The sequence below is a fragment of the Micromonospora sp. NPDC048935 genome (assembly GCF_043197875.1).
GTDB lineage: Bacteria > Actinomycetota > Actinomycetes > Mycobacteriales > Micromonosporaceae > Micromonospora.
Map to the genome: position 1 here is coordinate 18,785 of NZ_JBICTZ010000008.1, position 57,671 is coordinate 76,455.

The window sequence follows — 57,671 nt, forward strand, 5'->3', positions numbered from 1 at the left end:
CGGTCTGGTTCGGTGCCGTTGTCGGGTGAGTCGGTCGTGCGGTCTGGTTCGGTGCCGTTGTCGGGTGAGTCGGTCGTGCGGTCTGGTTCGGTGCCGTTGTCGGGTGAGTCGGTCGTGCGGTCTGGTTCGGTGCCGCTGCCCGGTGAGTCCGCGTCGGTGCCGCTGTCCAGTGAGGCGAGCGCCAGCGGCGGTGCCCGGGCCGGTGCCGGTCGGCCTGCTGCCCGCGGCACGGGCGGGGTGCCGCCGTGGCCCGGACGACTCCCGGCGCCGGCGCCGGCGGTGGTGCTGCCCAGCCCACTCGCCGCGACCGTGCACGACGCCGCCGGCGAGCCGGTGGTGATCAGTGCGCGGCTGGCGGTGAGCGCTGCACCGGCCCGGCTGGTGGTCGGCACCGGCCGACCAGCGGAGATCGTCGGCTGGGTCGGCCCGTGGCCGGTGGACGAGCGGTGGTGGGCCCCGGCCGAGGCCCGCCGTCGGGCGCGGTTCCAGGTCGGCCTCGCCGACGGCACCGCTCTGCTGCTCGCCGTCGAGGCCGGGCAGTGGCTGGTGGAGGCGATCTATGACTGAGCACACGTCCCCTGGCCGTGATCGACTCGACATCCTGAAAACCGCGGTGTCCCGCCTGTGCGGACCGCCCGATTTTCAGGAGGCCGAGTCGATCACGCTCTGGCCGGGCGAGGTGGCGGCCAGGTGAGCTTCCACAACCCCAAGATGCCCTGGTCGGAGCTGGAGCGGGTGCTCTCCGGCCGGGCCGGCGGCGGCTCCGGGCAGGCCGGCGGCGGCTCCGGCGGCGGGCGGTCGCGCGAGGAGCGGCACCTGCACGTGGTGGACCCGCTCGCCGTGGACGCCGACGGGGGAGACTCCCCGGCCTGGAGCCGCCACCGCGAGCGGTACGAGCCACCGGAGCTGACCCGCCCCGACGGTGTGGTGCCCTACGCGGAGCTGCACGCGCACACCAACTTCAGTTTCCTCGACGGCGCCAGCCACCCGGAGGAGCTGGCCGAGGAGGCGGCCCGGCTGGGGCTCACCGCACTCGCCGTCACCGACCACGACGGTTTCTACGGGGTGGTCCGGTTCGCCGAGGCGGCCCGCACGCTGGGCCTGCCGACCATCTTCGGCGCGGAGCTGTCCCTCGGGCTGCCCGGCCCGCAGAACGGCGAACCCGACCCGCACGGCGCGCACCTGCTGGTGCTCGCGCACGGCCACGAGGGGTACGCCCGGCTGGCCACCACCATCGCCCGTGCCCAACTGCGCGGCGGGGAGAAGGGCCGCCCGGTCTACGGGGACCTGGAGGAGGTCGCCGCCGAGCTGCGTGACCATGTGCTGGTGCTGACCGGCTGCCGCAAGGGGCACGTGCCGGGGGCGCTACTCACCGAGGGGGTGGACGCGGCGGCCCGCGAGTTGGACCGACTGACCGCGCTCTTCGGTGCCGAGACGGTCGCGGTGGAGCTGACCGACCACGGCCATCCGATCGACGCCGACCGTAACGACGCGCTCGCCGAGCTGGCCGCCACGGCCGGGTTGCCGACGGTGGCCAGCAACAACGTGCACTACGCCAGCCCGGGCCGGCGTCGGCTGGCCACCACCGTCGCCGCCGTCCGGGCCCGCCGCAGCCTGGACGAGATCGACGGTTGGCTGCCCGCGGCGGCCACCGCCCACCTGCGCAGCGGCGCGGAGATGGCGGCCCGGTTCGCCGCGTACCCGGGTGCGGTGGCGCGGGCCGCCGAGTTCGGTGCCGAGTTGGCCTTCGACCTGCAACTCGTCGCGCCGCAACTGCCGGCGTACCCGGTGCCGCCGGGGCACACCGAGATGAGCTGGCTACGCAAGCTGACCGCCGACGGGGCGCACGAGCGCTACGGGCCGCCGCAGGCGCACCCGGCGGCGTACGCGCAGCTCGACCACGAGCTGAACATGATCGAGGAGTTGGGCTTCCCCGGCTACTTCCTGGTGGTCTACGACATCGTCGCGTTCTGTCGCGAGCAGGACATCTACTGCCAGGGTCGGGGCTCGGCGGCCAACTCGGCGGTCTGCTACGCGTTGCGGATCACCAATGTGGACGCCGTCCGGCACCGGCTGCTCTTCGAGCGTTTCCTCGCCCCGGAACGGGACGGCCCACCGGACATCGACGTGGACATCGAGTCCGACCGCCGGGAGGAGGTGATCCAGCACGTCTACACCCGCTACGGCCGGGAACACGCCGCCCAGGTCGCCAACGTCATCTCCTACCGACCCCGGTCGGCCGTGCGGGACGTGGCCAAGGCGTTCGGCTTCTCACCCGGGCAGCAGGACGCCTGGAGCAAACAGATCGACAGGTGGGGCTCGGTCGCCACGGTCGACGTCGAGAACATCCCCGAGCAGGTGGTGGAGTACGCCAACGAGTTGCAGACGTTCCCCCGGCACCTGGGCATCCACTCCGGCGGCATGGTGATCTGCGACCGGCCGGTGATCGAGGTCTGCCCGGTGGAGTGGGGGCGGATGCCCGGGCGCAGCGTGCTCCAGTGGGACAAGGACGACTGCGCCGCGGTCGGCCTGGTCAAGTTCGACCTGCTCGGGCTGGGCATGCTCTCCGCCCTGCACTACGGCTACGACATGATCGGTGAGAGCCTCGACCTGGGTGACATGACGCTTGACGACCCGGAGGTCTACGACATGCTCTGCCGGGCCGACTCGGTGGGGGTGTTCCAGGTGGAGAGCCGCGCCCAGATGGCCACCCTGCCCCGGCTCAAGCCCCGCGAGTTCTACGACCTGGTGGTGGAGGTGGCGCTGATCCGCCCCGGCCCGATCCAGGGCGGTTCGGTGCACCCGTTCATCAGGCGCAAGAACGGCCAGGAGCCGGTGACGTTCGCGCACCCGCTGATGCGCAACGCCCTGGAGAAGACGCTGGGGGTGCCGCTGTTCCAGGAGCAGTTGATGCAGCTCGCCATCGACCTGGCCGGCTTCGACGCGGCCGAGGCCGACCAACTGCGCCGGGCGATGGGCGCCAAACGGTCGGTCGAGCGGATGACCCGCATCGCCGACCGGCTCTACGCCGGGATGGCCGAGCGGGGCATCACCGGCGAGTTGGCCGACGACGTCTACCGCAAGCTCACCGCGTTCGCCAGCTACGGCTTCCCGGAGAGCCACGCGATGAGCTTCGCCTACCTGGTGTACGCCAGTTCCTGGCTCAAGCGCTACCACCCGGCACCGTTTCTCGCGGCGCTGCTCAACGCCCAGCCGATGGGCTTCTACTCCCCGCAGACCCTGGTCGACGACGCGCGCCGGCACGGGGTGGAGGTCCGCCGCCCGGACATCAACGCCAGCGGGGCCCTTGCGGTGTTGGAGTCCACCCCGGACACCCGGTGGGGCAGTGGGCCGGGGGAGCCGCCGCACGCCTGGGGGCTGGGCGGCCCGGCCGTCCGGCTGGGGCTGTCCGGTGTGCGTACCCTCGGCGCCGACGTGGCCGAGCGGATCGCGGCCGAGCGGGCGGCCGGCGGGGCGTACCGCGACATGTCCGATCTGGCCCGGCGGGTCGGTCTCACCGCGCCGCAGTTGGAGGCGCTGGCCACCGCGGACGCCTTCGCCTGTTTCGGGCTGACCCGGCGGGAGGCGCTGTGGGCCGCCGGCGCGGCGGCCCAGGACCGGCCGGGCCGGCTGCCCGGCACGGTGACCGGCGCGGCGGCGCCCACGCTGCCCGGCATGGAGGCGGTGGACCGGCTGGTCGCCGACGTGTGGGCCACCGGGTTGTCCCCGGAGAGCCATCCGGCCCGGTTCATCCGGGGTCAGCTCGACGTGCTCGGGGCGGTGCCGATCGCCCGGCTCGGTCGGGTGGAGCCCGGCCAACGGATCCGCGTCGGCGGCATCGTCACCCACCGGCAGCGCCCGGCGACGGCGGGCGGGGTCACCTTCCTCAACCTGGAGGACGAGACGGGGATGCTCAACGTCACCTGTTCGCCGGGGCTGTGGCAGCGCTATCGGCGGGTGGCCCGCACCAGCGCCGCGCTTGTGGTCCGGGGGCGGTTGCAGCGGCACGAGGGAGTGACCAACCTGGTCGCCGACCGGCTGGACGCCATCGAACCGCCGGTCAGCCCCGCCTCCCGCGACTTCCGTTAAGAGAGTGATCCACATTACGGTTTCTCGCGCCGTCGAGCGGGAGACTCGTCCTGAGCGGGCAGAGCGGCCCGTGAGCCATGAGGGGGAACGACAGTGACGGGAAATCACGCGTACACCGGTGGAATCGCCAACGCCCGGCGGACCAGGCTGGGCACCGGCTGGGTGCCGGCGCACCTCGCCGACCCTCGCGAGTACGAGGTGACAAACGGGCCGGTGGCCAACGAACGCCGGTCCCGGGCCGAGGACGAGGCCGAGGGCACCGACTCCTGACCCACTAGGCTCGACCGGGTGGAGCAGACCCGAGGCCGGTTCGCCGAGCCGCCGCTGACACCCCGTACCGCCGTGATCTGGTCGGTGCTCCGCGCCGAGCTGGACCGGCGCGGCGACGCCGAGCTGACCGTGCTCGACGTGGGCGGCGGCACCGGCGGTTTCGCCGTCCCGCTGGCCCGCGCCGGGCACCGCGTCACGGTTGTCGACGCCAGCCCCGACGCCCTCGCGGCGCTCACCCGCCGGGCCGCCGAGGCCGGGGTGGCCGACCGGATCGCCGCGGTGCAGGGCGACGGTGACGCCCTCGCCGGGCTGGTCGAGCCGGCCGGCGTCGACCTGGTGCTCTGCCACGCCGTGCTGGAGGTGGTCGACGACCCGACGCCGGTGGTGGCCGCGCTGGCCACCGCGTTGCGTCCGGGCGGGGCGGTCAGCGTCCTCGTGGCCGGCCGGGCCGCCGCCGTGCTCGGCCGGGCCATCAACGGGCACCTGGACGTCGCGACCGCCCTGGCCGCCGATCCGGCAGGCACCGCCGGGCCGCGCGACACACTGCGCCGGCGCTACGACGCCCCGGGCGCCGCCGCGCTGCTCGGCGCCGCCGGGCTGGTGGTCGAGGAGATCCACGGGGTACGCGTGCTGGCCGACCTGCTGCCGGCCGCGGTCGCCGACGGGCAGCAGGCCGCGGTGGTGGAGTTGGAACGCGTCCTGGCCGCCCAGGCGCCCTACCGGGACCTGGCCGCCCAGCTGCACCTGTTCGCCCGCCGGCCGGCATGAGCGGCTCGCCGACCCCGGCGCCGCTGGCGATCCTCGGGCCGGAGCACGGCGGCGGCCGTCTCGCCGAGGTGCTGCCCAGCGCGCTCGCCGTGCTGGGCGTGCCCGACTCGGCCGACCCGCTCGGGCTGGCGCCCACGCTGGCCGGGGTACGCCGGATCGCCGTGCTGCTTGTCGACGGGCTCGGCTGGTATCAGCTACCCACCGCCGCCCCGTACGCGCCGACGCTCGCCGGGCTCGCCGCGACCGTGGGCCGTCCGCTCATCGCCGGTTTCCCGTCCACCACCCCGACCAGTCTGGTGTCGTTGGGCACCGGCGTGCCGCCCGGCGCGCACGGGGTGCTCGGCTTCACCGTGCGAGTGCCCGGCACGGACCGGGTGTTGACCCACACCGACTGGGCCGGGGACCCGTCGCCGCTGAGCTGGCAGCCGGTGACCACCCAATTCGAGCGCGCCCGCGCCGCCGGGGTGACGACGACAGTGGTGAGTCGGCCGGAGTTCGGCGGCAGCGGGTTGACCCTGGCCGCCAACCGGGGCGGCGACTTCCGGGGCGCCGCCGGTGGGGAAGCGGTGGCCGCCGCCATGCTGGCCGCGCTGGCCGCGCTGGCCGCCGGCTCCGGGCCGACCCTGGTCTCCGGCTACCACGCCGACCTGGACCGGCACGGCCACGTCAGCGGCGTCGACTCCGTGCCCTGGCGGGACGCCGCCACCGAGGTGGACGCACTTGTCGCCCGACTGGTCGACGGGCTGCCGCCGGACGCGGCCCTGCTGGTGACCGCCGACCACGGCCAGCTCGACATTCCCGCCACGCACCGCTTCGACCTGGACACCGATCCCCGACTGCGCGACGGGATCCGGGTGGTCGCCGGCGAGGCCCGGGTGCGCTACCTGCACGTCGCGCCGGGCGCACTCGACGACGTGGTGGCCGCCTGGTCGACGGTGCTCGGTGACGCCGCGCGGGTACGCACCCGCGACGAGGTGGTGGCCACCGGCTGGTTCGGGCCGGTGCCCGAGGAACACCTCGCCCGGATCGGCGACGTGGTGGTGACCTGCAACGACACCTACGCGATCATGGCCAGCCGCACCGAGCGGCCGATGGCGTCGAAGCTGGTGGCCTACCACGGCTCGGACACCGCCGCCGAGCTGACCGTGCCGCTGCTGGTCGTACGCGGCTGACCGCTGGCCGCCGGCTCTGCCCCGCGGCGCGGTGGCGACCGGCTCTGTCCCGCGGCCCGGTGGCGGCCGGGGCCCGGTGGCGGCCGCGGCGCGGTGACTGCCGGGGCCCGGTGGCTGCCGCGGCCCGGTGGGTCGCCGGCCGTTGCGGAGGTCCTCCGGCTCGCTGGCCGCCGAGGATGTCGTACCTCCGGGTTAACCTGCCGGGATGGGCCGCAGTCAGTCGTTGCCCCGAGGCGGCGATCCGCGCTTCGGGCCGGATGCCGACGACGCCGGCAGCCCGATCCTGCACGTCGACATGGACGCCTTCTTCGCCGCCGTCGAGGTGCGCCGCCGGCCCGAGTTACGCGGCCGGCCGGTCATCGTCGGCGGTGTGGGGCCGCGCGGGGTGGTCAGCTCGGCCAGCTACGAGGCCCGCCGTTACGGCGTACGCAGCGCGATGCCGACCAGCCAGGCCCGAGCCCGCTGCCCCCACGCGGTCTACCTGCCACCGGAGTTCAGCGCCTACACGGCCGCCTCGCGGGCGGTGATGCAGATCTTCCGGGACGTCACCCCGCTGGTCGAGCCGCTCTCCCTCGACGAGGCGTTCCTCGACGTGAGCGGCGCCCGCCGACTCTTCGGTTCCCCGGCCACCATCGCCCGGCTGATCCGCCGACGGGTCGCCGACGAGCAGGCGCTGACCTGCTCGGTCGGGGTGGCGCCGAGCAAGTTCGTGGCCAAGCTCGGTTCCACCCGAGCCAAACCCGACGGTCTGTTGGTGGTGCCCTCGGGGCAGGTGCTCGACTTCCTGCACCCGCTGCCGGTGGACGCACTCTGGGGCGTGGGTGAGCGCGCCGCCGAGGCGCTGCGCAGGCTCGGCCTGGCCACCGTGGGCGACCTCGCCGAAGCCCCGCTGGGCATGCTCCGCAAGGCGGTCGGCGCGGCGTCGGCGGCCCACCTGCACGAACTGGCGTGGGGCCGGGACCCGCGCCGGGTCAGCCCGGAGCACGTCGACAAGTCGATAGGCGCCGAGGTGACGTTCGACGCCGACGTGGCCGACCCGTTGGAGATCCGCCGCGCGTTGCTCGCGCTCAGCGCGAAGGTCGGCGTCCGGTTGCGGGGCTCCGGGCAGGTCGGGCGCACCGTCGCCCTCAAGGTGCGGCTGGCCGACTTCCGGACCGTCAGCCGGTCCCGCACCCTCGACGTGCCCACGGACACCGCCCGCGAGATGTTCGACACGGTCTGGGCGCTCTACACCGCACTGGACCCGGGCGAGCGGATCCGGCTCGTCGGTGTCCGGGTGGAGGGGCTCAGCACGGCGCTGGGCGCGCCCCGGCAGCTCACCCTCGGCGCGCCCGAGCGTGGTTGGCGGGAGGCGGAAGCTGCCGCCGACGCCGCCGCTGCCCGATTCGGGCGGTCCGTCATAGGTCCGGCCAGTCTGATGGGCGACCGTGACGCCCAACGAAAGGAAAATCCACCCCACCCGTAGGTCGTCCCGCTTTCCGACGCGCGACCCCCCTCGTAGACTTGCGGGTAAGCAGCCGGATGGCTGCCACGGTCTGTCGGCCCGAGTGGGCCCGACCAACGTGACCGGGGAGGAGTGCCGTGCCGCTCTCGGAGCACGAGCAGCGGCTGTTCGAGCAGATCGAGCGGTCGCTTGCCGAGGACCCCAAATTCGCCTCGGCCGTGCGCGCCAGCGATCCGCGCTTTCACGCGCGGCGTCGCCTGCTCGTCGCCGCCGGCGTCGTCATCGCTGGCTTGGCTCTACTGGTCTATGGCGCGGTGATCAAGACTCCACCGCTGGCGGTGGCGGGCTTTGTCGTCATGCTGGCGTCGGCCGCGTACGCGGTGCAGTCGCACCGGCGGGCGCAGTCACCCGACCTGCACGTGGTGGGCGGCACGACGAGTCGTCGCCGTCCGCGTGGTGGCCGATCCGGTCGCCGGTCGTCGATCCTGGACCGCATGGAGGACAGGTGGCGGCAGCGCCCGGAGGGGCACCGCTGAGCCAGTCCCGCCGCTGAGGCGGGCCGTACGCCGCGACGAGCGGGTCGCCGGGCACAGCGCCGGCGACCTCCGTGGTACCCGCGCGCCCTTTCTCCGCTGAGCAACCTTCCACCGCTGCCCGCAGCGTCCGGCTCACGCGTCCAACCCGCATGGCCGTGATCGAACCCGCGTGGCCCTACTCCTGCGCCGAACCCGCATGGAGTCGGCGGTGATCCGCGGGCGGCGGCCGCGCTGCCGCCGCGGTAGGTGGGGCGGGAGCGCCGGGCTGCCGGGCCGGGCTGCCGGCGGGCGGGGCTGCTGGCGGGCGGCGGGCTGCTGGCGGGCGGGGCTGTCGGGCGCGGCGGGCTGCCGGCGGGCGGGACTGTCGGGCGCGGCGGGCTGGCCGGGCTGCCGGCTGGGGGCGCGGCGGGGCGGCCTGTCGGGTGGGAGCGCTGTCGGGTGGGGTGTTCGGGTGGGGTGGCGGTCCGGTGGACCGCCACCCCCGCCGTCAACGGGCGGTGGTCAGCCGAACAGGTCAGCGGGCCGCACGGTCGGCCAACAGCCGTCGCGGGTTCCAGCGCAGCAACCGGTACCGGGCTCGCCCGGTCAGGGCCGCCACTCGGCCGGACGTGTCCGCCAGGGTGGTACGCCAGCGCAGCAGCACCGACGGTGGCAGTACGGCGGCGACCAGACGGGTGCGTCGGTCCGCCTGCGCGGCGAGCGCCCCACGAACCGCGCGGAGCGCCGGCAACAGCCGCTCACCGGTCAGCGGGTCCCGTGCGTAGCGGGCCCGCTCCTCCGCCTGGCCGAGCAGCCGCGCCGACCCGGTCGCGGCGCTGTCGTCGCCGAGGGTGTCTCGGACCAGCCGGTCGGCGGTCGCCCTGGGCGTCTCGGTCAGGTCGACCGGAACCCGGAAGTCCACCATCGTGTCGAGCAACTCGGCCCAGGCGGCGTGTGCGTCCGCGCGGGCCCGGTCGGCGTCCACGCCGACGATCACCACCCGCGTCCCCGGCTCGACGCCGTCGTCGACGGCCGCTGGGGAGGCCACCGCGGCGCTCGCCGGCTGGCCACCCCGCCTGCGGCGCAGCGCCAGCCGGCGCAGCGCGGGGATGGCGAGCAGTGCCAGCAGGGCCAGCAGACCCGCCGCCCACCAGGGCCAGACCGGCGGCTGCTCGGCCGGCGTGGTGCCGCCCAGGGACAGCCCGTCGTCGACGTCCCGGTCGGCGTTGTCGGGCCCGGCCGGACCGGCCGACGCCTCGGGGCCCGCCGGGGTGTCCGTGACCCCGGTGCCCGGGGTGGTTGGTTCCGGCGCGTCAGTGTCCGGTGCCCAGGCCGAGCGGGTGGACCCGGGCACCCCGTACGTCGGGGTGGCGTCGAACGGCACCCAGCCGACCCCGTCGAAGAAGACCTCGGTCCAGGCGTGCAGGTTGAGGTTGGTCAGCGTGTAGGTGTCACCGGTGCGCTTGCTGCCGTTGGTGAACCCGAACGCCACCCGGGCCGGAATGCCCGCCGAGCGGACCAGCCACGCCATCGCGGCCGCGTACTGCTGGCAGTAGCCGACCTTGTTGGTCAGGAAGTTGACGATGTCCTGCCCGCTGCTGCCGCTCTCGGTGCTGAGCCGGTAGCTGAACCCGTTGTCGGCCGAGAAGTGCTGGTAGATCGCCAACACCCGGTCGTAGTCGGTGCGCTTGCCCTGCGTCAGTCCCTTGACCAGCTCCTCCACCTCGGGCACCGGCCCGGGGGTGGCGGTCATCTGCCGGTTCAGGGGGTGGTCGGCCGGCAGCGGTGGGGTGGCCCGCAGCGTCGCCGGCGTGTACGTCGAGCGGACGTAGTCGAAGGAGTACTTCCGGCCCCGGGAGTTTTCCCGGTTGGAGAAGACGACCTGCTGGTTGGGGTCGTAGAGCCAGTTGCCGCTGAGGTCGTCGGTGCGTACCGGCTCCGCGTACACCGGCATCAGCGACATGCTCAGGCTCTTGGTGACCTCGACGGTCGCCCGGTAGGTGGTCTGCTGCACGCCGGGGCGAGCCCGCTCGGCCGGGTCGGGCAGGTCCCGGTTGACCGCCCGGCCGGTCGGGTTGCGTGCCTGGAAACCGGTCTGGCGCAGCTCGTCGGCGACCGCGTAGCGCAGGTAGAACGGGTTGGGCTCGGACGTGGTGACCTTGACCAGGTCGGCCACCTGGGACTGGTTGAGCTGACCGGCGAGCGACGCGAACAGGTCGATCCGACCCGACGTGCCGCCCGAGCCGGACCCGTTGCCGGTGCCGTTGCCCGGACCCCGGCTGAGGGAGTCGAGGAGCCCGCCGCTCATGCCGGGCACCGCCAACGGCAGCGCCACCGCCACCGCCACCCCGAGCACCGCGAGCCGACGGCCGGCCGACGCCAACGGTGAGGCCTCCCACACGTCGACGTCGCGGCCGTCGCCGGTGAACCGGCGCCCGAACCTGCGGACCCGGTCGACGTTGTCGGTGACCAGCAACCAGAGGTAACCGGCGGCGCCCACCACGAACGGCGTCGCGGGGACGCTGTCCACGTAGACGGCGACCGGCACCGAGTAGATGGCGAGCATCGGCAACCCCGCCAGCGCGGGCCGGCGCAGCCCCACCGCCAGGACATCCACGAGTACGGCGACCGCGCCCACGCCGAGCACGGCGATGAACAGCAGCGGGTCGGTGTCCGGGACCTCGACCCCGTACGAGCGCATGTCCTGCATGGAGCCGGTGAGCAGGTCGGCGAAGTGCGCGAACGTGCTCGGCGTGGGCAGGATGGCGAGCAGTTCCTGGTTGCTGGGGAACAACCAGGTCAGGGCGAGCAGCAGGCCGGCCAGCATGCCCAGCACCTGGCCCCACAGCGGAGCCCGGACGAGCCTGGTCAGCGCGGCGGCCCCGGCCACCACGGCGACCGCGATGACGGACTCGACGAGCCACGTCCAGCTCTGGAAGATGGCCGACAGCGGTGCGGCGGCCAGCAGTGTGGCCGTGGCCGCCACGAGGCCGATGTTCCGACTGGCGATCATGAGGGGAACTCTCCGTTCATCGCACGCCGCCGGCGACCGTCTCGGCCAGCGCGGCGCGCAGGGCGAAGCCCTGGGAGCCCCGGCCAGCCTGCGGCCACAGGACCGGCAGCCGGGCACCGTGGTCGACACCGACGACGCGCCAGCCGCTCTGCACCATGGCGAGGACTGCCGCACCGTGCGCGTGCTCCGCCTCGGCGCGGGCCTTCTCCGGCAGGCTGAGCCAGGTGGAGCTGTTGAGCAGGAACCCGATGCAGGTGGCGCCGTTGCCCCGCAGCCCGGCCAACAGCTCGGCCTCGGCCGCGCTCACCGTGCCGAACAGCCCGATGATCAGCCCGCCGTCGGCGCGCTGGCGGACCCGCTGCACCAGACCTGTCACCTCGGCGCGCTGATCCAGGCGCACCTCGGCGAGGTGGTCGAGCAGTGCCCCGTCACCGCCGGCCTCCGACGCGTCCACGTCGACACCCGAGCCGGTGACCAGGCGCAACTTGTAGCCGGCCTGTCGAAGGTGGACGGCGACGCTCGCGGCGGCGGAGACGGCCCACTCGAAACTGGCCGTCGGCCCCTCGCCGCGGTGGCCGTACGCCCGGGTGTCCAGAACGACGGTGGCGCGGCTCTCCCACGGCTGCTCCTCGCGGCGCACCATCAGCTCGCCGGTGCGGGCGGTGGACTTCCAGTGCACCCGGCGCAGGTCGTCGCCGCGCCGGTACTCCCGGGTCGCCGCGTCGTCCTCGCCGTGCACCGCCACGGACCGGGCCCGGCTGTCGCCACTGCCCGCGTACTCCCCGGGGAGCCGGACCGATGGCAGCGGGGTGACCTGCGGGATGACCGTCAGGTGGTCGGTGCTGGGAAAGGAGCGGGTGAGTTCGCAGAGGCCGAACGGGTCGGTTATCCGGACCACCAGCGGGCCCACGTCGTAACGGCCCCGCACGTCGGCGCGCACGGTGTACGCCACGGAGCTGGCCTGGTGCGCGCCGAGCCGCTCCAACACCACCCGGGGCCGGCTGCCCAGCGCGTAGGGCAGCCGGTCCTCCAGGAGCAGGGTGCCGGTCGGCAGCCGGGAGAGGTTCTGGAGGCGCAGCACCACCCGGGAGTTGGCACCGACCGGAACCCGGTGCGGGTCGAGTGACCTGTTGCAGGCCAGCTTGTAGCGGCTGCGCCCGACGTAGGCGGCGGCCAGCAACGGCAGGACGGCCAGCAGCACCGCCACCCGGAGCAGGTCCTTCTCGCCGAGGATGCCGGACGAGATCGCCGCCGCGACCGCGGCGGCGAGGAAGGAACGCCCGCGGGTGGTCAGCCCGCGCAGCCCGGCACGCACGTCATGGCCTCCGCGGCTCGTAGGGCGCGCGGCCGTTGCCGGAAGCGGGCCGGGTGTCGTACGGGTTGCGCTGCCGGTCGTGCGGCAGCGGCAGGCGGTGCACCAGCTCGGAGACGATCGCGTCGGTGGTGCGCCGGGCCAACTGCGCGTCGGCGGTGGGGATGATCCGGTGCGCGAGCACCGGCACCGCCAGGGCCTGCAGGTCGTCGGGGAGCACGTAGTCACGACCCTCCAGGGCGGCGACCGCCCGGGCGGTGCGCAGCAGTTGCAGGGTGGCGCGGGGGGAGGCGCCGAGTCGCAGGTCGGGTGCCTCGCGGGTGGCGGTGACCAGGTCGATCGCGTACTGCTTGACCGCGTCCGCGACGTGCACCTGCCGGACGGTGGCGATGAGCTGTCGGACGATGGCCGCGTCGGAGACCGCGCGCAGCTCGTTCAGCGGGTCGGTGGCGCCGTGCCCGTCGAGCATGGCCAGCTCGGCGTGCGAGTCCGGGTAACCCATCGCGATGCGGGCGGTGAACCTGTCGCGCTGCGCCTCGGGCAGCGGGTAGGTCCCCTCCATCTCGATCGGGTTCTGGGTGGCGATCACCATGAACGGGGTCTGCAACTGGTAGGTCACGCCGTCGACGGTGACCTGCCGCTCCTCCATGCACTCCAGCAGCGCCGACTGGGTCTTCGGCGAGGCCCGGTTGATCTCGTCGCCGACCACCAGGTTGGCGAAGACGGCACCCGGGCGGAACTCGAAGTCGTGCGTCTCCTGGTTGTAGACGCTGACACCGGTGACGTCGCTGGGCAGCAGGTCGGGGGTGAACTGGATCCGTCGTACCGTGCAGTCGATGGACCGCGCGAGGGCCTTGGCCAGCTTGGTCTTGCCGACACCCGGGACGTCTTCGATCAGGAGGTGACCCTCGGCGAGCAACACGGCCAGGGCGAGTCGCACGGTGGCGGTCTTACCCTCGATGACCTGCTCGATGTTGGCCACGATGGCCTCGCTGGCGGCGCGGAACTCGTCGTGCGGCAGTAGGCCGCCCACCTCGTCCCAGGTCTGTTGTGTCACGGGCCTCCTCCTCGTCGCCGTCACGGCAGCTCTGTAGAGAGCACCTGGACCCGCCGTTGGGTTCGCGACGTCGAGCCTCGTTTGCCGCAGAATTCTCACTAGCCTCTCAGGCTAACCATGTTTGTCGTTATCGCCGACCCCCGCAGGCGGTCCGTCGGTTACGCCCCGATATTCGCCACGTCGGGGGACGCGGCCCGGCCCACCCCGGGGGCCGGCGGGCCGGACCGTCGGCGGGGTACACTGCCGGACATGGCCGGAGTCTTCCTGCTTCTTACCGGGCCGTGCTGATGCGCTGATTCCCAGCGACAGCACGGCGGCCCCTCCTGCGCGAGGGGCATTTTTGTGCCCGCCGCCGGCCCGGCCCGGTGGTGCCGAGACGAAGCGAAGCGAAGCGAGGAGAGACGATGAGTGAGGCAGCCGCACCGGCGGGCGACATTCCCCCGTTCCGGTACACCGCGGCCCTGGCCGACGAGATCGAGATCCGTTGGCAGGACACCTGGGCGCGCGAGGGCACCTTCCACGCACCGAACCCGACCGGCCCGCTGGCCGACCCGACCCACCCCCGCGCCGGTGCGGACAAGCTGTACGTGCTGGACATGTTCCCGTACCCGTCCGGAGCCGGCCTGCACGTCGGCCACCCGCTGGGCTACATCGGCACCGACTGCTACGCCCGCTACCAGCGGATGGCCGGTCGCAACGTGCTGCACGCGATGGGCTTCGACGCGTTCGGCCTGCCCGCCGAGCAGTACGCGGTGCAGACCGGCACCCACCCCCGCACCACCACCGTGGCGAACATCGAGCGGTACAAGGCGCAGCTGCGCCGGCTGGGGCTGGCGCACGACGAGCGCCGCTCGGTGGCGACCATCGACACCGACTTCTACCGCTGGACGCAGTGGATCTTCCTGCAGATCTTCAACTCCTGGTACGACCGCGACGCCGGCAGGGCCCGCCCGATCGCCGAGCTGATCGCCGAGTTCGAGGGCGGTAACCGGCAGACCCCGGACGGCCGCGCCTGGGCCGAGCTGAGCGTCGCCGAACGCCGCCAGGTCGTCGACGACCACCGCCTGGCGTACGTCTCGCAGGCCCCGGTCAACTGGTGCCCGGGGCTGGGCACCGTGTTGGCCAACGAGGAGGTCACCGCCGACGGCCGCTCCGACCGGGGCAACTTCCCGGTCTTCAAGCGCAACCTGAAGCAGTGGATGATGCGGATCACCGCGTACGGTGACCGGCTGCTGGACGACCTGGACAGCCTGGACTGGCCCGAGCCGATCAAGCTGATGCAGCGCAACTGGATCGGCCGCTCCACCGGCGCGCACATCGACTTTCCCACCGCGCAGGCGCCGGTGCGGGTGTTCACGACCCGACCGGACACCGTCTTCGGTGCCACCTACATGGTGCTGGCACCCGAGCACGAGCTGGTCGACGCGCTGACTCCGGACGCGTGGCCGGACGACGCGCGGGACGCCTGGACCGGCGGGCACGCCAACCCCCGGGCGGCCGTCGAGGCGTACCGCAAGGCGGCAGCCGCCAAGACCGACGTCGAGCGGCAGTCCGACACCAAGGAGAAGACCGGCGTCTTCATCGGCGCGTACGCCACCAACCCGGTCACCGGCGGGCAGATCCCGATCTTCATCGCCGACTACGTGCTGGCCGGCTACGGCACCGGCGCGATCATGGCGGTGCCCGCGCAGGACGAGCGGGACTGGGCGTTCGCCGAGGTCTTCGAGCTGCCCATCGTGCGTACCGTGCAGCCGGCGGAGGGCTTCGACGGCAAGGCGTACACCGGGGACGGCCCGGCCATCAACAGCGCCGCGCCCGAGCGCGGCCTGGACCTGAACGGCCTGGGGGTCGCCGACGCCAAGGCGGCGATCATCTCGTGGCTGGAGGCGAACGGGCACGGCACCGGCGCGGTGACCTACCGGCTGCGCGACTGGCTGTTCTCCCGCCAGCGTTACTGGGGTGAGCCGTTCCCGATCGTCTACGACGAGTCCGGCGCGGCCATCGCCCTGCCGGAGGAGATGCTGCCGGTCGAGCTGCCGGAGGTGGACGACTTCTCCCCGAAGACGTTCGACCCCGACGACGCCGACAGCAACCCGGAGACCCCGCTGTCGCGGCGGCGCGACTGGGTCGAGGTCGAACTGGACCTGGGCGACGGGCCGCAGCGCTACACCCGAGAGACCAACGTGATGCCGCAGTGGGCCGGCTCCTGCTGGTACGAGCTGCGCTACCTGGACCCGACCAACAGCGGGCGGTTCGTCGACGCGGAGAACGAGCGGTACTGGATGGGTCCGCGCGGCGAGGGCGACTGCGGGGGCACCGACCTGTACGTCGGTGGCGCCGAGCACGCCGTGCTGCACCTGCTGTACGCGCGGTTCTGGCACAAGGTGCTGTTCGACCTGGGGCACGTGTCGTCGTTCGAGCCGTTCCGCAAGCTGTTCAACCAGGGCATGATCCAGGCGTACGCGTACACCGACTCGCGCGGCAGCTACGTGCAGGCCGAGGAGGTCTTCGAGCGCGACGGCGCCTACTACCTGGGCGACCTGGCGGTCAACCGCGAGTACGGCAAGATGGGCAAGTCGCTGAAGAACGTGGTGACCCCCGACGACATGTGCGCCGCCTACGGTGCGGACACCTTCCGGGTGTACGAGATGTCGATGGGCCCGCTGGAGGTGTCCCGCCCCTGGGAGACCCGGGCGGTGGTCGGGTCGTACCGGTTCCTGCAACGGGTGTGGCGGGCCGTCGTCGACGAGCAGACCGGCGCGCTGCGGATCACCGAGGACCCGGCCGACGAGACGACCCGCCGGCTGCTGCACACGGTGATCGACGGGGTCCGTGGCGACATGGACGGCATCCGGTTCAACACGGCGATCGCCAAGCTGATCCAGCTGACCAACGGGCTGACCGGGCTGTCGGCGACGCCCCGCGAGGTGGCCGAGCCGCTGGTGCTGATGGTGGCGCCGTTCGCCCCGCACCTGGCGGAGGAGCTGTGGCGCAAGCTGGGCCACGACACCTCGCTGACGTACGCGGACTTCCCGACCGCCGACGCGGCGCTGCTGGTGGCCGACACGGTGACCTATCCGGTGCAGGTCAACGGCAAGGTCCGTGGCCGCGTCGAGGTCCCCGCCGACGCCGCCGAGGAGACCGTCCGCGCGGCGGCCCTGGAGGCGGTGGCCGCCAGCCTGGCCGGCAAGGAGCCCCGCAAGGTCATCGTGGTCAAGGGTCGAATGGTCTCGGTGGTGGTGTAACTCCGCGCCCGGTCCCGCCCGCGTCGATCATGGAGTTGTGGTGGTCGGTTCATCCCCTGCCCAGGGGTTGTCCACCGTCACGACTCCATGATCGACCTCTGGACGACGGCGCGGTGCGCCCGTAGCCAGTCGTGCCACTGAGCTATCAGCGCGCCTACTCCCGCCTTGCGGAGTCGGCGCATGGCTGGGTGGGTGCTGGTGTCGATGGTGTGCCAGGTGCCCTCGACCTGGCGGAGCATCAGGTCTGTCAGCTCCCCTCGGGGCAGCAGCCCGGGGCCGGCCGCGTCGTAGGTGTCACAGAGGACGCGACACCGCCGACCCAGCTCGACGGGATCGGCACCGTCACCCAGTGTGGTCCAGTGCCAGCCGGCGAACGCCACGTCCTCGATCCGCCGGCCCGGTGCGGCCAGGTCCCAGTCGATGAAGACCACCGGGAGCGGCCCGCCCGGGAAGTCCCGGTACACCGTGTTCTTCGGCGACAGATCGCGGTGACACACGGTCTCGGCGTCGCCGGCCAGGTCGGTGCCCGCGCACGCGTCGTGCAGACGCCGGATCAGCTTGGCCAGCCGGACCAGCGCCGGATCGGCGAAGAACGCGGGATCCTCGGAGTCCCGCCACGGCACCCGCCCCGGAACGTAGCTGAGCACCTGCCGGCCGCGCTCGTCGACGCCCAGGTGATGGGGCGCGAGGTCCGCGCCCACCCGGGCCAGGTGACGCAGCAGCGCGCCGACGAAGTCCGGGTTGGCCGGCGGGGTACGTCGTACCGTGTCGCCGATCCGGACCACCTCGGCGACGAAGCCGCCGGTGAGCGGCTCCTCGACGTCGTGGGTCGGCTCGGGCACGGTCACACCGGCATCCGGCGGCGTTGTCGTTCGGCGCGCCACCACATGTGGACCAGCACCAGGCTGGCGATCAGGCCCAGGCTGGCCGGGGCGGCGGCGTACCAGTTGATGTGCCCGGGTGAGCTGACCGACGCGCCGATCGCCGCGTAGCCGAAGGCGGTCGGCGCGGAGGCGATCACGCTGCCGGCCAGGAACGGCAGCATCCGGGCACCGGTCGTGCCGTAGCCGTAGCTGACCAGCCCGAAGCCGGCGATCGGCAGCAGCCGGACGGTGACCACGCCGACCACGCTCTGCCGGGCGAACCAGCCGTCGAGGCGGGCCAGGCGGCCACGGACCCGTTCAGCGACGAACTCCCGGCCGAGCAGCCGGCCGACCGTGAACCCGACCGCCGCGGCCACCAGTGCGGCACCCAGGGCGTACGCCGCGCCCTCCAGGGGGCCGAAGATCGCGCCCGCGGCGAGCGTGACGAACGTCCGGGGGACCAGGGCGACAAGCAGCAGCGCGCCGCCGAGGATCGCCGCCACCGGGGCGAGGTCGCCCAGCCGGTCGGCCAACAGCGGCAGGTGCTCCGGATCCGGTCGGGGTGCCAGGAGCAGCAGCAGCCCGCAGCCGGCGATCAGCAGCACGAGCAGGGCGAACCGGGCGGCCGACGGCTGCCGCAGCAGCCGACGGACGGCACGGATCATGCCCGGGCGGCGGCCACCGCAGAGCGGCGCTCGTTGCGCAGCCGGTCGGGCCAGGTGTCGTCCAACGGCGGAAGCTGGTGTGCCCCGGTGGCCCAGCGCAGCAGCAGGTCGGCCAGGGCCGGGTTGCGGGCCAGCGCCGGACCGTGCGAATAGGTGCCGAGCAGCTTGCCGCGCCACGCGCCCTCGGTGGCGCCGTCGTTGCCCACCCCGGCGGTGACCCGGGCCAGCGGGGAGACCTCGGGGCCCAGGTGGGTGCGACCGCCGTGGTTCTCGAAGCCGGTGAGCGGGGGCAGGCCCAGCCGGGGGTCGATCTCACCGGACAGCTCGCCCACGGCCCGGCTCGCGCCCCGGTCGGACTGCAGGTCGAGAAGCTCCAGGCCACGGCACTGCACGCCCTTGGCGAAGAACGAGGTGCCGAGCAGTTGGTAGCCGGCGCAGACGCCGAACACCACCGAACCCTGTGCGACCGCCCGGTGCAGACCGCCGTCGGCGATCAGGCGCTGCGCGCCCAGCGACTGTGGGCCGTCCTCACCGCCGCCGACCAGGTAGATGTCGGCGGTCGCGGGCAGTCGCTGGTCGGAGCGGACCTCCAGCACCTCGACGGGCATCCCGCGCTGGCGGGCCCGGCGGGCGAGGATCAGGGCGTTGCCCCGGTCGCCGTAGGTGGACAGCAGGTCGGGGTAGATCCAGACGATGCGCAGGCTCTCAGATGACACGGTCCAACTCCGCTCGGATGTCCTGGAACGCGGTGTAGTTCGCGATGACCTCCAGTCGCCCGGGCGGGACCGACCGGAGTGCGTCGTCGAACGTGCGGACGTGCTGGAACGGCACGTCGTTGACGTCCAGGCGGACCGCCAGGTCGTATGCCCGGTCACCGGTGATCAACACCTGCCGGCCACGCAGCGGGGCGAAGTCGACGTCGTAGAGCCAGGAGGTGTCCAGGCCGTCGGGGTCGCGCGCGTTGATGGAGAGCAGGGTCGGGGCGTTGTCGGCCATGTCGAACGCCTCCAGCCAACTGGCCGGGTTCTTCGCCAGCAACAGCCGGATGTTGCGCCCGTCCTTGTCGACCTGCGCGTAGCGGCCGGCCACCGAGGTGACGATGCCGAGGCGGGACACCGCGTCGACCGGGCGGACGCCGAACTCGGCGGCCACCGCCAGCGCGGTCGCCGCGTTGCCGAGGTTGACCCGGCCGGGCAGTTGCAGGGAGACCTTGTGCCAGGCGCCGGTGGGGTCGAGCACCCCCTCGTCCTCGACGACCCAGTGCGGCTCCGGTCGGCGCAGCGGGCAGCCGGTGCACCACCACTGCTCGCCGGAGCGCGCGATGGTGGAGCCGCACTCCGGGCAGACCCAGGAGTCGTCGTGCCAGCGCTGGCCGGCACTGAACCAGGTCACGTGCGGCGGGTTGATGCCCCGGGCGGGGTCACCCGGCGGGGTGGCCGCCCAGACCACCAGCGGGTCGTCGGCGTTGGCCACCACCCGGACGTTCGTGTGCCGGACCAGCGCCGCGCGCCAGAGCTGCGCCATCATGGCGACCTCCTTGGCGCGGTCGAGCTGGTCGCGGGAGAGGTTGAGCAGCGCGACCACGTGCGGCTCGGTCGCCTCCAGCACCTGGGCGAGGTAGTGCTCGTCGACCTCGAGCACCGCGTACGGGGTGCTGCCGGCCTTGGCCAGCGCCGAGGTGTGCCCACTGGGCATGTTGGCGCCGAACGAGTTGGTGGCGACCCGGCCGAGCACGCCGACCGCGGCGGAGGTCAACCGGGTGGTGGTGGTCTTGCCGTTGGTGCCGGAGACGAGCGCGATCGCACGCCCGGCCGACAGGTGGGCCAGCAGGTCCGGGTCGATCTTCAGGCCGATCCACCCGCCGATCACCGAACCGTCGCCACGGCCGGCCGCCCGGGAGAGCGCCGCGGCGGTCCGTGACACGGAGCTGGCCACCTTGGCCCGTAGGGGCATTTTCGCGTCCGTCACGCGAGCGAGGTTACCGGACCGCCCGCCCCACCAGATCGCCGCCGACGGTGAACCGTTCGGCCGTGGTGGCTGCGCGGGCGGCCGGGAGGCAGTCCACCGGACGGAGTCGATCTATGTCGGAAAGCGGACCACGCCGGTGGGCGGTCGGGGCCCTCCACTCCGCTCCACCCCTCTTGACGTGCTGTTTTGCCCTCGGGTTGGACACGCCGCGCGGGCGAATCTGGTTGCAGGTGGAGGGAAGTGGAGTAGAGTGGGGACCAATGGTGAGGCCGGGAGGGCTCACCGGCCCGGGGGGTCAGCGGCGCCGCGAACGCCGCTCAGGGGCGAGGGGGTAGGGCCGGTGTTTCTCGGCACCCACACTCCACGCCTGGACGAAAAGGGCCGGTTGATCCTTCCGGCCAAGTTTCGGGATGAGCTGGCGGGGGGTGTCGTGGTCACCAAAGGGCAGGAGCGCTGCCTCTACGTCTTCCCGACCCCTGAGTTCCAGCGGATCGCCGACCAGTTGCGCGCGCAGCCGATGACACACAAGGCGGCCCGGGCCTACAGCCGGGTCTTCTTCGCCAGCGCGCACGACGAGGTTCCGGACAAGCAGGGGCGGGTGACCATTCCGGCCCACCTGCGGGCGTACGCCGCGCTGGAACGCGAGTTGGTGGTGATCGGCGCGAGCACCCGGGTGGAGATCTGGGACCGGGCCGCCTGGGAGACCTACCTCGCCGAGAGTGAAGACGACTTCGCCGACATCTCGGAGGGGGTGCTGCCCGGCGGTCTGTAGGGCGGAACGGCGCCCGACGTACTGCGAGATCTCCAGCCGCTTTCGAGTTCCTGGCACCCCTTCCCCGGTGCCAGGCGCACGATCCAGTCATCGGGCGACGGTCCGGTGTCCGGCGGGAGCGGATGGGGATCTGGCGGTACGACGGCAGCGCCGTCCGACGACAGGCGCACGAGGAGAACGGACGTTTCAACCAGTGGGGGTCATCATGGGGGAGTTGCGCGGCACGCACGTGCCGGTGCTGCTCGAGCGGTGTCTTGAGCTGCTGGCCCCCGCGCTGGGTCGAGGCGGCCGGACTGTTCACGTCGACGCGACGCTCGGCCTGGCCGGGCACGCGGAGGCGGTGCTGGAGGCGCACCCGGAGACGGTCCTGATCGGGCTCGACCGGGACACCGAGGCCCTCGCTCACGCGCGGGTCCGGCTGGCCCGGTTCGCCGATCGGGTGCATCTGGAGCACGCCGTCTACGACGAGTTGCCCGACGTGTTGGACCGGCTGGGCTATCCGGGCATCGACGGCATCCTGTTCGACCTGGGTGTCTCGTCGCTGCAGTTGGACGCGCCCGACCGCGGGTTCGCGTACGCCCAGGACGCGCCACTGGACATGCGGATGGACCAGACCCGGGGGGTGACCGCCGAAGAGGTGGTCAACACCTACGCGCATCCGGACCTGGCCCGGGTGCTGCGGGTCTACGGCGAGGAGAAGTTCGCCGGCCGGATCGCCTCGGCGATCCTGCGGGAGCGGGAACGCGGCCGGATCACGTCGTCCGCGCGGTTGGCGGAGCTGGTCCGGGAGTCCATTCCGGCCCCAGCTCGACGAACAGGCGGACACCCGGCAAAGAGAACGTTTCAGGCTTTACGGATCGAGGTAAACAGAGAACTGGCGGCGCTGGAGTCAGCGTTGCCATCCGCACTCGACGCACTGACCGTGGGCGGTCGCATGGTGGTCCTGTCCTACCACTCGTTGGAGGACAGGCTCACCAAGGTGGCGCTCGCGGACCGGGTCCGCAGTAAGGGCCCGGTCGACCTCCCGGTCGAGCTTCCCGGGTCCGGTCCGACGTTCCGGCTACTCAGCCGGGGCGCCGAGCTGCCCACGGAGGCGGAGGTCGCCGCGAACCCGCGGGCCGCCTCGGTGCGGCTGCGGGCAGCGGAACGACTCGACCCGAACGCGACAGAGCAGGGGCGGACCGACCGCGAACGGTCTCGCCGACGGGTGAAGGGAATGCACCAACCGGGCACGGGGTCCGCCTGATCCGTGGGGGGTCAGGGGCACCGGGACGGCAGAGGGACGGACGTTGAGGGGGAGGGACATGAGCATTGACAAGCGCGACCGCCGGGACGTCACCGGCGGCGGGCAGCGCGCACCGCGGTCGGGGGGCCGGACCGCGGCGGAGCGGGCTCCGCGCCTCGGAAACGGTACGCCACGCATCGATCGAGTGAACCGGCAGGGGGAGACTCGCGCCCGGGGGGCGCGCGAGTTCCCCACCCAGGGCACCGCCGCGCTGCGGCCGGTCGAGAAGGCCGGCAGCGCCACAGGCGCCCGTCCGCCTCGGCTGCGGGTGGCACCGCCGCCGCCGATCTCGGTGCCGCGTGCGCCGTTCGCGGCGCTGATCGTGGTGCTGGTGGTCGGCGGGGTGCTGGGCATCCTGGCGGTCAACACCAAGATCAATGAGAACGCGTTCCGGTTGGAGCGGTTGCAGCAGCAGCAGGCTCGACTGGACCTGGAGAAGCAGCAGTTGGACAAGCAGATCGCCGAGTCCGAGGCGCCGGGCAACCTGATCGCCGAGGCGCGGCGGCTGGGCCTGGTGGACGCCGGCGAGCCGGGCTACATCCGGCTGCCGGACGGCAAGACCATCGGCGTGCCGCAGCCGGCGAGCGGTAAGCCGTCGGTGACCAGCCAGGGTGCGGGAGGCTGACCCGTGCCACGACGGTCGGACGAGCCGCGCCGGGACCCCACGGGGTCCCGGCGCGGTTCTTCGCGTGACGCCACCCCCACCGACTCCGAGTCGCGCACCGGTGAGCCGGGCATCGGGGGCATCTCCGGGGCCCGCGCGTACACGCCACGGGGCCGCACCGTCCGCGACGAGCGAGGTACGCCACCGCGCGGTGTGGGCGCCGAGCAACGGCGTACCCCGCGCAGCACCCGCTCCGGCGACCCGTTCCGGCCGGCGTTGCAGGTGCTCGACGGTGGCCGGGCCGCCGCCCGGGCCGGCCGGCGCGACGCCCCGGCCGCCGGACGCGGCGGGGTGGTACGCACCGTCGCGCCGCGTACCCCGCGTGGTCCGGGTGTCGACGAACCGCCGCCGCGCCGACGGACCACGCCGCGTGCGCCACGCCGCGCCGACCGCCCGGCGGCCCGGCGGCCGTCGCGCAAGCCACCACGCCCGCCGAAGCTGGCCGACTCGCGGCTGCGGCTGCGGCTGGGCACCGCGCTGGCCCTGACGTTGTTCGTGACCATCGGGATCCGGCTGATCTTCCTCCAGGCGGTCGACGCCCCGGCGTACGCCGGCGGCGGTGTCGCGGACCGCACCATCAAGGTCGAACTGCCGGCGCCGCGGGGGGCGATCTACGACACCACCGGCGCCCCGCTGGCCCGCAGCGTCGAGGCGCGGTACGTGTTCGCCGACCCGACCGAGGTGCAGGACCCGGCGGCCACCGCGAAGGCGCTCTCCCCGCTGCTCAGCATCCCGGCGTCGAAGCTCGTCGAGCTGATGAAGCCGCGCAAGCTGGAGAACGGCAACCTCTCCCAATTCACCTACCTGGCCCGGGGGGTGGAGATCGCGACCGCCAAGCGGGTGCAGGCTCTGGAACTACGCGGCATCGGGGTGCACCGCGACGAGCGCCGTGAGGTCCCCAGTGGTGACCTGGCAGCCAACCTGATCGGCTTCACCAGCCAGGACATGGTCGGGCTGGAAGGACTGGAGGCCCGCTACGACGACGTGCTCGCCGGGCAGGACGGCCAGCGGCGGTACGAGGCCGGCCTCGGTGACCTCGGCGCGCCGATCCCGGGTGGCTACAGCCAGACCACTCCCGCCAAGCCGGGCAGCTCGCTGGGCCTCACCATCGACGGCGACCTACAGTTCCGGACGCAGCAGATCCTCAGCGCGGGCATGGCCAAGCAGCGCGGTGGCACCGGCGCGGCCGTGATCATGGAAATCCCCTCCGGGGCGGTGCTGGCCCAGGCCAGCGATCCCACCTACAGCGCGGCGAAGCCGGCGGACAGCGACCCGGTCGACCGGGAGGACGCGGCGACCAGCTTCATCGTCGATCCCGGCTCGATCCACAAGGCGATCACCTACGGCGCGGCCCTCCAGGAGGGGGTGATCACGCCGGACACCACGCTGCCCATCGCCAACAGCATCAAGATGGGCGACACCTGGTTCTCCGACACGCACCCCGCCAACGGCAAGCGGATGAGCATCCCGGGGATGCTCGCCTACTCCTCGAACGTCGGTGCCATCACCGTCGCCGACAAACTCGGCCGGGACCGCCTGATCGACTACCAGAAGCGGTTCGGGCTGGGTCGGCCCACCGGTGAGGGAATGCCGGGGGAGGCGACCGGGCGGCTGCTGCCGGCCGAGGAGTGGAGCGGGTCGTCGTACGGGTCGGTGCCGATCGGGCACAGCGTCGACGCCACCCCGCTCCAGATGGCGGCCGCGTACGCCGCCATCGCCAACAACGGCACCTACGTGCAGCCGCACCTGGTCAAGGAGGTGATCGGCCCGGACGGCAAGCGCACCCCCGCGCCGGCGCCGGTGACCCGGTCGGTGCTCAGCCCGCAGAACGCGGCAGCCCTGCGCACCATGCTGGAGGCGGTCACCACGGTCGAGGACGCCACCGGGGTCACCGCCGCGGTGCCCGGTTACCGGGTGGCCGGCAAGACCGGCACCGGCTGGCGGTTGGTGGACGGCAAGAAACAGCGCGGCGAGGTGTCCTCCTTCATCGGCATGGCTCCCGCCGAGAACCCCCGGTACGTGATCGCGGTCTTCGTCTACGCGCCCGACGGTGGGGGCGCGGCGATCGCCAATCCGGCGTTTCGCGACATGATGCAGTTCACCCTGCGTCACTACCGGGTGCCGCCGTCCACCGGTGGTTCGGCACCCAAGTTCGTGGTCTATCCGCGCTGAGCAGCGGCGGCGGGACATCATCGGTGGGTGCCGACGAACCACCGGGGCGGCTGTACGGCCGGAACCGGACGACCGGGTAGGGTCTGACGCCGTGCCCGGCAATCCACGTCCACGTACCGTGACCGGAGTCCGGCTCGGTGATCTCGCCGTCCGGCTCGCCGTCGACCTCCCGGCGGACGCCGCCGCGGTGACCGTCACCGGGGCCACCCACGCCAGCCAGGAGGTCCGCCCCGGCGACCTGTACGCGGCGCTGCCCGGTGCGCGCCGGCACGGCGCGGAGTTCGCCGCCGGCGCCGCCGAGGCCGGCGCGGTGGCCCTGTTGACCGACCCGGCCGGCGCCGAGTTGGCGGCGGCGAGCGGTCTGCCCGCCCTGGTGGTGCCCGATCCCCGCGCGGTGCTCGGCGAGCTGGCCTCGGCGGTCTACGGCGACCCGACCGCCGCGCTCACCGTGATCGGCGTGACCGGCACCGCCGGAAAGACCTCCACCGCGTACCTGGTCGAGGCGGGGTTGCGGGCCGCCGGGCACACCACCGGGCTGATCGGCACCGTGGAGACCCGGCTCGGTGACCTGGTGATCGACAGCGTGCGCACCACCCCCGAGGCGACCGACCTGCACGCCATGCTGGCCACCGCCCGCGAGCGGGGGGTCACCGCAGTGGTCATGGAGGTCTCCAGCCACGCGCTGGCCATGGGTCGGGTGGGCGGTGTCCGGTTCGCCGTCGGGGGCTACACCAACTTCGGCTCCGACCACCTGGACTTCCACGCCGACCGCGACGACTACTTCGCCGCGAAGGCCCAGCTCTTCGACGGGCGCTGCGCGGTCGAGGTGCTCAACCACGACGACCCGGCGTTGCTGCCGCTGCGCAAGCCGGCCACGGTCACCTACTCGGCGGCCGGTGACCAGGGCGCGACCTGGTGGGCCGACGGGGTGGGCGGCGAGGGGTACGCCCAGCGGTTCACCGCGCACGGCCCGGACGGGGTGGTCCTGTCCGCCGGGGTGGCGCTGCCCGGCGGGCACAACGTGGCCAACGCGCTGCTGGCCATCGCCGCCCTGGTAGGCGCCGGGGTGGACCCGGCGACCGCGGCGACCGGTGTGGCCGCCTGCGGTGGCGTGCCCGGCCGGTTGGAGCTGGTCGACAGCGTCGGGCCGGTGCGGGGGGTGGTCGACTACGCGCACAAGTCGGATGCGATCGTGGCCGCGCTGGCCGCGCTGCGTGAGCTGAGCGTCGGCCGGTTGATCTGTGTGATCGGCGCCGGCGGCGACCGGGACCGGGGCAAGCGGCCGGTGATGGGTGCCGCCGCCGCGGAGGGAGCCGACGTGGTGCTGGTGACCGACGACAACCCCCGTACCGAGGACCCGGCGGAGATCCGCGCCGAGGTGCTCGCCGGGGCGTACCGGGCCGGCACGGCCGCCCGGATCATCGAGGTGTCCGGCCGGCGCGCCGCGATCGACGAGGCGGTTCGGTTGGCCGAGCCGGGCGACGTGATCGCGCTGCTCGGCAAGGGGCACGAGCGGGGCCAGGAGGTGGCGGGCGAGGTGCTTCCGTTCGACGACAACACGGAGCTGGCCGACGCGCTGCGGGCTCGCTTCGGGAACCTGGCGGGTCAGCGGTGATCGCGCTGAGCCTGGCCGAGGTGGCCGCTGCCGTCGACGGGCGGCTGGTGGGCGCCGACCCGACCGCCACCGTCACCGGTTCGGTGGAGTTCGACTCGCGCAAGGTGGGGTCCGGTTCGCTCTTCGTGGCCTTCCCGGGGGAGAAGGTCGACGGGCACGACTACGCGGCCACGGCGGTCCAGGCCGGGGCGGTGGCGGTGCTCGGCAGCCGCGAGGTGCCCGGGGTGCCGATGGTGCTCGTCGACGACGCCCTGACCGCGATGGGTCGGCTGGCGCGCGCGGCGGTGGACCGGCTGCCCGGGTTGACCGTGATCGGCGTGACCGGCTCGTCGGGCAAGACCACCACGAAGGACCTGATCGGTCAGCTCACCGCCCGGCTCGGGGCCACGGTGGCGCCGCCCGGTTCGTTCAACAACGAGCTGGGGCACCCGCACACCGCGTTGCGGGCCGGGCCGGACACCCGCTACCTGGTGATGGAGAAGGGCGCGCGCGGGATCGGGCACGTCCGTTACCTGTGTGAGCTGGTGCCGCCCCGGATCTCCGTGGTGCTCAACGTCGGCACGTCGCACATCGGCGAGTTCGGCTCGCAGGAGGCCATCGCGCAGGCCAAGGGCGAACTGGTCGAGGCGCTGCCACCGGACGGGCTGGCCGTGCTGAACGCCGACGACCCACGGGTGGACGCGATGGCGAGCCGGACGCGGGCCCGCGTGGTCCGCTACGGCGAGGCGCCGGACGCCGACGTGCGCGCCGAGGACGTCACGTTGGACGAGCGGGGGCGTGCGTCGTACACCCTGGTCACCCCGGAGGGGCGCGCGCCGGTGCGGCTCGGGGTGACCGGGCGGCACCAGGTCGGCAACACCCTCGCCGCGGCGGCGGTGGCCCGGGAGTTGGGCATGCCGCTGGCCGAGCTGGCGCCGGCCCTCGGCGAGTTGGGGTTGGTCTCGACCCGCCGGATGGACGTCTTCGACCGCCCCGACGGGGTGACGGTCATCGACGACTCGTACAACGCCAACCCGGCCTCGATGGCGGTGGCGGTGCGGGCGCTGGCCAGCATCGGTCAGGGACGGCGTACCGTCGCGGTGCTTGGTTACATGGCCGAGCTGGGTCCGTTCGAGTACGACGGCCACGCCGAGGTCGGCCGACTCGCGGCCGAGCTGGGTGTCGACCGGCTGCTCGTGGTGGGCGAGCCGGCCGCGCCGATCCACGAAGGCGCGACAGCGGTAGCGAACTGGGGAGGAGAGTCGGTGCTGCTCACCGATCAGGCGGCGGCCGTCGAGGTGCTGCGGGGCGAACTACGACCGGGTGACGTCGTCCTGGTCAAGGGCTCCCGGTACCGGACCTGGGAGGTGGCCGACGCCCTGCGCGCCGACACCGGCGGGGAGTCGACCCGATGAGGGCGGTCATCGTCGCCATCGGGGTGGCGTTCATCGTCTCGCTGTTCTGCACCCCCATCGCGATCAAGGTGTTCACCCGGCTCAAGGCCGGTCAGCCGATCCGGTCCGACGGCCCGGCCATGCACCAGGGCAAGAAGGGCACGCCCACGATGGGTGGCGTGGTCTTCATCCTGGCCACGGTGATCGCGTACGTGGCCGGGCACCTCGCCCTGACCACCCTGCCGGACCAGCAGATCGCCCAGGTGGAGCCGACCATCACGGCGCTGGTGCTGCTGGGGCTGATGGTCTTCTCCGGCGCGGTGGGTTTCCTCGACGACTTCCTCAAGGTGCGCAAGCGCAACAGCGCCGGTCTGAACAAGCGCGGCAAGCTGCTCGGTCAGATCCTGGTCGGTGCGGTCTTCGGGGTGATCGCGCTGTGGTTCCCGAGCACGATGACCAACGGGTCGGGCGTGGCGACCAACACCGAGACGGTGGGCAGCACGACGCTGAGCTTCATCCGGGACATCGACGCCCTGGAGGTCAGCAAGGTCGGCGCGGTGATCATCTTCATCTTCGTGGTGATGGCCGCGACGAACGGCGTGAACCTCACCGATGGTCTGGACGGTCTGGCCACCGGCGCGTCGGTGATGGTGCTCGCCTCGTACGCGCTGATCGCGTTCTGGCAGTACCGGCACTGGTGCGCCGACCCGAACTACAAGCAGCCGTACTGCTACGAGGTCCGTGACCCGTTGGAGATCGCGCTCATCGCCGGGGCGGCGGCCGGGGCCTGTGTGGGCTTCCTCTGGTGGAACACGTCCCCGGCGCGGATCTTCATGGGCGACACCGGGGCGTTGGGGCTGGGCGGTCTGATCGCCGGCATGGCGATGTCGACGCGCACCATCCTGCTGCTGCCGATCATCGGTGGGCTCTTCGTGATCATCACGATGTCCGTGGTGATCCAGATCATCTCCTTCAAGACCACGGGTAAACGGGTGTTCCGGATGTCGCCCCTCCAGCACCACTTCGAGCTGGCCGGCTGGAGTGAGGTCAACATCGTGGTGCGCTTCTGGATCATCGCCGGCATCGGGGTGGCCATCGCCCTGGGCCTGTTCTACAGCGAGTTCCTGGCGAACATGACCTGATCCGCACCGCCCGCCCCGCCCTCCCAAGATCCGTGCAACGTCCCCGACGTTGTGCGGATCTTGGCGGTTCGACACGCCGGGGGTTTCGTTGTGGGCTCGCCCGGCGTGGCGAGCGGCGATGATGTCGGGGTGGGGGAGGAACCAGGCACCGACGACAGGACAGCCGACCGGCCGAGGCGGTCATCGGGCTCGGCGGGCACCATGCCGCCGCGCGGCCCGGACGACCGGCCCGGTCCCGAGCCCGGCACGGCGTCGCGTGCGCCGAGGCCGGGTGCGGCGGCACGCGAGCCGGACCCCGGTGTGGCGGCGCGTGAGCCGGAGCCGGCCGTGCCGCTGCGCGGGCTGGACGCGGCCGGCGGGCTCGCCGCGCTGCGCGGCCTGCTGGACCGGCCGCTGGCCTCCTACTACCTGCTGCTGTCCAGCGCCGGCCTGCTGCTGCTGATCGGGCTGACCATGGTCTTCTCGGCGACAAGCGTGAAGGACTTCGCCGAGGACGGCAACGCCTCGGCGTCGGTGACCAAACAGGCGATCTTCGCGGTGCTGGGTATCGGGGCGTTCTGGGCCTGCCAGCGACTGCCCGCCAGCACCTACCGGTCGCTGGGCCGGCCGCTGCTGTTCACCTCGATCGCGCTGCTGCTGGTGCTCAACCTGCTGGTGGCCTACGGCCGGCTCACCCGTCAGAAGTCGGTCGTGTTCGGGCCGGTCGAGGCGCGGCTGAACTGGCTGTTCGTCGGCGGGATCCAGGTGCAGCCCTCCGAGCTGGCCAAGTTCGCGCTGGTGCTGTGGGGCGCGCACGTGATCGCCCGCAAGGGCGCCGCGCTGGGCTGGTGGCGGGAGTTGGCCACCCCCCTCTTTCCGGTGCTGGGCCTGCTCTTCGTCCTGGTCGGCTACAACGACACCGGCACGATGCTCTGCCTGCTGGCCCTGGTGGTCGGTCTGCTCTGGGCCGCCGGGGTGCGGATGCGGGTCTTCGGCGCCCTGGCCGCGGCCGGTCTGGTCGGCATCGGCCTGCTCGTCGCGGTGGCCTCGCTGGGCGCCGGCTCCGGCGAGCGCGGCGCGGACAACTACCGCCTCGCCCGGCTGGACATGTTCTTCAATCCGCCGGACCCGGAGACCTGCAAACTCAACGACTGCCTGCAGTTCTACCAGGGGCGACTGGCCATCGAGCACGGCGGCTGGTTCGGTGTCGGGCTGGGCAAGGGCAGCCTCAAGTGGGACTGGCTGCCCGAGGCGCACAACGACTTCATCTTCGCGATCATCGCCGAGGAGTTGGGCGTGATCGGGTGCGTCGTCATCCTCAGCCTGTTCGCGGTCCTCGCGTACACCGGGTTGCGGATCGCCCGGCGGGTCGACGATCCGTTCCGCCGGCTCGCCGCCGCCGCCGTGACCACCTGGCTGGTCAGCCAGGCCGTGATCAACATCGGTGGGGTGGTCGGGCTGCTGCCGATCACCGGCCTGCCGCTGCCGTTCATTTCCGACGGCGGAAGTGCCCTGGTCGTGACGTTGGCCGCGATCGGCATGCTGGCATCCTTCGCCCGTGCCGAACCCGATGCGGCCAGAGCACTGCATGCCCGTCCGCCGGCCCGGTGGGTCCGACTACTCTGGGCCCCGTTGCCGCCGCTTCCCGGCCGGCGCCGCCGACCGGCGACGCCGCCGGCTGGCCGAGGGTCCGTGCCCCGGTCCCGCGAGCGGCGCCACGACGACCAGGCCGCGCCGCGCGGGGTCCGCCAGGACCGCAACCGCGGGGGTACGGCGAGCGAGAGGAGACGCTGATGGGTCCGCTGCGTTCGGTGGTGCTCGCGGGAGGTGGCACCGGGGGGCACATCTACCCGCTGCTCGCCTTCGCCGACTGCCTGCGCCGACACGACCCGGGCGTCCGGATCACCTGCCTCGGCACACCCAAGGGCATGGAGAACGACCTGATTCCGCCGCAGGGCTACGACCTGCGGCAGATCCCCGCGTACCAGCTGCCCCGGTCGGTCAACATGAACCTGGTCCGTACCCCGGGCCGGATGTGGACCGCGGCGCGCGCCGCGGGCAAGGTGATCGACGAGGTGAAGGCCGACGTGGTCGTCGGCTTCGGTGGGTACGTCTCGGTGCCGGCCTACCTCGCCGCCTGGCGCCGGGAGCTGCCCATGGTGATCCACGAGGTGAACGTGCCGCCGGGCGTGGCCAACCGGCTGGGCATGAAGTTCACCAAGAACATCGCCGTCGGCTTTCCGCACCAGCCGAGCCAGGCCGAGTCGCTGCGCGACGCCACGATCGTCGGGGTGCCGCTGCGCCGCAGCATCGCGGGACTGGACCGGTACGCGCTGCGCAACGCCGCCCGCGCCCACTTCGGGCTCCGTCCGGACCTGCCGGTGCTCTTCGTCTCCGGCGGCTCGTCCGGTGCCCGCTCGATCAACCTGGCGGTCTCCGGGGCGGCCAAGGAGTTGGCCCGCAACGGCGTGCAGGTGCTGCACGTGATGGGCGCGCGCAACGAGCCGGTGCCGATCCCCACCGACCTGCCGGTGCCGTACGTGACGTTGCCCTACCTGTCCGAGATGGAGCTGGGCTACGCCGCCGCCGACCTGATGCTGGCCCGGGGCGGGGCGATGACCGTCGCCGAGGTGGCCGCGATCGGGCAGCCCACGATCTACGTGCCGTACCCGCACAGCAACCAGGAGCAGCGGCGCAACGCGCTGCCCGTGGTGGAGGCCGGCGGCGGGCTGCTCGTCGACGACGCGGAGCTCACACCGGACTGGTTGGAGCGCACGGTCATCCCCCTCATCCGCGACCCGCAGCGGCTGTACGCGATGGGCGCGGCGGCGGCGGCGTACGGGCGGCGTGACGGCGACGAGGCCCTGCGGTCCTTCGTGATCGAGGCGGTGGCCCGATGACCGCCCAGTTCACCCCGGCCGGCACGCTCACCGCCGAGGACCTGGGCGCCGTCCACCTGATCGGCGTGGGTGGGGTGGGCATGCTCGGTGTGGCCCGACTGCTGCTCACCCGCGGCATCCGGGTCTCCGGCAGCGACCTGCGGGAGTGGCCCTCGCTGGCGGGCCTGCGGGCGCTCGGCGGCACCATCCACCTCAGCCACGAGGCGACGAACCTCGACGGTGTGGACACCGTCGTCTACTCGTCGGCCATCCCACCAGACCACCTGGAGTTGGTCGAGGCACGTCGGCGCGGCCTGCGGGTGCTGCACCGCTCGGAGGCCCTGGCCGCGGCGATGACCGGCCGCCGGGCGGTGGCGGTCGCCGGCACGCACGGCAAGACCACCACCACCTCGATGGTGACGATGGTGCTCCAGCAGGCCGGTGTGGACCCGTCCTTCGTGATCGGCGGGGAGATCTCCGAGGTCGGCTCGGGTGCCCACCACGGCACCGGCGAGCACTTCGTGGTCGAGGCGGACGAGAGCGACCGCTCGTTCCTCATCTACCGCCCGTACGTCTCGATCATCACCAACGTGGAGGCCGACCACCTCAACACCTACGGCGACTACGCGACGCTGGAGGCGGCGTTCGTGGAGTTCGCCCGCCTCACCGACCCGGACGGGTTCATCATCACCTGCGCCGACGACCCGGGCGGTCGACGGCTGGCCGAGAGCCTGCGCGCCGAGGGGCGGCGGGTGTTCACCTACGGCGAGGCCGCCGACGCCGACCTGCGGTTGACCGACGTCGTCTCCTCCGCACGCGGGGTGCGCTACCTGGCCGCGATCGACGGCCGGTCGCTCGGTGAGTTCCGGCTGCCGGTGCCGGGGCGGCACATGGGGCTGAACAGCGCCGCCGCGGTGCTGACCGCGTACCTGCTGAAACTGCCCCTGGAGGCGGCGGAGGCCGCGCTGGCGGTCTTCCCCGGCGTGCGACGGCGCTTCGAGCGCAAGGGCATCGCGGACGGTGTGCTGGTCTACGACGAGTACGCCTACCACCCGACCTCGATGACCCTCGCCATGCAGACGCTGCGCGAGGTCGCGGGCGGTGGCCGGCTGATCGTCGTCTTCCAGCCGTACCGGCTGTACCGCACCCGCGACAACCAGGCCGAGATCGCCGATGCGCTGGCCCTCGCCGACGAGGTGGTGCTGCTGGAGGTCTTCGGGCCGGGCGAGTTGCGCCAGCCCGGCGAGGGCTCGGCGGCGCTGATCGCGGCGGTGGCGTTGCCCGCCGACCGCAAGGTCTTCGTCGAGTCGTGGGAGCAGGCGCCGGTCGAGGTGGCCCGCCGGGCCCGCTCGGGGGACGTGGTGGTCACCATGGGCGCCCCGCCGATCTCGCTGATGGGCGACGAGTTGCTGGCCGCCCTGGGTGACCGCCCGGCCGGTTCCGCACCGACCGCGACCGTCGACCCGGTGGCCACGTCCCCGGCGATCGGCGATCCGGTGCCGGGAGGGGCCGCGGCCGGCGGCGACGGTGCGGCTCTCGGTGGCACCGCCGCACCCGGCGGCGCGGCGCCCCTGGCCGGATGAGTCCCGGCCCGGCCCGAGGGCGGACCCGCGCCGCCGACGGTGGCGCCCCGCGCCGTGGTCCGGCGCGGCGGTGGCAGTTGGTCCGGGCGGGCCGCGACGCGGTGCCGCCCTCGACCCGTCGGTTCATGGCTCGTGCGCGGCAGCGTCGCATGCGTGCGGCACTGCCGTGGGCGGTGGGCGCCGGGGCGCTCGCGCTGGCCGGGCTCGTCGCCTGGACGGTGCTCGGCACCGGGCTGTTCGGGGTCCGGGAGGTGCGGGTGGAGGGTGCCGACCTGGTCACCCCGGTGCAGGTGCACGACGCGGTCGCGGTGCCGGACGGGGTGCCGCTGGCCCGGGTGGATCTGGCCGCCGCCGCCCGCCGGGTCGGCGCGCTGCCGGCGGTGGAGCGGGCGACGGTCTCCCGGGACTGGCCCGACGCGCTCGTGGTGCGGGTGACCGAGCGGACCCCGGTGGCGGTGGTGCCACAGGGGGAGGCGTTCGCCCTGATCGACCGCAGCGGGGTGGCGTTCCGGACGGTGGACCGACGCCCCGCCGAGCTGCCGCAGGTGACGGTGACCCGCCCGGCCGCCGACGACCCGGGCACCCGGGCCGCGCTGGAGGTCCTCACCGCGCTGACGCCGCGGCTGCGCGCCGAGTTGGTGGACGTCCGGGTGGAGGGGTTGGCCCGGATCAGCCTGCGGTTGAAGGGGAACCGGACGGTGGTCTGGGGGGACGCGACGCGGGGCACGGACAAGGCCCGGGTGGCCACCGCCCTGTTGGACGAGGACGCCGCGCGGATCGACGTGAGCGCGCCCGACGTGGTGACCTTTCGCTGACCGGGGGGAGCGGCGTGGAGGGTGAGCCGTCGCGCTCGGGTCGGCGACACGCCGGGCGGGTCCTTGGCTCATCGCGCGGTGGCGCTTACGTTGCCCCGAAGAGGTTCAGTGGTTGACATAACTGTAAGCCTCTAGTAGAGGGTGAGGGTTCACCCCTGACTCTCGCTGGTGACAGCTGTCGTCGGCCGCTGGTCTGGCCACGCCGTACCCGGTCGGCCGAAGCCAATCTCGAAGGAAAGGACCGGAGATGACACCTCCGCACAACTACCTGGCGGTCATCAAGGTCGTCGGCATCGGCGGAGGCGGCGTCAACGCCGTCAACCGGATGATCGAGGTTGGGCTCAAGGGCGTCGAGTTCATCGCGATCAACACCGATGCCCAGGCGCTGCTGATGAGTGACGCCGACGTCAAGCTCGACGTCGGCCGGGAGCTGACCCGTGGTCTGGGGGCCGGGGCCAACCCGGACGTCGGCAAGAACGCCGCCGAGGACCACCGCGACGAGATCGAGGAGGTGCTCAAGGGCGCCGACATGGTCTTCGTGACCTGCGGTGAGGGCGGCGGCACCGGCACCGGTGGCGCGCCCGTGGTCGCCAACATCGCCCGCAAGCTCGGCGCGCTGACCATCGGCGTGGTGACCCGGCCGTTCTCCTTCGAGGGCAAGCGCCGCCAGGTGCAGGCCGAGACGGGAATAGACGAGCTGCGCAACCAGTGCGACACGCTGATCGTGATCCCGAACGACCGGCTGCTGGCCCTGGGTGACCGCAACATCAGCATGATGGACGCGTTCCGCACGGCGGACCAGGTGCTGCTCTCCGGTGTGCAGGGCATCACCGACCTGATCACCACCCCGGGTCTGATCAACCTGGACTTCGCCGACGTCAAGAGCGTGATGAGCGGCGCCGGCAGCGCGTTGATGGGCATCGGCAGCGCCCGCGGGGAGAACCGCGCGGTCGAGGCGGCCGAGGCGGCCATCTCCAGCCCGCTGCTGGAGCAGAGCATGGACGGCGCGCGGGGCGTGCTGCTCTCCATCGCCGGCGGCTCCGACCTGGGCCTGTTCGAGATCAACGACGCCGCCCAACTGGTCACCGACGCGGCCCACCCGGACGCCAACATCATCTTCGGTGCGGTCATCGACGACGCGCTCGGCGACGAGGTGCGGGTGACGGTCATCGCGGCGGGCTTCGACGGCGGCACTCCGGCGTACAAGGCGGCCGAGCCGACCCGCAAGACCAACACCAACCAGCCAGCGCCGCAGAGCACCCCGGTGCCGGCGCCGGTCAGCAACCCGGCGCCGGCCCAGTCGCCGCGCCGCGTGCTCTTCGACGACGTGGACGTCCCCGACTTCCTCAAGAACGGGTCCTGAGCACCGCCGATGACCGACAGCTCAGCCACGGCACGACCGGACCGGCACGCCGAACTGGCGGCCGGCCTGGCCCAGATCCGGTCCCGCATCGCCGACGCCTGCGCGCAGGCCGGTCGGGACCGCGCCGAGGTCACGATGATCGCCGTGACGAAGACCTACCCGGCCAGCGACGTGGTGGCGCTGGCCGGGCTCGGGGTGACCGACGTGGGGGAGAACCGCGACCAGGAGGCGGCCGGTAAGGCCGCCGAGGTGGCCGCCGCCGGGGTACGTCCCCGCTGGCACTTCATCGGCCAACTACAGCGCAACAAGGCCCGCTCGGTGGTCCGCTACGCCGACGCGGTGCACTCGGTGGACAGCGTCCGGCTGGCCCGGGCGTTGGCGGCCGCGACCGTCGACCGGGAGGTGCCGCTGGACGCCATGCTCCAGGTGAGCATCGACGGCGACGCGGCCCGGGGCGGTGCGCTGCCCGGCTCGGCCGATCCCGGCGCCGGGCTGGAGCCGGTGGCCGAGGCGGTCGCCGACGCGCCGGGTCTGCGTCTGGTCGGTCTGATGGCGGTGGCTCCGCTGGGGTGGGAGCCGGAACGTGCCTTCGCCCGTCTCGCCGAGGTGGCCGGCGCCTTTCGGACGGTCCATCCGGGAGCCACCGGGCTGTCCGCGGGGATGAGTGGGGATTTCGAGATCGCGATCCGATACGGCGCGACACATGTCCGCGTCGGAAGCGCGTTGCTCGGAATGCGTCCCACGCTGCGGTAGCCTGACCGCGAGACAAGCAAATTACATCAGTGTTGTTTGGCAGGAGCGGCGCTCCTGGTCGGGGTCGGGCGCGCGACGCGAATCGCGTGCTGGGGGATTGCGGTTCCGGTCCGATGGGCATGGTTGTCCACTCGCGACGGGCGACATGGCACGGGGGCGCGTGCCGCACGGCGGACGGAAGGGCGCGGGATGGGTGCACTGCGCAAGGCGGGGGTCTGGCTCGGTCTGGTCGAAGAAGACGACGAGCGGGCCTACGACGACGGTGGTTACGACAAGGGTGGCTACCGCGACTCGCGGTACCGGCAGAGCCGGTACGCCGAGGAGTTCGCCGACGAGGACGAGGACGACACCGAGGAGCCGCCGGCTCCCCGGCCGCGCGTCACTGAGCGGGGTCGACTCTCCGAGCGGACGAGCGGGCGGTTGAGCGAGTCCGAGCGTGGTGACGGCGAGCGCGCGGAGCGGGTCGAGCGGTCCAGCGTACGGTCGATCACCCGGTCGTCGGCGGGCGAGACGTCCGGCGCGCTGTCGTACCACACCCGCGACAACCTGGCCCTCGCGCCGCAGGTCGCGTCGCGGGAGCGTGCCCTTCCCGAGGAGGAACAGCGCTACCAGATCACCACGCTGCACCCGACCACCTACCGGGAGGCGCGCACGATCGGCGAGCACTTCCGCGACGGCGTCCCGGTGATCATCAATCTCACCGAAATGGATGAGGCCGACGCCCGCCGTCTGGTTGACTTCGCGGCCGGTCTGGCGTTCGGCCTGCGCGGTACGATCGAGCGCGTGACCAATCGGGTGTTCCTGCTCTCACCGGCTAACGTCCAGGTCACCGCTGAGGACAAGGCCAAGATCGCTGAGGGCGGCTTTTTCAGTTTGAGTTGACCCCGCCCGACCCGAGGGACGTCGCTGACCGTGTTGTCGATCTTACTGCAAGTGCTGTACCTGATCCTTTATGTCTTCCTGCTTCTTCTTCTGTCCCGGTTCGTGTTGAGCGCCGTCCTGCAGTACGGCCGTCGCTGGCAACCGGGGCGTGGCGCATCGGCAGGATTGGAATCCGTGTGGAGCGTCACTGATCCCCCTCTCAACGCGTTGAGGCGTGTGATCCCTCCGCTGCGAATTGGTACCGTGAGCATCGACCTGGCCTCCCTTGTGCTCCTGGTTATCCTGTTCGTGCTGATGGAGTTCGTGTTAGGGCCGTCGATCACGGCATCTGCCTGATGACCGACGCGCTTTCGCGGCCGCAACTGACCCGAGGAGTTTCGATGCCGCTGACCCCGGCCGACGTCCACAACGTCGCCTTCAAAAAGCCGCCGATCGGCAAGCGGGGGTATGACGAGGAGGAGGTCGACGCCTTCCTGGACGAGGTCGAGCGCGAGCTCGCCCGTCTCATCGAGGAAAACAACGAGCTGCGCGCCCAGGTGGAGCGCGGCGGCCGTGGCGGCGCCCCCGCCGGCCCCGGCGGCGACGCCCGACTGGCGGCGGAGCTCAACGACGTCAAGGCCCAACTGGACCGGGTGCAGCGCGACAAGTCGGCGGCCGAGCAGGCGGCCCGCGCGATGCAGGCCGAGCTGGAGCAGGTCCGCGCGACCGGCGGCCCGGCCGGCGGCGTCACCGGTGACGGTGAGCAGCAGGCCCTGCGCGTGCTGATGATGGCCCAGCGCACCGCCGACGACCACGTGTCCGACGCGCGCCGCGAGGCCGACCAGCTGCTGTCCGAGGCCCGTGGCAAGGCCGAGGAGGTGACCCGCGAGGCTCGCGCGAAGGCCGACGCCCTGGAGCGGGACGCCCGCCAGCGGCACCAGGAGGCCATGGGCGGCCTGGACGCCAAGCGCACGGCCCTGCAGAAGCACATCGAGGAGCTCAAGCAGTTCGAGCGTGAGTACCGCACGCGGCTCAAGGCGTACCTGGAGAGCCAGCTCCGTGACCTCGACGGTCGCGGCCAGGGCCTGGAGGCCGAGATGACCCGCTCCGAGGCAGGCCGGGTCGCCGGCGGCAACGGGCTCGCCGCTGCGGGTCTCGCCGGTTCGTACGGCGGCGGGCGTTCCGGCGCCCTCGAAGCCGGACGCTGAGCACCGGCCGGCGATCGCTTACCGCAGATGGTGACGGTCGCCGGCCCTGTCTGGACGGTACGACGCGGCGGGGGTGAGCCGTGATAGTCGCAAGTCTCCTGCTCATCCTCGTCGCAGTGGTGCTCCTGGTGCTCGGCCTGGCCGGGGGCTCCAGTTTCCTGTTGATCATCTCCATCGCGGCCAGTCTGCTGGCCGCCGTGGCGTTGGTGGTGGGCGCCCGCCAGGCAGCCGCCAACCGCGCCACGACGGATCCCGGCCGGATCGGCCGGCGGCACACCGACGCACCCCGCACGGCCAGCCAGGCCACCCCGGGTGTCGCGTACGGGCCGCCGCTGGTCGAGCCGGAGGTGCCGGTCCAGCACGTGCCCACGACAGCGGGGACCGGCGGCACCGGGTGGCGGCAACCACCCGCGCCGCCGGTCGACCACGTCGCACCCGCCGACGACGCCCCGGGATTCGACGCACGCGTCGACGACGCGCCGGGATTCGACCCACGCGTCGACGACGCCCCGGGATTCGACCCACGCGTCGACGACGCGCCCCCGTTCGATGCGGGGGCGCCGTTCGTGACGCCGGCCGACGACGTGTCCCCTGCGGCCAGGCCGGTCAGCCCGGCGTCGGTGGCGACGTCGACCGACGACGACCTGAGCCACGGTGCCTCGGCCACCGACGAGCCGGCCGAGCAGTTGGTCACCCCCGCCGAGGCGGCCCGGGTGGCGCGGCTGTCCGACGCCGTCCAGGTGGTGGACGGCCACCCCCGCTACCACCTCGACAGCTGCCCGCATCTCGTGGGCCGGGTGCCCGAGACGCTGCCGGTCGCCGAGGCCGCCGAGCTCGGCTTCACCCCGTGCGCCACCTGCGCGCCGGCCACCGCCCTGCTCGCCGACGCCCGGCCGATCTGAAGCGGCACCGGTGCCCGCACAGGACACGCTCACCGTTGCGGTACGGGTGAAGCCCGCCGCCTCCGCCGACCGGGTGGGCGGCCGCTTCGACGGCCCGCACGGTCCCGCCCTCGTGATCGCGGTGCACGATCCGGCCGTCGACGGTCGGGCGACCGAGGCGGCCCGGCGGGCCCTGGCGGCCGCCCTGGGTGTCCGGCGGTCCGCGGTCACCCTGCGCGCCGGCGCGGCCAGTCGGGACAAGCTCTTCCTCGTCGACCGGCCCAGCCCCGAGCTTCCCGAGGTGCTGCGCCGACTACGCGACGGATCCGCCGAGTGAGGAACGTCCAGGCCGGGCAGCCGTGACGCCCGGGTTCGATGTCGCGCTGCTGCTGGGTGCGGCCGTGCTGCTGGTGGCCGTCGGCGCGGTGCGCCTCTCCACCCGGCTGGGTGTGCCCAGCCTGCTGGTCTACCTGGCGCTGGGCGTGGCGATCGGCGAGAGCGGGCTGGGCATCCGCTTCGACGACGTCGAGTTGACCCGTACCCTCGGCTTCTGCGCACTGATCGTGATCATCGCGGAGGGTGGCCTGACGGCCCGGTGGACCACGCTGCGCCCGGTGCTCGGGCTGGCGTCCGCGCTCTCCACGCTCGGCGTGGTCGTGAGCATCGTGGTGGTCGGCATCGCCGTGCACCTGTTGCTGGGGCTGGACTGGCGGTTGGCGCTGCTCTACGGCGCGGTGCTCTCGTCCACCGACGCGGCGGCGGTCTTCGCCACCCTGCGCCGGCTGCGGCTGCCACCCCGGCTGGTGGCGACGCTCGAGGCCGAGTCGGGCATGAACGACGCCCCGGTGGTGCTGCTGGTGGTGCTGCTGTCGCACCAGGGCTGGTCGCACCCGTGGTGGTACGAGGTCGGGCTGGTCTGTTACGAGTTGGGCGTCGGCGCGGCGGTGGGTGTTGGTGCGGGCGTCGCCGGCACGTGGGCGCTGCGCCGGGCCGCGTTGCCCTCGGCGGGGCTCTATCCGATCGCCGCGGTGGGCATCACCGTGCTGGCGTACGCCGCGGGGGCGGTGGTGCACGCCTCGGGGTTCCTCGCCGTCTACGTGGCCGGGGTGCTGCTGGGCAACGCCCGGTTGTCCCACCGGCAGGCGATCCTCGGCTTCGCCGACGGGCTGGCGTGGCTCGCCCAGATCGGGTTGTTCGTGCTGCTCGGTCTGCTGGCCTCGCCGGGCCGGCTGGCCGCGGCGGTGCTGCCCGCGGTGGTCGCGGGGCTGGCCCTGGTGCTGCTGGCCCGCCCGCTGTCGGTGGCCGTCTCGGCGCTGCCGTTCCGGGTCGGCCTCCGCGAACAGGCGTTCCTGTCCTGGGCGGGGCTGCGCGGGGCGGTGCCGATCGTGCTGGCCACCATTCCGCTCTCCGAGCGGGTGCCCGGGGCGGAACGCCTCTTCGACGTGGTCTTCGTGCTGGTGGTGATCTTCACGCTGGTGCAGACCGGGACACTCGGGCCGTTCGCCCGCCGGTTGCGGGTGACCGCGCCGGCCGAGGCCACCGAGATCCACCTGGAGACCGCGCCTCTGGAACGGATGCGGGCGGACCTGCTGCAGTTGCAGGTGCCGCCGGGCTCGCGGTTGGCGGGCGTGCACGTCGACGAGTTGCGGCTTCCGCTGGGCGCGTCGGTCACCCTGGTGCTGCGCGACGGGGTGGGTTTCGTGCCCACGCCGGGCACCCGGCTGAAGACCGGCGACAGTCTGCTGATCGTGGCGACCGCAGGGGTGCGCGACGCCGCCGAACGGCGGCTGCGGGCGGTCAGCCGGCGGGGTCGCCTGGCCCGATGGTTTGGCGAGTACGGGGATGAGGCGGTCGGTTGACCTGCTAGCGTTCCCTTTGCCCTAGTTAGGCAGGGCTAGGGGTAGTTGAGCGGTGCGACGGTGCGGCACGTTGTCGGACGCCTGTACGTTCCGTATTCTTGCCAACCTCCGGAGTGCGCGGCCATCGTTGCCGTGTGCCCCTTTTCGTCCAATTTTAGGGGACGCCGTGGTTGGCGCCCCCTGACCAGGCGCCGCGGACACGCGGCTCCCCGGCCGAGGGAGCGACCCATGGCGAAGCCAGCCGATACCAGGACCGCCGGGCGCAAGCCGGTGGCGAAGGCCACCCGCAGCACGGCCGAGACCGAGAAGATCCGGGCGGCGCTGGCGGCGCGGCGGGACGAGCTTCGCGCCGAGTACGATCAGACGCTGAGTGAGATCACCGAGCTGCAGCGCGATCGGCTGACCGACTCGGCCGGGGACGACCAGGCCGACACGGGCACCAAGACGCTCGAGCGGGAGCAGGAGATCTCTCTCGCCAACAGCATCCTGGAACGAACCACGCAGGTCGAGCGCGCTCTGGAGCGTCTCGACGAGGGTGGTTACGGCTGGTGCGAGCGGTGCGGCAACCCGATCCCGGTCGAGCGCCTCGCCGCCTTCCCGTCGGCCACCCAGTGTGTGACGTGCAAGCAGCTGGAGGAGCGGCGCTGAGGTCCGCTCCCCGGCGGCGATGAGACGGTGAGCGATCACCGCCGAGACACCTCGATGGGGAGCGCATGACCGCAGCACCGTCCGCCGAACCCGGCCGCACCGACCCGGGCGGCGGCACGCGCCGTTCCCGGGCCGTCGCGATCCTCGCCGGAGTCGCCCTGGTGGCCCTGCTGGCCGACCTGGTCACCAAGCACCTCGCGCTTGCCGCGTTGACCGACCGGGAGCCGGTCCGGTTGCTCGGCGGGACCGTCTACCTGAGTCTGACCCGTAACAGCGGTGCCGCCTGGAGCATCGGCGCGGACCACACCTGGATCTTCCCGCTGATCACCATCGGTGTGGTCGGCTGGATCGTCTGGATGGCCCTGCGGCTGCGCTCACTGCCCTGGGCGATCTGCCTCGGCCTGGTGTTGGGCGGCGCGCTGGGCAACCTCGTCGACCGGATCTTCCGGGCCCCCGCGCCCTTCCACGGCCACGTCGTCGACATGATCAGCCTGTTCGACCCGTACGGCCAGGTCTGGCCGGTGTTCAACCTGGCCGACAGCTCGCTGGTCTGCGGTGTGCTGCTGGCCGTGCTGCTGGAGCTGACCGGCCGCCAGCGCGACGGCGGGCGGGCCGGCCGCGACGGCGACCCGACCGAGGCGGACGCCGTGCAGGGCAGCGACCAGCGGGAGCGGGCATGACCTCCGCGTTCGCCGCTGGCGGCGACCACCGTTCCCTCCCCGTCCCGGACGGCCTCGACGGCATGCGACTGGACCAGGCGGTGTCCCGTCTGTTCGGGCTCTCCCGCACCGCCGCCGCGGCCCTGGTCGACGCCGGGGACGCGCTCGTCGACGGCACCTCCCGGGCCAACTCGCACAAGGTCAAGGCCGGCTCCTGGCTGGAGGTCACACTGCCCGCCCCGGTCGCACCCCCGACCGTGGTGCCGCAGGCGGTTCCCGGCCTGCGGGTGGTCTACGCCGACGACGACATCGTGGTGGTGGACAAGCCGGTGGGGGTCGCCGCGCATCCCAGCCCCGGATGGACCGGCCCGACGGTGATCGGCGCGCTCGCCGCGATCGGGCACCGCATCTCCACGAGTGGCGCCGCCGAGCGGCAGGGGGTGGTGCACCGGCTCGACGTGGGCACCACCGGGATCATGGTGGTGGCCAAGAGCGAGCAGGCGTACACGGCGTTGAAGCGGGCCTTCAAGTACCGCGAGGTGGACAAGGGCTACCACGCGGTGGTGCAGGGTCACCTGGACCCGCTGCGCGGCACCGTCGACGCGCCGATCGACAGGCACCCCACCCACGACTACCGCTGGGCGGTGGTCTCCGGCGGCAAGCCGAGCATCACCCACTACGACACCCTGGAGGCGTTCCCGGCGGCCAGCCTGGTCGACGTCCGCCTGGAGACCGGCCGGACCCACCAGATCCGGGTGCACTTCTCCACCATGCGGCACCCGTGTGTGGGTGACCTGACCTACGGTGCCGACCCCACCCTCTCGGCCCGTCTCGGCCTGGCCCGACAGTGGCTGCACGCCCGCGAACTGAGCTTCCTGCACCCCCGAACGGGGGACGAGGTCCGGTTCGTCAGCGACTACCCTGACGACCTGGACCGCGCGCTTCAGATCCTGCGTGACTGAGCGGCGACCGCCCGAGAATCCGACGAGGGGATCCCGCCCGTGCGCGCCGGCAACCTGCTGCGGCAGCTGGACCAACGGTTGCTGCCGCCGCTGACCCGGGCCGTGGCCCGGCTGGGCGAGCGGTCGGCGCGGTCCGGGGTGCTCACCTGGGCGGCCGCGTTGTCCGCTGCGGCGGTGCTGGGGACCGCGCTCTGGGCCGCCGACGAGACTCCGGTCGGCGACCGGACGGTGGGCGAGGTGACCCGGGTCGGAGTCTCCGACGGCGACTCCGTGCCCGGCTACCTGCGTTCCGCCGCCGCCGACCTGGCCGCGCTGTCCGAGTCGGCCCCGACCGCAGGCGACGGGACGTACGCGCTCGTCACGCTCGTCGCGTACCTGCCGCCGCAGCGCCTGGCGACGGTGCTCGGCGACGTGCCGGTCTCGGCGGTCTTCGGGCGGGTCCCGCTGCCCGGGCGACAGACCGAGATCGTCAGGATTCCCGCGCTGCGGGTGCCGGACGACGTCGTCGCCGGGATGGACCAGGTGGCGGCCCGCAAGGACACCGAAGCCGCCGACTACCGGGCCCGGGCCGCCGCGGTCGACGGCGAGGGTGTGGACGAGCGGGAGCTGCGGGCCCGGTACGCCAGCGGTGCCGAGGTGGCGACCGCCGAGGCGGCCGCGTACCGCACCGGCTGCTCCTGTGTCTACGCCGCGGTGGTCCGCGCGGCGCCCGTGGTGCTGCGGAGCATGGCGGCCCGCCCGGACGTGCGGGCGGTCGACCCCGCCCCCGAGGTGTACCGGTTGGACCGCACCGTCTTCCTGCCGCCCCTTCCCGAGCAGCGGGACGTGGTACGCCCGCCGGCCGACACCGGCCCGAGCGCCGCGGCGACTCCGACGCGGCGGTCCGAGCCGGCACCGGACCGGCCGGTGCCCCCGACGTCGATGGGCGAATCGTCGGAACCCGCACCGGTCGTGACGGTTCCGTCACCCGCCCCGTCGTCGCCGGAACCCGCCGAGACAGCGCCGCCGAGCGTCACCACCTCGCCGGACACCACCGCCGTCGAACCGCCGACGCCCACGTCGTCGTGATCTGCGTCGGCTGGTGTGCGTTCTGAGGTGTGGTCCGAATAGGGTTTGCTTCGTAGCCTGTCAGACGGAGATCGATGGTGCTGGGAGGGCGGGCCGTGGAGGGCAGTGAGACCGGCTGGGGCCGGCCGGCCGAACCAGCGCCGCGGTGGCGTGCGTTGTTGGACCGTGCCCGGCTGGGCGGTCGCGGCGCGGAGCAGACCGAGCCGGAACGGCGGGCCGACGAGGCGCCGCCGGACCCGCTGCCACGACGCGCGGCCCCGAACGGGTACGCCGGGCGTGCGCCCGCCGCCGGGCATCCGGCCGAGCCGTCGTACGGCGCGGACCCCGGCTACCGGGCCGAGGCGACCTACCGCGTCGACCCCGCCTACCGGGCCGAGCCGGCGTACCGGGCGGATCCCGGCTACGGGGCCGAGCCGGACTACCGGGCCGAGCCCGCGTACCGGTCGGAACCGGCGTACCGGGCCGAGCCCGCGTACCGGGCCGAGCCGGCCTACCGCGTCGAGCCGGAATACCGGGCCGATCCCGGCTACCGCACCGAGCCGGGCTACCGCACCGAGCCGGATTACCGGGCCGAGCCGGGCTACCAGGTCGAGCCGGGCTACCGGGCCGAGCCGGGTTACCGGGCGGAGCCGGAATACCGGGCGGAGCCGGGTTATCGGGCTGATCCGGGTTACCGGGCGGAGCCGGGCTACCGGGCCGAGCCGGGTTATCCGGCGGAGCCGACGTACCGGGCCGAACCCGCGACGCCGACCCGCGAGGCCGACCCGGTCCAGTCCCGCTACGCGCTGCTGGACAACGGCTACCGGCAGGGCGACCCACCGGCCGAGTCCCGGTACGCGCTGCTGGAGACCGGCTACCAGCCGGAGACCGGTTACCCGGTGACCGCGCCACCACCCCCACCTGCCGCGCCCGCGCCGATCGTGCCGCCACCCACCCCGTCGGCCGGCTCGGCGATCGCCGAACGCGCCTATCCGGCCCGGGTCGAGTGGCGCCCGCAGGGCGTCGACCAGGAGCAGGAGCGGGCCAACGGGGTGCTCCGCCGCGACCTGGGCACGCCCCGGGTGTTCGCCTTCGCCAACCCCAAGGGCGGGGTGCACAAGACCACCGCCACCGTGCTCGCCGCCGCCACGGTCGGCAGCGTGCGGGGGCAGGGCGTCCTGGCCTGGGACGACAACGAACTGCGCGGCACCCTCGGGCTACGCGCCGGCAGCGCCCGGCACGCCCGGACGATCCGGCACCTGATCAGCGACCTGGCCCAGATCGAGATCCTCGAGGGCTCGACCCTGCTGGGTCGGCTGGACGACTACCTGCGGCACGCCTCCGACGGCTCGTACGACGTGCTGGCCGGCGAGGAGAGCCCGCGCTTCGCCCAGCGACTGGACCAGTTCACCGTACGACGCGTGCTGGAGTTGCTGCGGCGTACCCACGACGTGGTGTGCGTGGACACCGGCAACAACGTGGAGAGCCCCAACTGGCGCACGGTGATGCAGGCCGCGGACCAACTGGTGGTGACCACCGTGCCCCGGGAGGACGCCGCGTTCAGCGCGGACTGGATGCTCGACCTGCTGCACGAGGAGGGCATGGGCGAGTTGGCGGACAACGCGATCACCCTCATCTCCTGCCCGACCTCGGGTCGCTCGCCCCTACAGGACGACCTGGAGCGGCACTTCGCCACCCGTACCCGTGGCGTGGCAGTGGTGCCGTACGACGCGGCGCTGGAGACTGGTTCGTCGATCGAGTACCACCAACTCCAGCCGGAGACCCGGCAGGCGTGGCTGCGCGCGGCGGCCATGATGGTGGAGCCGTTCGCCCGGTGAGTTGGTCTGCCGCCACCGGCGCCCCGGCCCCGCACCGGGCCTGAGAGGATCATCGGGTGAGCCCGGACAACCCCGACCGCGAGCGGCCCGTCGACGAGCCCGACCCATCCGCACCGCCCCGAGCGTCGGGCGCGACACCGCCAGCCGCCGAGCAGCCGCCGGTCGCCGAGCGGCCGATCGCCGACCGGCTGTCGGCCGAGGGACAGTCGCCGGTCGGCGGGCAGTCGGTCGCCGAGCGGCCGTCGGCCGAGGGGCAGCCGCCGGTCGCCGACCAGCCGTCAGGCACCGAGCAGCCGGCGGTCGCCGACCAGCCGGCGGCTGGCGAGCAACCGCCCGTTGGCGAGCGGGCCGGGCTCGGGGTGGGTGACGCTGCGCCTTCGACGGCGTACCAGAGCTCTCTGGAGCTGAGCTTCGACGAGCCGCGCCGTCCGCTGCGCACCGCGGCGACGGTGCTGGGCGCCGTGCTCGCGCTGGCCGTGCTGGGTGTGCCGTTCGGGCTGCTCTGGGCCGCGCTCGCGCCGGACACCCCGGTGCTCAAGACCGCCGAGGGGGCGATCTACGCCGACCCGCAACCGGAGCAGCCGATCGCCGCGGACGGGTGGTTCAGCCTGCTCGGGCTCGGCTTCGGGCTGTTGGTGGCGCTTGCCCTGTGGTTCGTGCTGCGGCGGCGGCGCGGCCCGGTCGGGCTGCTCGCCGCGGTGCTCGGCGCGTTGGCCGCCGCACCGGTGGCCTGGCAGGTGGGTCGACGGGTCGGCCTGGCGACCTTCGACCGGCTGCTGGACACCGCCCCGGCCGGGCAGGCCTTCACCAAGCCCGCCGACCTGCGGGCCGGCGGGGTCGACTGGCTGCTCGACGTGCTGCCGGTGCCGCACGGCAACCTGCTGCTGCCGGCGTTCGGCGCGGCGGTCATGTACACCCTGCTGGCCGGCTGGTCACGGTGGCCGGGGCTGCGCCCGGAGCCCGACCCGGCGGGGCTCAGTTGGGTGTCGGCGGGGACGCCAACTCCGCAAGCGGCACCGGCACCGCCCGCACCTGACGAAGCAGAGCCGCCTCGCGGTTGAGCAGCCGCAGCTCGGCGCGGAGCCGGGCGGCGGTGTCGTCGATCGCCAGCAGGCGCTGCCGGTCGTCGACGGTGAGCGCCGCGGTCGCCGCCACCAGGTGGGACAGCACCGTCGGGTCCTCCGGCAACTGCTCGGAGATCTCCTCCGGGTCGGAGCGGATCAGGCCGAGGTACTGCCGGAAGACCGCGATCACCCGGGCGGCCAGCAGCTCGGCCACCTCGTCCGGGCCGGCCGGGTCGGGCAGCCACTCCACGTCGGCGGTCAGGTAGGGCGCGGCGCTGTCGTCGACCTCGGCGATCCGGAAGCGACGCCGGCCGACCGTGACGATGTCGAAGCCCCCGTCGGCCAACTCGGTCACCTGGCGCAGCTCGGCGGTGCAGCCCACCTCGTGCAGGGTGACCTCGCCGCCGCTCGGCGTCGCGCGGGCGCCGGGACCGGCGGGCGCGACCTCCCACCCGGCCTGGATGGCCACCACGCCGAACTCACGCGGAGCGCCCTCGGGCAGGTCGACCAGGTGGCGGACCAGCGCCCGGTAGCGCTCCTCGAAGATGTGCAGCGGCAGCACCAACCCGGGAAAGAGCACTGTTGCGAGGGGGAACACCGGCAGCCGTGCGGTCACATCGTCGAGCCTAACCAATCTCGGCTCCGCGGGCGTGGCCCGGCTCACCGTCGCGGCGGCCGGGCGGCTCGGGTGGCGTCCGCGCCGGCCGCCTAGACTCACAGGGTGCTGAATCGGATCGACCTGCGCGACGGTCTCGGTGACCCGCGCCGCCTGCTGCCCCGTGCCCAGCTCGACGTGTCGGTTGCCGTCGAGCGGATCCGCCCTCTGGTGGAGGCGGTCCGCGAGCATGGATACCCGGCGATCCGGGAGGCCAGCGAGCGGTTCGACGCCATCTCCCCGGAGGTGCTGCGGGTGCCGGTCGAGGCGATCACCGAGGCCGAGGGCGTGCTCGACCCGGCCGTCCGCGCCGCGTTGCTGGAGTCGATCGCCCGAGCCCGCAAGGTGCACGACGACCAGCGACGCCCCGACCACACCACCCAGGTGGTGCCCGGTGGCACGGTCACCGAGCGGTGGGTGCCGGTCGACCGGGTCGGCCTCTACGTGCCGGGTGGCCTGGCGATGTACCCGTCGACGGTGGTGATGAACGTCGTGCCCGCCCAGGCGGCCGGAGTGCGGTCGCTGGTGGTGGCCAGCCCGCCGCAGAAGGACAACGGCGGTCTGCCCGACCCCCGGGTGCTCGCCGCGTGCGCGCTGCTCGGCGTCGACGAGGTGTACGCCGTGGGTGGAGCCCAGGCGGTGGCGATGCTGGCGTACGGCGCGGCGGTCGACCCGACGGGTGCGCAGCGGTGCGACCCGGTCGACCTGATCACAGGCCCCGGCAACATCTGGGTGACCGCCGCCAAGCGGCTGCTGCGCGGCGTGGTGGGCATCGACGCCGAGGCCGGGCCGACCGAGATCGCCATCCTGGCCGACGACACGGCCGACCCGGCGCACGTCGCCGCCGACCTGATCAGTCAGGCCGAGCACGACCCGCTCGCCGCGAGCGTGTTGGTCACCCCGTCGCTGGCGCTTGTCGAGGCGGTCGAGCGGGAGTTGGCCCGGCAGGTGCCGGCGACCAAACACACCGAGCGGGTCACCACGGCGCTGACCGGCGAGCAGAGCGGCGTGGTCCTCGTCGACGACCTGGAGGCGGGGCTGCGGGTGGTCGACGCGTACGCGGCCGAGCACCTGGAGATCCAGACGGTGGACGCCCGGGAGTGGGCCCTGCGGGTCCGCAACGCGGGGGCGATCTTCGTGGGCGCCTGGTCGCCGGTGTCGCTCGGCGACTACTGCGCCGGGTCCAACCACGTGCTGCCCACCGGCGGCTGCGCCCGGCACTCCTCCGGGCTGTCGGTGCAGTCCTTCCTGCGCGGCGTGCACCTCATCGAATACACCGAGGACGCGTTGCGCGACGTTGCCCCGCACGTGGTCACCCTCGCCGGGGTGGAAGATCTGCCCGCGCACGGCCAGGCGGTCCAGGCCCGCTTCCCGGGAGCATCGGCGTGAGCGGGCGCAGCGAGCGCACCAGCAAACCCGGTCGCGTGACGAGCCTCGACGACCTGCCGATCCGTGCCGACCTGCGAGGGCTGTCGCCGTACGGCGCGCCGCAGCTGGACGTGCCGGTGCGGCTCAACACCAACGAGAACTCCCACCCGGTGCCGGAGCCGGTGGTCGATGCGATCGGCAAGGCGCTCGCGGCCGAGCTGCGGGAGCTCAACCGCTACCCGGACCGGGACGCGGTGGCGCTCCGCGCCGACCTGGCCGAATATCTCGGGCACGGGCTCACCGTCGAGCAGGTGTGGGCGGCCAACGGTTCCAACGAGATCCAGCAGCAGTTGCTCCAGGCGTTCGGTGGGCCGGGGCGCAGTGCGCTCGGCTTCGTTCCGGCGTACTCGATGCACCCGCTGCTGGCCCTCGGCACCGGCACCCGGTGGGTGCCCGCGCGGCGCGGCGTCGACTTCGGTCTGACCGTCGAGGAGGCGGTCGCCCAGGTCCGGGAGCACCGGCCCGACGTGGTCTTCCTCTGCTCGCCGAACAACCCCACCGGCACCGCCCTGGATCCGGCGGTGATCGCCGCGGTGCTCGACGTCGCGCCCGGGATGGTGGTCGTCGACGAGGCGTACGCCGAGTTCGCCCGACCGGGGACGGTCAGCGCCCTCGCGGTGTTGCCCGGCCACCCGCGGTTGGTGGTCACCCGGACGATGAGCAAGGCGTTCGGCTTCGCCGGCGGGCGGCTGGGTTACCTGGCCGCCGACCCGGCGGTGGTGCAGGCGGTGCAACTCGTCCGACTGCCGTATCATCTCTCCGCGCTGACCCAGGCCGCCGCCCGCGCGGCGGTGACCCACCGCGACACCCTCCTCGGTACGGTGAGCGCGATCATGGTGCAGCGGGACCGGATCGTGGCGACGCTGCGCGAGCGCGGGTTGCGGGTCGCCGACAGCGACGCCAATTTCGTGCTCTTCGAGGTGGGCGGCGACCAGACCACCGTCTGGCGCGCCCTGCTGGCGCAGGGGGTGCTGGTCCGTGACGTCGGCCTGCCCGGCTGGCTGCGGGTGACCGCCGGCACCGCCGCCGAGACCGACGCCTTCCTTTCTGCAATGGAGACTTCGCGATGAGTCGGACCGCCCGGGTGGAGCGGATCACCAAGGAGACCAAGGTTCTCGTCGAGATCGACCTCGACGGCGACGGCACCGCCGAGATCAGCACCGGCGTCGGCTTCTACGACCACATGCTGCACCAGATCGCCCGGCACGGCGGCTTCGACCTGACCGTCCGCACCGTGGGTGACCTGGAGATCGACGCGCACCACACGATCGAGGACACCGCCCTCGCCCTGGGCGCCGCGTTCGACCAGGCGCTGGGCGACAAGGCCGGCATCCGGCGGTACGGTTCGGCGACCGTGCCCATGGACGAGGTGCTGGTCCGGGCCGCGGTGGACCTGTCCGGTCGGCCGTACGTGGTGCACGACGAGCCGGCGCTGGCGCCGTACATCGGGCCGGTGTACGCGACGAGCATGACCCGCCACATCTGGGAGTCCTTCGGTCAGGCGGCCCGGGTCACGTTGCACGTCGACGTGCTGCGGGCGGCCCGGCCGGGGGGTCACCCGGACGCGCACCACGTGGTGGAGGCCCAGTTCAAGGCGGTCTCCCGGGCGTTGCGCGAGGCCACCGCGATCGACCCCCGTGCGGCGGGCGCGATCCCGAGCACGAAGGGCGCCCTCTGATGAGCGCGCGGAGCGCGGCGGTCGCGAATGGGAGGTGGCCCTGATGGGCGGCGTGTTGCCGACGTTGCTGCTGATCCTGGCCGGGGTGCTTGTCGGTGGCGCGTGGTCGCTTCACCGCCAGGGCGCGCCGAAGGGCGCGGTGGTCGTCACCGCGCTGCTCGCGGTGCTCGCCACCGTCGGCGGGGTGCTGTGGCTGCTGCCGGGTGGCGACGCGTGAGCGCCGTGGTGGTGCTCGACTACGGCTCGGGCAACCTGCGCTCGGCGGAGCGGGCGTTGGTCGCCGCCGGCGCGGATGTGCGGGTGACCGACGACCTGGCCGCCGCGGCGGACGCCGATGGTCTGGTGGTGCCGGGGGTGGGCGCGTACGCCGCGTGCATGGCCGGGATCGAGGCGCTCGGCGCCGGCCCGGTGATCGCCGAGCGGGTGGCCGCCGGCCGGCCGGTGCTCGGCATCTGCGTGGGCATGCAGGTGCTCTTCGAGCACGGTGACGAGCACGGTGTGGTGACCAAGGGGCTCGGGTTGCTGCCCGGCGGGGTGACCCGGCTGGCCGCCACCCGGTTGCCGCACATGGGCTGGAACACGGTCCGGGCGCCGGCCGGGTCGGTGCTCTTCGCGGGGCTGTCGGAGCAGAGCCGTTTCTACTTCGTGCACTCGTACGCGATGGGCGACCCGGCGGCGCTTGCCGCTGCCGGTGCCGTGGTGACCACCGCCCGGCACGACACGGATTTCGTGGCCGCGGTGGAGCGGGGTCCGCTGTCGGCGGCGCAGTTCCATCCGGAGAAGTCCGCCGACACCGGTGCCGCGCTGTTGCGCAACTGGCTCGCCACGCTGCCCAGCGGTGGCTGAGCGTCGTCGCCCGACGCCCGGTCCGCGGGTGTCGCGGTGAGCCGGGAGCGGGCCCGCCGGCGGGCGGAGCGGGAGGCGCAGCAGGCTCGGGAGCGGGCGGTGCGGCAGCGTCAGGTGGCGCGCCGGCAGCGCCGTCGCGCGGTGGTCCGCCGGTTGACGCCGCGGTTGCGGCGGGGCCGTTCCGGGCGGCTGGCGCGGCACACCCGGGGTGAGCGGGCCGCTATCGTGCTGCTCACCGGTGCGGCGTTGATTCTGATCTGGACGTTCGTCGACAACCTGGCGTTGCGCGTCGCGCTGATCGTGCTCTTGCTGCTCGTACTTCCGGCGATCGTCGTGATCGCCCTGGACCGTCGTACCTGATCGAGGAGAAGACGTTGAGCCTCACCCTGTTACCCGCCGTGGATGTCGCCGACGGCCGGGCCGTCCGGCTCGTGCAGGGCGCCCTCGGAAGCGAGAGCAACTACGGCGAGCCGCTGGACGCAGCCCTGGCCTGGCAGCGCGACGGCGCCGAGTGGATCCACCTGGTCGACCTGGACGCGGCGTTCGGTCGGGGCACCAACGCGCACCTGCTCGCCGAGGTGGTGCGGCAGTTGGACGTGAAGGTGGAGCTGTCCGGTGGCATCCGTGACGACGAGTCCCTGCGTGCGGCGCTGGGCACCGGGGCGGCCCGGGTGAACATCGGCACCGCGGCCCTGGAGGACCCGGTCTGGTGTGACCGGGTGGTGGGGGAGTATGGCGACCGGGTCGCCATCGGGTTGGACGTGCGGGGTCAGACCCTCTCCGCGCGGGGTTGGACCCGTGACGGCGGCGACCTGTTCGAGGTGCTGGAGCGGTTGGACAAGGCGGGCGCGAGCCGGTACGTGGTCACCGACATCACCAAGGACGGCACGATGCGTGGTCCGAACCTGGACCTGCTGCGCGAGGTGTGCGCCCGCACCGACCGGCCGGTGATCGCCTCCGGCGGTGTGTCCACGCTTGACGACCTGCGGGCGTTGGCGACCCTGGAGCCGGTCGGGGTGGAGGGCGTGATCGCCGGCAAGGCGCTCTACGCGGGGGCCTTCACGGTGGCCGAGGCGCTGCGGACCCTGGCCGAGGTGTGACCGTCACCCGACTCGGCTCGGGCGGCCCGTGGGAGCAGCACTACGGCTACTCGCGGGTGGTCCGGGCCGGCGACCGGGCCTTCACGGCCGGCTGTACGGCGACCGTGGACGGCCGGGTGGTGCACGTCGGTGACGCCGCCGCGCAGACCGCGCAGGCGCTGCGGATCGCGTTGGCGGCGCTCGCCGAGGTGGGCGCCGAGCCGGGCGACGTGATCCGGACCAGGATGTACGTGACCGATCGGCTGCACGCCGACGAGGTGGGCCGGGCGCACAACGTGGTCTTCGGTGCGGTCCGGCCGGCGGCGACGCTCGTGGTGGTGGCCGGTCTGCTGGATCCGGAGCACCTGGTCGAGGTGGAGGTGGAGGCGTACCTCGGCGGTCGCTGAGGTCCGGCGGGCGGTGCTTCTGGGCGACGTGCGGCCAATTAAGTTGTGCACAACTTAATTGTGGGCTATGGTTCACCGGTGACCGATGACCTGGTGCTGCGCCGGCAGGTGTGCTTCGCGCTCTACGCCGCGTCGCGCGCCCTGACCGACGTCTACCGGCCGATCCTCGACGAGGTCGGGATCACCTACCCGCAGTACCTGGTGCTGCTGGTGCTCTGGGAGCGCCCCGACGACGCCCCCACCGTGTCCGAGCTGGGCGCCGAGCTGCGACTGGACTCCGGCACGCTCTCCCCGCTGCTCAAGCGGCTGGAGGGGGCGGGCCTGGTGGTGCGGCGCCGGTCGGCGCGCGACGAGCGGCGGGTCGAGGTGGGCCTCACCGAGCGGGGTGCGGCACTGCGGGAGCGGCTCTGCGACGTTCCGCTGCGGATCGCCCAGGCCACCGGGCTCGGCATCACCGAGCTGGTCGCGCTGCGCGACACCCTCACCCGGGTCACCGACACCATCCACCGACAGAAGGAGCAGTGACTCTCATGCAGGCTCTCTACACCGCGTCCGCGACCGCGACCGGCGACGGCCGCGACGGCCACGTCCAGACCTCCGACGGCACCCTCGCGCTCGACCTGGCCGTGCCGAAGGAGATGGGTGGCGCCGGTGGTGCCGCGAACCCCGAGCAGCTCTTCGCCGCCGGCTACGCGGCCTGCTTCCACAGCGCCCTGCGGCTGGTGGGCCGGCGGGCCAAGGCCGACGTGAGCGACTCCGTCGTCGCCGCCGAGGTCGGCATCGGCCCGAACGGCAGCGGCGGGTTCGGGCTCACCGTGCGGCTCGTCGTCGACCTGCCCGCCGTCTCCCGCGAGACCGCCGAGCAGCTCGTCGAGCAGGCCCACCAGGTCTGCCCGTACTCCAACGCCACCCGCGGCAACATCGACGTCGCGCTGACCGTCCGGGAGACCTCGGCCGCGTGACGTCGCGGACCCAGGCCCCCCACCACGGACGAGAGGACGACCACCCCGTGACCGGCAATCGTGAGATCCACCTGGCCAACCGCCCGCAGGGTTGGCCCACCGAGGACACCTTCCGGCTCGTCGAGACCGACGTCCCGACACCCGGACCGGGCCAGCTCGTGGTCCGCAACCAGTACCTGTCCGTCGACCCGTACATGCGCGGACGGATGAACGACGTCAAGTCGTACGTGCCGCCGTTCGCCCTCGACGCCCCGCTCGACGGTGCGGCGGTCGGCGAGGTGGTGGCCAGCGAGTCACCGGACGTCGCGGTCGGCGACACCGTGCTGCACGGGCTGGGCTGGCGGGAGTACGCGCTGCTCGACGCCACCTCCGCCCGGCCGGTCGACCCGAGCCTGGCACCGGTCAGCGCGTACCTCGGTGTGCTCGGCATGCCCGGGCTGACCGCGTACGCCGGGTTGCTGGAGGTGGCCGCGATGAAGCCCGGCGAGACGGTGTTCGTCTCCGCCGCGGCCGGCGCGGTCGGCAGCCTGGTCGGCCAGATCGCCAAGCTCAAGGGCGCCGCCCGGGTGGTCGGCAGCGCCGGGTCGCCGGCCAAGGTCGAGCGGCTGCGGGCGTTGGGCTTCGACGCCGCCTTCGACTACCACGACGGGGTCCGCGAGTCGCTGCAGGCCGCCGCTCCGGACGGCATCGACGTCTACTTCGACAACGTCGGAGGCGACCACCTGGAGGCGGCGATCTCGGCCATGAACCTGCATGGCCGGGTCGCCGTCTGCGGCATGATCGCGCAGTACAACGCCACCGAACCGCCGGCCGCGCCGCGCAACCTGACGCTGGTCATCGGCAAGCGGCTCACCCTGCGCGGCTTCCTGGTAAACGACCACAACGACATGCGGTCGACGTTCGTCAGCGACGTCTCCGGCTGGCTGCGCGAGGGCAAGCTGTCCTACGACGAGACGGTCGTGGACGGCATCGAGAACGCCCCGGACGCGTTCCTCGGTCTGCTGCGCGGCGACAACGTCGGCAAGATGCTCGTCAAGGTGTGACCTGGACCTCGTCCACGGCGGTCGACCCGATCGGGTCGACCGCCGTGGCGCGTGCGGAGGATAGGCTCGCGGCATGACGGTGGCGGTACGGGTGATCCCCTGTCTCGACGTGGACGCCGGGCGGGTGGTCAAGGGGGTCAACTTCCTCGACCTGCGCGACGCCGGTGACCCGGTGGAGTTGGCCGCTGCGTACGACCGGGCCGGGGCGGACGAGCTGACCTTCCTCGACGTGACCGCGTCCTCGAGTGACCGGGGCACCATGCTCGACGTGGTGCGCCGCACCGCCGAGTCGGTGTTCATCCCGCTGACCGTCGGTGGCGGGGTCCGGCAGGTCGCCGACGTGGACACGCTGCTGCGCGCCGGGGCGGACAAGGTCGGCGTGAACACCGCCGCCATCGCCCGGCCGGAGTTGATCGCCGAGATCGCCGACCGGTTCGGCCGGCAGGTGCTGGTGCTCTCCCTCGACGTGCGCCGGGCCCCGACCGACATCACCCCCAGCGGGTTCGAGGTCACCACCCATGGCGGCCGGCGCGGCACGGGCATCGACGCGGTGTGGTGGGCGCAGCGGGGGGCCGAGCTGGGCGCGGGCGAGATCCTGCTCAACTCGATGGACGCCGACGGCACCAAGGCCGGCTTCGACCTGGAGCTGATCGCCGCGGTGCGGGCGGTGGTGGACGTGCCGGTGGTGGCCAGCGGGGGCGCCGGCGAGGTGGCCCACTTTCCACCCGCGATCGGCGCGGGCGCGGACGCGGTGCTCGCCGCCAGTGTCTTCCACTTCGGTGAGCTGACCGTGGCCGAGGTCAAGGACGCGCTGCGGCACAGCGGCCACCCGGTGCGCTGACCCGGTCAGTGCCCGCCGGAGTGCCCCTCCGGTGACCGGCGGGGCGTGGGGATCGAGCGGACGGCGTATTCCTGGACGGCCGCCGCGTGGTCGGCCTCGTCCAGGCGCCAGTCGGCGCTGCCGGGCGCGTGCCGGCGGGTCAGCACGCCCTGCACGGTGTCCACCATGGTCGCCACGCCCGCGCGTGGGCGGGTGCGCCAGAGCTGCTCACCCTCGGCGGTGATCCGGAACCAGCCGTCGCTGACACTGACCAGCCCGGCCCCGACCAGCCGCTGGACGGCGGCCTCCACCTCGTGCCGCTGCGGAATGGCGTGGTTGAGGTGGTCGGCGGTGGAGAGCACGTCGGTCAGACGCACGCCCTCCGGCCGTCGACTTGTCGCCGACCGACGGTGCCGTCCGGCCCCGCTGGCGATGACCAGCGACACGAAGATCCACGCGTCCGTCCAGCGCCAACCGTTCTCCCCCATGCAGAGATGATGACGGCGCGCGTCGCGGAAGGGAACACCCACCCTTCGAACTGGTATGTCGTAGCACCACGACGTACCGGTTCGCGGACGGTGGGTGAGGTTCAGCCGGTGGGGGTGACCTGCGCGGCGCTGCCCGGGGTGGGCGCGGCGTCGTCCGCGCCGTCGGGCACCGCGAACATCGGGATGAAGAGTTGGGCCAACGGGCCGATGGCCAACGCGTACGCGATGGTGCCCACACCGACCGTGCCGTCGAGCAGCCAGCCGAGCGCCAGCACGGTGACCTCGATGACGGTGCGCACCAGCCGGATCGACAGCCCCGGTCGGCGGGCCGCGAAGCCGGTCATCAGCCCGTCCCGGGGGCCCGGCCCGAGTCGTGCGCCGAGGTAGAGGCCGGTGGCGGCGCCGTTGGCGATGATCCCGCTGACCAGCAGCGCGATCCGGACGCCGAGCGGGCCACCGGTG

Annotated in this window: 53 protein-coding genes and 2 pseudogenes (1 of these 55 cut by a window edge); 45 read left to right on the plus strand and 10 right to left on the minus strand. The window is 73.1% G+C overall.

Annotated elements, in window-relative coordinates:
* The 7 genes and pseudogenes from ACGFIW_RS21885 to ACGFIW_RS21915 form a co-directional block, all read left to right on the plus strand.
* Positions 1-567 (plus strand): annotated as a pseudogene (locus ACGFIW_RS21885) (hypothetical protein); the annotation flags it as partial.
* 123 nt (positions 568-690) lie between these two features.
* Complete coding sequence (locus ACGFIW_RS21890) at positions 691-4,089, plus strand: error-prone DNA polymerase (RefSeq protein ID WP_393318606.1); 3,399 nt, start codon at positions 691-693, stop codon at positions 4,087-4,089.
* A 93-nt stretch (positions 4,090-4,182) separates the two neighbouring features.
* On the plus strand, positions 4,183-4,359 hold the full coding sequence (locus ACGFIW_RS21895; protein WP_393318609.1) for a hypothetical protein: 177 nt from the start codon (positions 4,183-4,185) through the stop codon (positions 4,357-4,359).
* 18 nt (positions 4,360-4,377) lie between these two features.
* Positions 4,378-5,127, plus strand: coding sequence for a methyltransferase domain-containing protein (locus tag ACGFIW_RS21900; protein ID WP_393318612.1), 750 nt, complete (start codon positions 4,378-4,380; stop codon positions 5,125-5,127).
* Positions 5,124-6,299, plus strand: a complete 1,176-nt coding sequence (locus ACGFIW_RS21905; protein WP_393318615.1) for an alkaline phosphatase family protein — start codon at positions 5,124-5,126, stop codon at positions 6,297-6,299. The genes ACGFIW_RS21900 and ACGFIW_RS21905 overlap by 4 nt, the downstream gene beginning before the upstream one ends.
* A gap of 205 nt (positions 6,300-6,504) precedes the next feature.
* Positions 6,505-7,764, plus strand: coding sequence for a DNA polymerase IV (locus ACGFIW_RS21910; RefSeq protein ID WP_393318618.1), 1,260 nt, complete (start codon positions 6,505-6,507; stop codon positions 7,762-7,764).
* A 116-nt stretch (positions 7,765-7,880) separates the two neighbouring features.
* Entirely contained in the window at positions 7,881-8,279 is a 399-nt protein-coding gene (locus ACGFIW_RS21915; RefSeq protein ID WP_357069513.1) for a DUF3040 domain-containing protein, read from the plus strand.
* Positions 8,280-8,793: 514 nt separating this feature from the next.
* On the opposite strand, the gene ACGFIW_RS21920 is transcribed toward ACGFIW_RS21915, so the two are convergent.
* Genes ACGFIW_RS21920 through ACGFIW_RS21930 form a run of 3 tightly spaced genes read right to left on the minus strand, consistent with a single transcriptional unit; the run spans position 8,794 to position 13,640 of the window.
* Entirely contained in the window at positions 8,794-11,271 is a 2,478-nt protein-coding gene (locus ACGFIW_RS21920; protein ID WP_393318621.1) for a transglutaminaseTgpA domain-containing protein, read from the minus strand.
* A 16-nt stretch (positions 11,272-11,287) separates the two neighbouring features.
* Entirely contained in the window at positions 11,288-12,586 is a 1,299-nt protein-coding gene (locus ACGFIW_RS21925; RefSeq protein WP_393318623.1) for a DUF58 domain-containing protein, read from the minus strand.
* Position 12,587: 1 nt separating this feature from the next.
* On the minus strand, positions 12,588-13,640 hold the full coding sequence (locus ACGFIW_RS21930) for a MoxR family ATPase (RefSeq protein ID WP_357556328.1): 1,053 nt from the start codon (positions 13,638-13,640) through the stop codon (positions 12,588-12,590).
* 404 nt (positions 13,641-14,044) lie between these two features.
* On the opposite strand from ACGFIW_RS21930, the gene leuS reads away from it, so the two are divergent.
* A complete protein-coding gene (gene leuS, locus ACGFIW_RS21935) occupies positions 14,045-16,885 on the plus strand; it encodes a leucine--tRNA ligase (RefSeq protein WP_393318626.1) in 2,841 nt (946 codons plus the stop codon).
* Between the two features lie 77 nt (positions 16,886-16,962).
* Here leuS and ACGFIW_RS21940 read toward each other — a convergent pair whose 3' ends face one another.
* From ACGFIW_RS21940 to ACGFIW_RS21955, 4 genes are read right to left on the minus strand one after another with little or no spacing between them, the layout of a single operon-like run.
* Positions 16,963-17,727: a phosphotransferase gene (locus ACGFIW_RS21940; RefSeq protein ID WP_393318629.1), complete on the minus strand. Its 765-nt coding sequence runs from the start codon at positions 17,725-17,727 to the stop codon at positions 16,963-16,965.
* A gap of 2 nt (positions 17,728-17,729) precedes the next feature.
* On the minus strand, positions 17,730-18,413 hold the full coding sequence (locus ACGFIW_RS21945; RefSeq protein ID WP_393318632.1) for a TVP38/TMEM64 family protein: 684 nt from the start codon (positions 18,411-18,413) through the stop codon (positions 17,730-17,732).
* The gene (locus tag ACGFIW_RS21950) at positions 18,410-19,129 is read right to left on the minus strand and encodes a type 1 glutamine amidotransferase (protein ID WP_393318635.1); all 720 of its coding nucleotides are present in this window, start codon (positions 19,127-19,129) and stop codon (positions 18,410-18,412) included. The genes ACGFIW_RS21945 and ACGFIW_RS21950 overlap by 4 nt, the downstream gene beginning before the upstream one ends.
* Positions 19,119-20,366, minus strand: coding sequence for a MurT ligase domain-containing protein (locus ACGFIW_RS21955; RefSeq protein ID WP_393319389.1), 1,248 nt, complete (start codon positions 20,364-20,366; stop codon positions 19,119-19,121). Before ACGFIW_RS21955 ends, ACGFIW_RS21950 begins: the two co-directional genes overlap by 11 nt.
* 355 nt (positions 20,367-20,721) lie before the next feature.
* Here ACGFIW_RS21955 and mraZ point away from each other — a divergent pair, with 355 nt between their 5' ends.
* The 25 genes and pseudogenes from mraZ to ACGFIW_RS22080 all read left to right on the plus strand — a co-directional run bounded on the left by mraZ (position 20,722) and on the right by ACGFIW_RS22080 (position 47,800).
* Positions 20,722-21,153: a division/cell wall cluster transcriptional repressor MraZ gene (gene mraZ, locus ACGFIW_RS21960; protein ID WP_357069529.1), complete on the plus strand. Its 432-nt coding sequence runs from the start codon at positions 20,722-20,724 to the stop codon at positions 21,151-21,153.
* 205 nt (positions 21,154-21,358) lie between these two features.
* Positions 21,359-22,468, plus strand: a pseudogene (gene rsmH, locus ACGFIW_RS21965) (16S rRNA (cytosine(1402)-N(4))-methyltransferase RsmH).
* The gene (locus ACGFIW_RS21970) at positions 22,458-23,063 is read left to right on the plus strand and encodes a hypothetical protein (protein ID WP_393318637.1); all 606 of its coding nucleotides are present in this window, start codon (positions 22,458-22,460) and stop codon (positions 23,061-23,063) included. The pseudogene rsmH and the gene ACGFIW_RS21970 overlap by 11 nt, the downstream one beginning before the upstream one ends.
* 3 nt (positions 23,064-23,066) lie before the next feature.
* Positions 23,067-25,274 (plus strand): peptidoglycan D,D-transpeptidase FtsI family protein, encoded by a 2,208-nt coding sequence (locus ACGFIW_RS21975; RefSeq protein WP_393318640.1) that lies wholly within the window; start codon positions 23,067-23,069, stop codon positions 25,272-25,274.
* A gap of 91 nt (positions 25,275-25,365) precedes the next feature.
* Positions 25,366-26,889 (plus strand): UDP-N-acetylmuramoyl-L-alanyl-D-glutamate--2,6-diaminopimelate ligase, encoded by a 1,524-nt coding sequence (locus ACGFIW_RS21980; protein WP_393318643.1) that lies wholly within the window; start codon positions 25,366-25,368, stop codon positions 26,887-26,889.
* Positions 26,886-28,283: a UDP-N-acetylmuramoyl-tripeptide--D-alanyl-D-alanine ligase gene (gene murF, locus ACGFIW_RS21985; protein ID WP_393318646.1), complete on the plus strand. Its 1,398-nt coding sequence runs from the start codon at positions 26,886-26,888 to the stop codon at positions 28,281-28,283. Before ACGFIW_RS21980 ends, murF begins: the two co-directional genes overlap by 4 nt.
* Positions 28,280-29,404: a phospho-N-acetylmuramoyl-pentapeptide-transferase gene (gene mraY, locus ACGFIW_RS21990; RefSeq protein ID WP_393318649.1), complete on the plus strand. Its 1,125-nt coding sequence runs from the start codon at positions 28,280-28,282 to the stop codon at positions 29,402-29,404. Before murF ends, mraY begins: the two co-directional genes overlap by 4 nt.
* Before the next feature lie 201 nt (positions 29,405-29,605).
* Positions 29,606-31,177, plus strand: coding sequence for an FtsW/RodA/SpoVE family cell cycle protein (locus ACGFIW_RS21995; protein WP_393319391.1), 1,572 nt, complete (start codon positions 29,606-29,608; stop codon positions 31,175-31,177).
* Entirely contained in the window at positions 31,177-32,283 is a 1,107-nt protein-coding gene (murG, locus tag ACGFIW_RS22000; RefSeq protein WP_357069543.1) for an undecaprenyldiphospho-muramoylpentapeptide beta-N-acetylglucosaminyltransferase, read from the plus strand. The genes ACGFIW_RS21995 and murG overlap by 1 nt, the downstream gene beginning before the upstream one ends.
* The gene (gene murC / locus ACGFIW_RS22005) at positions 32,280-33,845 is read left to right on the plus strand and encodes a UDP-N-acetylmuramate--L-alanine ligase (RefSeq protein WP_393318653.1); all 1,566 of its coding nucleotides are present in this window, start codon (positions 32,280-32,282) and stop codon (positions 33,843-33,845) included. Before murG ends, murC begins: the two co-directional genes overlap by 4 nt.
* Complete coding sequence (locus tag ACGFIW_RS22010; RefSeq protein ID WP_393318656.1) at positions 33,842-34,660, plus strand: cell division protein FtsQ/DivIB; 819 nt, start codon at positions 33,842-33,844, stop codon at positions 34,658-34,660. Before murC ends, ACGFIW_RS22010 begins: the two co-directional genes overlap by 4 nt.
* 247 nt (positions 34,661-34,907) lie before the next feature.
* The gene (ftsZ, locus tag ACGFIW_RS22015; protein ID WP_357069549.1) at positions 34,908-36,023 is read left to right on the plus strand and encodes a cell division protein FtsZ; all 1,116 of its coding nucleotides are present in this window, start codon (positions 34,908-34,910) and stop codon (positions 36,021-36,023) included.
* A 9-nt stretch (positions 36,024-36,032) separates the two neighbouring features.
* Positions 36,033-36,776 carry a YggS family pyridoxal phosphate-dependent enzyme gene (locus tag ACGFIW_RS22020; protein ID WP_393318659.1) on the plus strand — a complete coding sequence of 248 codons (744 nt, stop codon included), beginning with the start codon at positions 36,033-36,035 and terminating at the stop codon, positions 36,774-36,776.
* Positions 36,777-36,965: 189 nt separating this feature from the next.
* Complete coding sequence (locus ACGFIW_RS22025) at positions 36,966-37,658, plus strand: cell division protein SepF (RefSeq protein ID WP_393318662.1); 693 nt, start codon at positions 36,966-36,968, stop codon at positions 37,656-37,658.
* 30 nt (positions 37,659-37,688) lie between these two features.
* A complete protein-coding gene (locus ACGFIW_RS22030; RefSeq protein ID WP_124778504.1) occupies positions 37,689-37,994 on the plus strand; it encodes a YggT family protein in 306 nt (101 codons plus the stop codon).
* Positions 37,995-38,038: 44 nt separating this feature from the next.
* On the plus strand, positions 38,039-38,845 hold the full coding sequence (locus ACGFIW_RS22035) for a DivIVA domain-containing protein (protein WP_393318665.1): 807 nt from the start codon (positions 38,039-38,041) through the stop codon (positions 38,843-38,845).
* A 260-nt stretch (positions 38,846-39,105) separates the two neighbouring features.
* Positions 39,106-39,747: a hypothetical protein gene (locus ACGFIW_RS22040; RefSeq protein WP_393319394.1), complete on the plus strand. Its 642-nt coding sequence runs from the start codon at positions 39,106-39,108 to the stop codon at positions 39,745-39,747.
* A 10-nt stretch (positions 39,748-39,757) separates the two neighbouring features.
* Entirely contained in the window at positions 39,758-40,063 is a 306-nt protein-coding gene (locus ACGFIW_RS22045) for a DUF167 domain-containing protein (RefSeq protein ID WP_393318668.1), read from the plus strand.
* Between the two features lie 22 nt (positions 40,064-40,085).
* Positions 40,086-41,585 carry a potassium/proton antiporter gene (locus ACGFIW_RS22050; RefSeq protein ID WP_393318671.1) on the plus strand — a complete coding sequence of 500 codons (1,500 nt, stop codon included), beginning with the start codon at positions 40,086-40,088 and terminating at the stop codon, positions 41,583-41,585.
* 228 nt (positions 41,586-41,813) lie between these two features.
* The gene (locus tag ACGFIW_RS22055) at positions 41,814-42,233 is read left to right on the plus strand and encodes a TraR/DksA C4-type zinc finger protein (RefSeq protein ID WP_357069561.1); all 420 of its coding nucleotides are present in this window, start codon (positions 41,814-41,816) and stop codon (positions 42,231-42,233) included.
* 65 nt (positions 42,234-42,298) lie between these two features.
* The gene (gene lspA / locus ACGFIW_RS22060; RefSeq protein ID WP_393318674.1) at positions 42,299-42,913 is read left to right on the plus strand and encodes a signal peptidase II; all 615 of its coding nucleotides are present in this window, start codon (positions 42,299-42,301) and stop codon (positions 42,911-42,913) included.
* Complete coding sequence (locus ACGFIW_RS22065) at positions 42,910-43,854, plus strand: RluA family pseudouridine synthase (RefSeq protein WP_357408483.1); 945 nt, start codon at positions 42,910-42,912, stop codon at positions 43,852-43,854. Before lspA ends, ACGFIW_RS22065 begins: the two co-directional genes overlap by 4 nt.
* A 39-nt stretch (positions 43,855-43,893) precedes the next feature.
* Positions 43,894-44,922: a hypothetical protein gene (locus ACGFIW_RS22070; protein WP_393318677.1), complete on the plus strand. Its 1,029-nt coding sequence runs from the start codon at positions 43,894-43,896 to the stop codon at positions 44,920-44,922.
* Positions 44,923-45,017: 95 nt separating this feature from the next.
* Positions 45,018-46,739 carry an ATPase gene (locus tag ACGFIW_RS22075; RefSeq protein WP_393318679.1) on the plus strand — a complete coding sequence of 574 codons (1,722 nt, stop codon included), beginning with the start codon at positions 45,018-45,020 and terminating at the stop codon, positions 46,737-46,739.
* A 188-nt stretch (positions 46,740-46,927) separates the two neighbouring features.
* A complete protein-coding gene (locus ACGFIW_RS22080) occupies positions 46,928-47,800 on the plus strand; it encodes a DUF2567 domain-containing protein (RefSeq protein WP_393319397.1) in 873 nt (290 codons plus the stop codon).
* On the opposite strand, the gene ACGFIW_RS22085 is transcribed toward ACGFIW_RS22080, so the two are convergent.
* Positions 47,715-48,419 carry an LON peptidase substrate-binding domain-containing protein gene (locus tag ACGFIW_RS22085; protein WP_393318682.1) on the minus strand — a complete coding sequence of 235 codons (705 nt, stop codon included), beginning with the start codon at positions 48,417-48,419 and terminating at the stop codon, positions 47,715-47,717. The two genes, ACGFIW_RS22080 and ACGFIW_RS22085, sit on opposite strands and share 86 nt — an antisense overlap.
* Positions 48,420-48,524: 105 nt before the next feature.
* Here ACGFIW_RS22085 and hisD point away from each other — a divergent pair, with 105 nt between their 5' ends.
* From hisD to hisF, 12 genes are all read left to right on the plus strand, one after another.
* On the plus strand, positions 48,525-49,847 hold the full coding sequence (hisD, locus tag ACGFIW_RS22090) for a histidinol dehydrogenase (RefSeq protein WP_393318685.1): 1,323 nt from the start codon (positions 48,525-48,527) through the stop codon (positions 49,845-49,847).
* A 35-nt stretch (positions 49,848-49,882) separates the two neighbouring features.
* Positions 49,883-50,956: a histidinol-phosphate transaminase gene (locus ACGFIW_RS22095; protein ID WP_393319400.1), complete on the plus strand. Its 1,074-nt coding sequence runs from the start codon at positions 49,883-49,885 to the stop codon at positions 50,954-50,956.
* Positions 50,953-51,564, plus strand: coding sequence for an imidazoleglycerol-phosphate dehydratase HisB (hisB, locus tag ACGFIW_RS22100; RefSeq protein WP_393318688.1), 612 nt, complete (start codon positions 50,953-50,955; stop codon positions 51,562-51,564). Before ACGFIW_RS22095 ends, hisB begins: the two co-directional genes overlap by 4 nt.
* A 43-nt stretch (positions 51,565-51,607) precedes the next feature.
* On the plus strand, positions 51,608-51,781 hold the full coding sequence (locus ACGFIW_RS22105) for a hypothetical protein (protein WP_393318690.1): 174 nt from the start codon (positions 51,608-51,610) through the stop codon (positions 51,779-51,781).
* Positions 51,778-52,410: an imidazole glycerol phosphate synthase subunit HisH gene (gene hisH, locus ACGFIW_RS22110; RefSeq protein WP_393318693.1), complete on the plus strand. Its 633-nt coding sequence runs from the start codon at positions 51,778-51,780 to the stop codon at positions 52,408-52,410. Before ACGFIW_RS22105 ends, hisH begins: the two co-directional genes overlap by 4 nt.
* A gap of 36 nt (positions 52,411-52,446) precedes the next feature.
* Positions 52,447-52,770 carry a hypothetical protein gene (locus tag ACGFIW_RS22115; RefSeq protein ID WP_393318696.1) on the plus strand — a complete coding sequence of 108 codons (324 nt, stop codon included), beginning with the start codon at positions 52,447-52,449 and terminating at the stop codon, positions 52,768-52,770.
* A 14-nt stretch (positions 52,771-52,784) separates the two neighbouring features.
* The gene (gene priA, locus ACGFIW_RS22120) at positions 52,785-53,510 is read left to right on the plus strand and encodes a bifunctional 1-(5-phosphoribosyl)-5-((5-phosphoribosylamino)methylideneamino)imidazole-4-carboxamide isomerase/phosphoribosylanthranilate isomerase PriA (RefSeq protein WP_393318699.1); all 726 of its coding nucleotides are present in this window, start codon (positions 52,785-52,787) and stop codon (positions 53,508-53,510) included.
* A complete protein-coding gene (locus ACGFIW_RS22125; RefSeq protein ID WP_393318702.1) occupies positions 53,507-53,896 on the plus strand; it encodes a Rid family hydrolase in 390 nt (129 codons plus the stop codon). The genes priA and ACGFIW_RS22125 overlap by 4 nt, the downstream gene beginning before the upstream one ends.
* Positions 53,897-53,974: 78 nt before the next feature.
* Positions 53,975-54,421 (plus strand): MarR family winged helix-turn-helix transcriptional regulator, encoded by a 447-nt coding sequence (locus ACGFIW_RS22130; protein ID WP_393318705.1) that lies wholly within the window; start codon positions 53,975-53,977, stop codon positions 54,419-54,421.
* A gap of 5 nt (positions 54,422-54,426) precedes the next feature.
* Complete coding sequence (locus ACGFIW_RS22135) at positions 54,427-54,858, plus strand: organic hydroperoxide resistance protein (RefSeq protein ID WP_393318708.1); 432 nt, start codon at positions 54,427-54,429, stop codon at positions 54,856-54,858.
* A gap of 47 nt (positions 54,859-54,905) precedes the next feature.
* Entirely contained in the window at positions 54,906-55,901 is a 996-nt protein-coding gene (locus ACGFIW_RS22140) for an NADP-dependent oxidoreductase (RefSeq protein WP_393318711.1), read from the plus strand.
* 73 nt (positions 55,902-55,974) lie between these two features.
* Positions 55,975-56,742: an imidazole glycerol phosphate synthase subunit HisF gene (hisF, locus tag ACGFIW_RS22145; protein ID WP_357069597.1), complete on the plus strand. Its 768-nt coding sequence runs from the start codon at positions 55,975-55,977 to the stop codon at positions 56,740-56,742.
* Between the two features lie 5 nt (positions 56,743-56,747).
* Here hisF and ACGFIW_RS22150 read toward each other — a convergent pair whose 3' ends face one another.
* Both ACGFIW_RS22150 and ACGFIW_RS22155 read right to left on the minus strand, forming a co-directional pair.
* Positions 56,748-57,209 (minus strand): hypothetical protein, encoded by a 462-nt coding sequence (locus ACGFIW_RS22150; RefSeq protein WP_357069599.1) that lies wholly within the window; start codon positions 57,207-57,209, stop codon positions 56,748-56,750.
* Positions 57,210-57,310: 101 nt separating this feature from the next.
* Positions 57,311-57,671, minus strand: partial view of a YitT family protein gene (locus tag ACGFIW_RS22155; RefSeq protein ID WP_393318714.1) — the 3' portion only. 305 nt of this gene lie beyond the right edge of the window; only the last 361 of its 666 coding nucleotides appear in the window; the start codon falls outside the window, past its right edge; its stop codon occupies positions 57,311-57,313.

Coding starts and splice junctions, on each gene's coding strand:
- ACGFIW_RS22105 (WP_393318690.1), top strand. CDS start 51,608: ATGGGCGGCGTGTTGCCGACGTTGCTGCTGATCCTGGCCGGGGTGCTT.
- murC (WP_393318653.1), top strand. CDS start 32,280: ATGACCGCCCAGTTCACCCCGGCCGGCACGCTCACCGCCGAGGACCTG.
- mraY (WP_393318649.1), top strand. CDS start 28,280: ATGAGGGCGGTCATCGTCGCCATCGGGGTGGCGTTCATCGTCTCGCTG.
- ACGFIW_RS21970 (WP_393318637.1), top strand. CDS start 22,458: ATGAGCATTGACAAGCGCGACCGCCGGGACGTCACCGGCGGCGGGCAG.
- hisF (WP_357069597.1), top strand. CDS start 55,975: ATGACGGTGGCGGTACGGGTGATCCCCTGTCTCGACGTGGACGCCGGG.
- ACGFIW_RS22010 (WP_393318656.1), top strand. CDS start 33,842: ATGAGTCCCGGCCCGGCCCGAGGGCGGACCCGCGCCGCCGACGGTGGC.
- ACGFIW_RS22025 (WP_393318662.1), top strand. CDS start 36,966: ATGGGTGCACTGCGCAAGGCGGGGGTCTGGCTCGGTCTGGTCGAAGAA.
- ACGFIW_RS22055 (WP_357069561.1), top strand. CDS start 41,814: ATGGCGAAGCCAGCCGATACCAGGACCGCCGGGCGCAAGCCGGTGGCG.
- ACGFIW_RS21905 (WP_393318615.1), top strand. CDS start 5,124: ATGAGCGGCTCGCCGACCCCGGCGCCGCTGGCGATCCTCGGGCCGGAG.
- ftsZ (WP_357069549.1), top strand. CDS start 34,908: ATGACACCTCCGCACAACTACCTGGCGGTCATCAAGGTCGTCGGCATC.
- ACGFIW_RS21910 (WP_393318618.1), top strand. CDS start 6,505: ATGGGCCGCAGTCAGTCGTTGCCCCGAGGCGGCGATCCGCGCTTCGGG.
- ACGFIW_RS22150 (WP_357069599.1), bottom strand. CDS start 57,209: ATGGGGGAGAACGGTTGGCGCTGGACGGACGCGTGGATCTTCGTGTCG.
- hisB (WP_393318688.1), top strand. CDS start 50,953: ATGAGTCGGACCGCCCGGGTGGAGCGGATCACCAAGGAGACCAAGGTT.
- ACGFIW_RS21955 (WP_393319389.1), bottom strand. CDS start 20,366: ATGCCCCTACGGGCCAAGGTGGCCAGCTCCGTGTCACGGACCGCCGCG.
- lspA (WP_393318674.1), top strand. CDS start 42,299: ATGACCGCAGCACCGTCCGCCGAACCCGGCCGCACCGACCCGGGCGGC.
- ACGFIW_RS21945 (WP_393318632.1), bottom strand. CDS start 18,413: ATGATCCGTGCCGTCCGTCGGCTGCTGCGGCAGCCGTCGGCCGCCCGG.
- murG (WP_357069543.1), top strand. CDS start 31,177: ATGGGTCCGCTGCGTTCGGTGGTGCTCGCGGGAGGTGGCACCGGGGGG.
- ACGFIW_RS22065 (WP_357408483.1), top strand. CDS start 42,910: ATGACCTCCGCGTTCGCCGCTGGCGGCGACCACCGTTCCCTCCCCGTC.
- ACGFIW_RS22035 (WP_393318665.1), top strand. CDS start 38,039: ATGCCGCTGACCCCGGCCGACGTCCACAACGTCGCCTTCAAAAAGCCG.
- ACGFIW_RS21995 (WP_393319391.1), top strand. CDS start 29,606: ATGCCGCCGCGCGGCCCGGACGACCGGCCCGGTCCCGAGCCCGGCACG.
- ACGFIW_RS22020 (WP_393318659.1), top strand. CDS start 36,033: ATGACCGACAGCTCAGCCACGGCACGACCGGACCGGCACGCCGAACTG.
- ACGFIW_RS21920 (WP_393318621.1), bottom strand. CDS start 11,271: ATGATCGCCAGTCGGAACATCGGCCTCGTGGCGGCCACGGCCACACTG.
- leuS (WP_393318626.1), top strand. CDS start 14,045: ATGAGTGAGGCAGCCGCACCGGCGGGCGACATTCCCCCGTTCCGGTAC.
- ACGFIW_RS22135 (WP_393318708.1), top strand. CDS start 54,427: ATGCAGGCTCTCTACACCGCGTCCGCGACCGCGACCGGCGACGGCCGC.